Annotated in this window: 55 protein-coding genes (2 of these 55 running past the window's edge); 9 read left to right on the top strand and 46 right to left on the bottom strand. The window is 65.8% G+C overall.

From position 1 onward, the window contains the following. Nucleotides 1–114: the beginning of a methyl-accepting chemotaxis protein gene (locus tag AC1RQC_RS06350; protein ID WP_492882704.1), read on the bottom strand. The gene continues 1,692 nt to the left of window position 1, outside the view; the window shows 114 of its 1,806 coding nt (coding positions 1–114); it begins with the start codon at nucleotides 112–114; the stop codon falls past the left edge of the window. A gap of 416 nt (nucleotides 115–530) precedes the next feature. Between AC1RQC_RS06350 and AC1RQC_RS06345 the strand changes: the two genes are divergently transcribed. Continuing rightward, entirely contained in the window at nucleotides 531–731 is a 201-nt protein-coding gene (locus tag AC1RQC_RS06345) for a hypothetical protein (protein ID WP_492830371.1), read from the top strand. Nucleotides 732–887: 156 nt separating this feature from the next. Here AC1RQC_RS06345 and flgL read toward each other — a convergent pair whose 3' ends face one another. From flgL to flgB, 11 genes are all read right to left on the bottom strand, one after another. Next, on the bottom strand, nucleotides 888–2,120 hold the full coding sequence (gene flgL / locus AC1RQC_RS06340) for a flagellar hook-associated protein FlgL (protein ID WP_492371356.1): 1,233 nt from the start codon (nucleotides 2,118–2,120) through the stop codon (nucleotides 888–890). A gap of 37 nt (nucleotides 2,121–2,157) precedes the next feature. Continuing rightward, complete coding sequence (flgK, locus tag AC1RQC_RS06335) at nucleotides 2,158–4,071, bottom strand: flagellar hook-associated protein FlgK (RefSeq protein ID WP_492830369.1); 1,914 nt, start codon at nucleotides 4,069–4,071, stop codon at nucleotides 2,158–2,160. 215 nt (nucleotides 4,072–4,286) lie between these two features. Further along, a complete protein-coding gene (gene flgJ / locus AC1RQC_RS06330) occupies nucleotides 4,287–5,309 on the bottom strand; it encodes a flagellar assembly peptidoglycan hydrolase FlgJ (RefSeq protein WP_043356992.1) in 1,023 nt (340 codons plus the stop codon). Nucleotides 5,310–5,311: 2 nt separating this feature from the next. Continuing rightward, nucleotides 5,312–6,445, bottom strand: a complete 1,134-nt coding sequence (locus tag AC1RQC_RS06325) for a flagellar basal body P-ring protein FlgI (RefSeq protein ID WP_492371353.1) — start codon at nucleotides 6,443–6,445, stop codon at nucleotides 5,312–5,314. 14 nt (nucleotides 6,446–6,459) lie between these two features. Further along, nucleotides 6,460–7,137, bottom strand: a complete 678-nt coding sequence (gene flgH / locus AC1RQC_RS06320; protein WP_370564869.1) for a flagellar basal body L-ring protein FlgH — start codon at nucleotides 7,135–7,137, stop codon at nucleotides 6,460–6,462. Nucleotides 7,138–7,139: 2 nt separating this feature from the next. Beyond that, nucleotides 7,140–7,925: a flagellar basal-body rod protein FlgG gene (flgG, locus tag AC1RQC_RS06315; protein ID WP_043356996.1), complete on the bottom strand. Its 786-nt coding sequence runs from the start codon at nucleotides 7,923–7,925 to the stop codon at nucleotides 7,140–7,142. Nucleotides 7,926–7,976: 51 nt separating this feature from the next. Then, nucleotides 7,977–8,720 (bottom strand): flagellar basal-body rod protein FlgF, encoded by a 744-nt coding sequence (gene flgF, locus AC1RQC_RS06310; RefSeq protein WP_416051539.1) that lies wholly within the window; start codon nucleotides 8,718–8,720, stop codon nucleotides 7,977–7,979. A gap of 50 nt (nucleotides 8,721–8,770) precedes the next feature. Continuing rightward, entirely contained in the window at nucleotides 8,771–10,012 is a 1,242-nt protein-coding gene (gene flgE, locus AC1RQC_RS06305; RefSeq protein ID WP_492371351.1) for a flagellar hook protein FlgE, read from the bottom strand. A 56-nt stretch (nucleotides 10,013–10,068) separates the two neighbouring features. Beyond that, nucleotides 10,069–10,740: a flagellar hook assembly protein FlgD gene (locus AC1RQC_RS06300; protein ID WP_183033949.1), complete on the bottom strand. Its 672-nt coding sequence runs from the start codon at nucleotides 10,738–10,740 to the stop codon at nucleotides 10,069–10,071. Nucleotides 10,741–10,754: 14 nt separating this feature from the next. Beyond that, on the bottom strand, nucleotides 10,755–11,162 hold the full coding sequence (gene flgC, locus AC1RQC_RS06295) for a flagellar basal body rod protein FlgC (RefSeq protein ID WP_006162655.1): 408 nt from the start codon (nucleotides 11,160–11,162) through the stop codon (nucleotides 10,755–10,757). 7 nt (nucleotides 11,163–11,169) lie between these two features. Then, nucleotides 11,170–11,580: a flagellar basal body rod protein FlgB gene (gene flgB / locus AC1RQC_RS06290; protein WP_416051536.1), complete on the bottom strand. Its 411-nt coding sequence runs from the start codon at nucleotides 11,578–11,580 to the stop codon at nucleotides 11,170–11,172. A gap of 222 nt (nucleotides 11,581–11,802) precedes the next feature. On the opposite strand from flgB, the gene flgA reads away from it, so the two are divergent. The 3 genes from flgA to AC1RQC_RS06275 all read left to right on the top strand — a co-directional run bounded on the left by flgA (nucleotide 11,803) and on the right by AC1RQC_RS06275 (nucleotide 13,508). Next, nucleotides 11,803–12,522 carry a flagellar basal body P-ring formation chaperone FlgA gene (gene flgA / locus AC1RQC_RS06285; protein WP_492371350.1) on the top strand — a complete coding sequence of 240 codons (720 nt, stop codon included), beginning with the start codon at nucleotides 11,803–11,805 and terminating at the stop codon, nucleotides 12,520–12,522. 167 nt (nucleotides 12,523–12,689) lie between these two features. Further along, the gene (flgM, locus tag AC1RQC_RS06280) at nucleotides 12,690–12,995 is read left to right on the top strand and encodes a flagellar biosynthesis anti-sigma factor FlgM (protein ID WP_183033945.1); all 306 of its coding nucleotides are present in this window, start codon (nucleotides 12,690–12,692) and stop codon (nucleotides 12,993–12,995) included. A gap of 54 nt (nucleotides 12,996–13,049) precedes the next feature. Then, nucleotides 13,050–13,508 (top strand): flagella synthesis protein FlgN, encoded by a 459-nt coding sequence (locus AC1RQC_RS06275; RefSeq protein WP_492371349.1) that lies wholly within the window; start codon nucleotides 13,050–13,052, stop codon nucleotides 13,506–13,508. A 219-nt stretch (nucleotides 13,509–13,727) separates the two neighbouring features. On the opposite strand, the gene AC1RQC_RS06270 is transcribed toward AC1RQC_RS06275, so the two are convergent. From AC1RQC_RS06270 to AC1RQC_RS06165, 22 genes are all read right to left on the bottom strand, one after another. After that, nucleotides 13,728–14,129, bottom strand: coding sequence for a flagellar protein FlhE (locus AC1RQC_RS06270; protein WP_492882701.1), 402 nt, complete (start codon nucleotides 14,127–14,129; stop codon nucleotides 13,728–13,730). Between the two features lie 26 nt (nucleotides 14,130–14,155). Beyond that, nucleotides 14,156–14,872 (bottom strand): RNA polymerase sigma factor FliA, encoded by a 717-nt coding sequence (locus AC1RQC_RS06265; RefSeq protein WP_006162649.1) that lies wholly within the window; start codon nucleotides 14,870–14,872, stop codon nucleotides 14,156–14,158. A 40-nt stretch (nucleotides 14,873–14,912) separates the two neighbouring features. Beyond that, nucleotides 14,913–15,731 carry a MinD/ParA family ATP-binding protein gene (locus tag AC1RQC_RS06260; RefSeq protein WP_492371347.1) on the bottom strand — a complete coding sequence of 273 codons (819 nt, stop codon included), beginning with the start codon at nucleotides 15,729–15,731 and terminating at the stop codon, nucleotides 14,913–14,915. Nucleotides 15,732–15,734: 3 nt separating this feature from the next. After that, entirely contained in the window at nucleotides 15,735–18,176 is a 2,442-nt protein-coding gene (gene flhF / locus AC1RQC_RS06255) for a flagellar biosynthesis GTPase FlhF (RefSeq protein ID WP_492882699.1), read from the bottom strand. A 13-nt stretch (nucleotides 18,177–18,189) separates the two neighbouring features. Continuing rightward, nucleotides 18,190–20,277: a flagellar biosynthesis protein FlhA gene (flhA, locus tag AC1RQC_RS06250; RefSeq protein ID WP_492371345.1), complete on the bottom strand. Its 2,088-nt coding sequence runs from the start codon at nucleotides 20,275–20,277 to the stop codon at nucleotides 18,190–18,192. After that, on the bottom strand, nucleotides 20,274–21,416 hold the full coding sequence (gene flhB, locus AC1RQC_RS06245; protein WP_492371344.1) for a flagellar biosynthesis protein FlhB: 1,143 nt from the start codon (nucleotides 21,414–21,416) through the stop codon (nucleotides 20,274–20,276). Before flhB ends, flhA begins: the two co-directional genes overlap by 4 nt. A 274-nt stretch (nucleotides 21,417–21,690) precedes the next feature. Then, the gene (gene cheZ / locus AC1RQC_RS06240; protein ID WP_492371343.1) at nucleotides 21,691–22,326 is read right to left on the bottom strand and encodes a protein phosphatase CheZ; all 636 of its coding nucleotides are present in this window, start codon (nucleotides 22,324–22,326) and stop codon (nucleotides 21,691–21,693) included. Nucleotides 22,327–22,336: 10 nt separating this feature from the next. Then, nucleotides 22,337–22,732, bottom strand: a complete 396-nt coding sequence (gene cheY, locus AC1RQC_RS06235) for a chemotaxis response regulator CheY (RefSeq protein ID WP_006162642.1) — start codon at nucleotides 22,730–22,732, stop codon at nucleotides 22,337–22,339. Nucleotides 22,733–22,820: 88 nt separating this feature from the next. After that, nucleotides 22,821–23,897 carry a protein-glutamate methylesterase/protein-glutamine glutaminase gene (locus tag AC1RQC_RS06230; RefSeq protein WP_492371342.1) on the bottom strand — a complete coding sequence of 359 codons (1,077 nt, stop codon included), beginning with the start codon at nucleotides 23,895–23,897 and terminating at the stop codon, nucleotides 22,821–22,823. 23 nt (nucleotides 23,898–23,920) lie between these two features. Then, a complete protein-coding gene (gene cheD, locus AC1RQC_RS06225; protein WP_492371341.1) occupies nucleotides 23,921–24,577 on the bottom strand; it encodes a chemoreceptor glutamine deamidase CheD in 657 nt (218 codons plus the stop codon). After that, complete coding sequence (locus tag AC1RQC_RS06220) at nucleotides 24,577–25,479, bottom strand: CheR family methyltransferase (protein ID WP_492371340.1); 903 nt, start codon at nucleotides 25,477–25,479, stop codon at nucleotides 24,577–24,579. The genes cheD and AC1RQC_RS06220 overlap by 1 nt, the downstream gene beginning before the upstream one ends. Before the next feature lie 70 nt (nucleotides 25,480–25,549). Next, nucleotides 25,550–26,044 carry a chemotaxis protein CheW gene (gene cheW, locus AC1RQC_RS06215; RefSeq protein ID WP_006162638.1) on the bottom strand — a complete coding sequence of 165 codons (495 nt, stop codon included), beginning with the start codon at nucleotides 26,042–26,044 and terminating at the stop codon, nucleotides 25,550–25,552. Nucleotides 26,045–26,065: 21 nt separating this feature from the next. Further along, nucleotides 26,066–28,084: a chemotaxis protein CheA gene (gene cheA, locus AC1RQC_RS06210; RefSeq protein ID WP_492882697.1), complete on the bottom strand. Its 2,019-nt coding sequence runs from the start codon at nucleotides 28,082–28,084 to the stop codon at nucleotides 26,066–26,068. Between the two features lie 59 nt (nucleotides 28,085–28,143). Continuing rightward, nucleotides 28,144–29,166 carry a flagellar motor protein MotB gene (gene motB, locus AC1RQC_RS06205; RefSeq protein ID WP_492371338.1) on the bottom strand — a complete coding sequence of 341 codons (1,023 nt, stop codon included), beginning with the start codon at nucleotides 29,164–29,166 and terminating at the stop codon, nucleotides 28,144–28,146. An 18-nt stretch (nucleotides 29,167–29,184) separates the two neighbouring features. Continuing rightward, on the bottom strand, nucleotides 29,185–30,048 hold the full coding sequence (motA, locus tag AC1RQC_RS06200; RefSeq protein ID WP_253930423.1) for a flagellar motor stator protein MotA: 864 nt from the start codon (nucleotides 30,046–30,048) through the stop codon (nucleotides 29,185–29,187). A 239-nt stretch (nucleotides 30,049–30,287) separates the two neighbouring features. After that, on the bottom strand, nucleotides 30,288–30,893 hold the full coding sequence (gene flhC / locus AC1RQC_RS06195) for a flagellar transcriptional regulator FlhC (protein WP_043357029.1): 606 nt from the start codon (nucleotides 30,891–30,893) through the stop codon (nucleotides 30,288–30,290). Beyond that, complete coding sequence (flhD, locus tag AC1RQC_RS06190; RefSeq protein WP_006162633.1) at nucleotides 30,890–31,207, bottom strand: flagellar transcriptional regulator FlhD; 318 nt, start codon at nucleotides 31,205–31,207, stop codon at nucleotides 30,890–30,892. The genes flhC and flhD overlap by 4 nt, the downstream gene beginning before the upstream one ends. Before the next feature lie 409 nt (nucleotides 31,208–31,616). Continuing rightward, nucleotides 31,617–32,351, bottom strand: coding sequence for a DUF4088 family protein (locus AC1RQC_RS06185; protein ID WP_492371337.1), 735 nt, complete (start codon nucleotides 32,349–32,351; stop codon nucleotides 31,617–31,619). 50 nt (nucleotides 32,352–32,401) lie between these two features. Further along, nucleotides 32,402–34,225, bottom strand: coding sequence for a methyl-accepting chemotaxis protein (locus tag AC1RQC_RS06180; protein ID WP_492882695.1), 1,824 nt, complete (start codon nucleotides 34,223–34,225; stop codon nucleotides 32,402–32,404). 152 nt (nucleotides 34,226–34,377) lie between these two features. Next, entirely contained in the window at nucleotides 34,378–36,018 is a 1,641-nt protein-coding gene (locus AC1RQC_RS06175) for a methyl-accepting chemotaxis protein (RefSeq protein ID WP_492830738.1), read from the bottom strand. Nucleotides 36,019–36,063: 45 nt separating this feature from the next. Next, nucleotides 36,064–36,540, bottom strand: a complete 477-nt coding sequence (locus tag AC1RQC_RS06170; RefSeq protein ID WP_492371334.1) for a chemotaxis protein CheW — start codon at nucleotides 36,538–36,540, stop codon at nucleotides 36,064–36,066. 168 nt (nucleotides 36,541–36,708) lie between these two features. Next, nucleotides 36,709–37,092, bottom strand: a complete 384-nt coding sequence (locus tag AC1RQC_RS06165; protein ID WP_492371333.1) for a response regulator — start codon at nucleotides 37,090–37,092, stop codon at nucleotides 36,709–36,711. Between the two features lie 344 nt (nucleotides 37,093–37,436). On the opposite strand from AC1RQC_RS06165, the gene AC1RQC_RS06160 reads away from it, so the two are divergent. Then, nucleotides 37,437–38,189 (top strand): hypothetical protein, encoded by a 753-nt coding sequence (locus tag AC1RQC_RS06160; RefSeq protein WP_492371332.1) that lies wholly within the window; start codon nucleotides 37,437–37,439, stop codon nucleotides 38,187–38,189. A gap of 62 nt (nucleotides 38,190–38,251) precedes the next feature. Here the strand turns inward: AC1RQC_RS06160 and AC1RQC_RS06155 are convergent, their stop codons facing one another. The 3 genes from AC1RQC_RS06155 to AC1RQC_RS06145 all read right to left on the bottom strand — a co-directional run bounded on the left by AC1RQC_RS06155 (nucleotide 38,252) and on the right by AC1RQC_RS06145 (nucleotide 42,887). Further along, nucleotides 38,252–40,213, bottom strand: a complete 1,962-nt coding sequence (locus AC1RQC_RS06155; RefSeq protein ID WP_492830739.1) for a putative bifunctional diguanylate cyclase/phosphodiesterase — start codon at nucleotides 40,211–40,213, stop codon at nucleotides 38,252–38,254. A gap of 132 nt (nucleotides 40,214–40,345) precedes the next feature. Further along, nucleotides 40,346–42,097 (bottom strand): methyl-accepting chemotaxis protein, encoded by a 1,752-nt coding sequence (locus tag AC1RQC_RS06150; protein ID WP_492809610.1) that lies wholly within the window; start codon nucleotides 42,095–42,097, stop codon nucleotides 40,346–40,348. 184 nt (nucleotides 42,098–42,281) lie between these two features. After that, on the bottom strand, nucleotides 42,282–42,887 hold the full coding sequence (locus AC1RQC_RS06145) for a flavin reductase family protein (protein WP_492830761.1): 606 nt from the start codon (nucleotides 42,885–42,887) through the stop codon (nucleotides 42,282–42,284). 346 nt (nucleotides 42,888–43,233) lie between these two features. Between AC1RQC_RS06145 and AC1RQC_RS06140 the strand changes: the two genes are divergently transcribed. Continuing rightward, nucleotides 43,234–43,539 (top strand): H-NS histone family protein, encoded by a 306-nt coding sequence (locus AC1RQC_RS06140; RefSeq protein WP_043357044.1) that lies wholly within the window; start codon nucleotides 43,234–43,236, stop codon nucleotides 43,537–43,539. Between the two features lie 196 nt (nucleotides 43,540–43,735). Here the strand turns inward: AC1RQC_RS06140 and galE are convergent, their stop codons facing one another. After that, entirely contained in the window at nucleotides 43,736–44,755 is a 1,020-nt protein-coding gene (gene galE / locus AC1RQC_RS06135) for a UDP-glucose 4-epimerase GalE (protein WP_492371329.1), read from the bottom strand. Between the two features lie 184 nt (nucleotides 44,756–44,939). Next, entirely contained in the window at nucleotides 44,940–45,965 is a 1,026-nt protein-coding gene (locus AC1RQC_RS06130; protein ID WP_492882830.1) for a tyrosine-type recombinase/integrase, read from the bottom strand. A 385-nt stretch (nucleotides 45,966–46,350) separates the two neighbouring features. On the opposite strand from AC1RQC_RS06130, the gene AC1RQC_RS06125 reads away from it, so the two are divergent. Together AC1RQC_RS06125 and AC1RQC_RS06120 are read left to right on the top strand one after the other, a co-directional pair. Further along, nucleotides 46,351–46,731: a nuclear transport factor 2 family protein gene (locus AC1RQC_RS06125; RefSeq protein ID WP_492882828.1), complete on the top strand. Its 381-nt coding sequence runs from the start codon at nucleotides 46,351–46,353 to the stop codon at nucleotides 46,729–46,731. A 60-nt stretch (nucleotides 46,732–46,791) separates the two neighbouring features. Then, the gene (locus tag AC1RQC_RS06120; RefSeq protein WP_492882693.1) at nucleotides 46,792–47,793 is read left to right on the top strand and encodes an NAD(P)H-dependent flavin oxidoreductase; all 1,002 of its coding nucleotides are present in this window, start codon (nucleotides 46,792–46,794) and stop codon (nucleotides 47,791–47,793) included. A gap of 115 nt (nucleotides 47,794–47,908) precedes the next feature. Here AC1RQC_RS06120 and AC1RQC_RS06115 read toward each other — a convergent pair whose 3' ends face one another. Next, complete coding sequence (locus tag AC1RQC_RS06115; protein WP_150993161.1) at nucleotides 47,909–48,454, bottom strand: PadR family transcriptional regulator; 546 nt, start codon at nucleotides 48,452–48,454, stop codon at nucleotides 47,909–47,911. A 311-nt stretch (nucleotides 48,455–48,765) separates the two neighbouring features. Between AC1RQC_RS06115 and AC1RQC_RS06110 the strand changes: the two genes are divergently transcribed. Beyond that, entirely contained in the window at nucleotides 48,766–48,987 is a 222-nt protein-coding gene (locus AC1RQC_RS06110; RefSeq protein ID WP_416051513.1) for a hypothetical protein, read from the top strand. Nucleotides 48,988–49,220: 233 nt separating this feature from the next. Here the strand turns inward: AC1RQC_RS06110 and AC1RQC_RS06105 are convergent, their stop codons facing one another. The 6 genes from AC1RQC_RS06105 to AC1RQC_RS06080 form a co-directional block, all read right to left on the bottom strand. After that, nucleotides 49,221–50,240, bottom strand: coding sequence for a Bug family tripartite tricarboxylate transporter substrate binding protein (locus tag AC1RQC_RS06105; RefSeq protein ID WP_150993157.1), 1,020 nt, complete (start codon nucleotides 50,238–50,240; stop codon nucleotides 49,221–49,223). A gap of 125 nt (nucleotides 50,241–50,365) precedes the next feature. Continuing rightward, a complete protein-coding gene (locus tag AC1RQC_RS06100) occupies nucleotides 50,366–51,097 on the bottom strand; it encodes an SDR family NAD(P)-dependent oxidoreductase (protein WP_043357057.1) in 732 nt (243 codons plus the stop codon). A gap of 223 nt (nucleotides 51,098–51,320) precedes the next feature. Next, on the bottom strand, nucleotides 51,321–52,523 hold the full coding sequence (pcaF, locus tag AC1RQC_RS06095) for a 3-oxoadipyl-CoA thiolase (RefSeq protein WP_174424128.1): 1,203 nt from the start codon (nucleotides 52,521–52,523) through the stop codon (nucleotides 51,321–51,323). Between the two features lie 98 nt (nucleotides 52,524–52,621). Beyond that, the gene (locus AC1RQC_RS06090) at nucleotides 52,622–53,269 is read right to left on the bottom strand and encodes a 3-oxoacid CoA-transferase subunit B (RefSeq protein WP_492882691.1); all 648 of its coding nucleotides are present in this window, start codon (nucleotides 53,267–53,269) and stop codon (nucleotides 52,622–52,624) included. A 20-nt stretch (nucleotides 53,270–53,289) separates the two neighbouring features. Further along, nucleotides 53,290–53,973: a 3-oxoacid CoA-transferase subunit A gene (locus AC1RQC_RS06085; RefSeq protein ID WP_043357062.1), complete on the bottom strand. Its 684-nt coding sequence runs from the start codon at nucleotides 53,971–53,973 to the stop codon at nucleotides 53,290–53,292. A gap of 396 nt (nucleotides 53,974–54,369) precedes the next feature. Further along, nucleotides 54,370–55,701, bottom strand: partial view of an AAA family ATPase gene (locus AC1RQC_RS06080; protein ID WP_492882690.1) — the final stretch only. Its footprint extends 1,746 nt past the window's final position; 1,332 of the gene's 3,078 nt are visible here — the last part of the coding sequence; its start codon lies beyond the right edge, outside the window; the stop codon is at nucleotides 54,370–54,372.

Raw genomic sequence — 55,701 nt, 5'->3', positions numbered from 1 at the left:
CGTCATATTTGCGCGGACGATGCCATAGGTGGCGGCACCCGAGAGTGCGAGAGCGCCGACAACCGTGGCGGACATGATCAGAGCGATGCGGGTGCGGAGCGAGGATGCGGTCATACCGAAGAGAGTGATGTTACCTGGGTGAGTCGGTCTGAGTACGGCATTATCGCGGTGCCTGAGACCACGGCATCGGCCGGTCTTAGGCGCCACAGAGCTAACTACGGCAACCGAGCGGGCAACTTTAGGCCGGCGGCAAGAACCGGCGCAAGTGGCGTACGCCGAGCCCGAGGGTGGGCTGGAACATGTTCTTCGCTCGGGTAGAGCGATCTATGTAGGCGGCGGAAAGGATTGGTGGGGAACTACCGTCTCTTCGTCAGTCTCCCAGGGGAATTCCACATCCCAGGTTGGCGTGTTGCCAGCCGCGTTTCGGGACGTCTATCGCGTGGCTCAAATGGGTGGCCTTGCCAGCGGTTTCCAGCGCTTCACAGACGGGGAGGTCGGGGCAACTCTGACGTTGCCATGGGTGCCGGAGCTTGTGCGCCAATGCGGATCACGCGCAACACAAGGGTATCCGTTTTGTCGCGGCATGGAAGCAGGTGCCCGTCGCCGCAATCGAAATATTGCTCGATGCCATCAAAACTACGGTGCTTGATCTCGCCATCAACATCGATCGCGAGAAGCTAGTCGCGAGCGTCCGCCAGCGAACTCCCGACGACTATTCAAACCTGAACTGAATTAGGCCGGCCGGCAGAATATCCAAGTGCGTTCAGGACACCAGCGCCCTGCCAGATTATCCGGCAGGGCCTATAGCGTGCAACTCACACAAGATGACCTATATCCATTCTCTCGGGACAAGCGAGCTATTTCTTGCCGGACGCAAAACCTCGCGCTTACCCCAGGTACTTGAACAGATTCATCCCCTGGATCTGCATGAATGACTGTTGTGCCGCCTGCAGCGAAGTCTGGCGCTGGTAGTACTCGGTCATGGCCGAGTAGTAATCCAGGTCCTGCAGGCCCGAGAGCGTCTCGGTGTAGTTCAACCCACGGTTGGTGCCGATGGTGTTGAGCGCATCGAGCTCATTCATGCGCGAGCCGACCGAGGTCTGCACCGTGCTGACGTTGTCCAGCGAGTTGGCCATCTGGCGGTTTGCCGTGGACAGCGCGTTGGCCAGCGTGGCGCGGTCGGTGCTGGTGACGATCGGCTGCTTCAGGGCATTGATGACGCTCTGCAGGTTAGCAAAGATGTCGGTGCCGGCTTGCTTCGCGGGTTGCAGGTTGACGACATCGCCATCCTTGGGCGTGCCCTTGATCGACAGCGAGAGCCCGCCGGCCGAGATGCCGGCGCCGTCCACATAGTCCACCGGGGCGCCAACGGCGGCCGGCGGCGCGGCGCTCTGGTCCATTACCTGGTACTGCATCTTGCCCGTGACGGCATTGGTGGCGAAATTGAGCGAGAGGCTGTGGCCGTACAGCGCATTGGTTGGATCCGTCACCGAGATCGCGCTGAACTCGCCGGTGCCCGTATTGGTGGTTGGCGAGGAGGCAACGTAGGTGGCGGTGGACTGCACGCTCATGAAGATCGCGTTGCCGTTGTCGTTGGTGGGCATCTGACGGGCAACGTCGACCTGCAGCAGTTGCTGGCCGGTATCGCCGCCATAGACCACCGCGCCGCTGCCGTTCTTCGCGAACGGCGGCGTGGACGACTGGTAACCCGCGAACAGGAACTGGCCGTTGCCATCGTCGGCGTTGGACAGGCCGAGCAGCTGGTTGTATGAGTCCTGCAGCGAGGAGGCGACCGAGGCGCGGTCGGCATCGCTCATGGTGCCGTTGCCGGCTTGCACCACCAGCGTCTGGATATTCTGGACGGTGGTGACGACGCTGTTGAGCGAGCTCAGTTCCATCGACAGGTTGGTGTTAGCCTGTTTGCGGGACGTGGCGTACTGGCCGTTGACCGCGCTGGACTGCGAGACCACCAGCGCCCGGGTGGCACCCACCGGGTCGTCGGACGGCGTCAGGATACGGCGGCCGGTGCCGAGCTGTTGCTGCACATGCAGCAATGAGCCTTGCTGGCTGTTCATCGAGGCCAGGCCGAGTTGGTAGAGCGTGGAGCTTGCAACGCGCATGTCTGTTCCTTTAGGAGATCCGGGTCTTCAGAAGCGATCAGCGGCCGATACCGATGATGGTGTCGAACAGCGTGGTGGCAGTCTGGATGACCTTGGCGTTGGCCTGGTAGAGCTGCTGGAAACGCAGCATGGAGACCGTTTCCTCATCCATGTTCACGCCCGAGATGCCTTGCTGCGCCGTCTGCACCTGGGTCGTGACGCTGTCCTGCGAAGTCGACGCGATCTGCACTGATTTGGCGCGGCTGCCGACGTCGTTGACCAGCTGCGCGAAGGCGTCGTTGTAGCTCGACACGCCGCCGATGGTCTTGGTGGTTTGCAGCTTGGCCAGCGCGAGCGCGTTGCCGTTATCGGATACGCCGCTCAGGTTGGGGGCCAGCGTGAAGCTGTCACCGGTCTTGGGCGTGCCGTCGAAGCTGACCGTGACACCGTTGAACGAGTATTGCGTCGCGGTGCCGCTGGGGGTCGGGCCGCTGGTGGGCACGACAGGCGCGCCCGTCGCATCGGTGAAGACGTAATTGGCGCCGTTGTACTTGGCCGTGATCGTGGTAGCGGGCAGGCTGAAGCCTTGCGCGACATTGCTGACCTTGACCGTGCCGGTACCGGTGTTGGTGGTACCTGCGCTGGCGCGCAGCGGGCCTGCGGCAGCAATCTTGGCGGGATCGGTAATGGCCATGTCCATGCTCGCGGCCACATTGCGGGTCGGCTGGATCTGGTAGGAATCATTGGCCGACATCGCCGTCGGGATCTTGACGTCCACGCCGTCCGCCGACAGCGTCAGCGGATAGGTGGCGGTAGCGCCCGCCTGGGTGGCCACGACCGTGTTGTCCGACATGCGCGTGAGCGAATAGTTGGTGCCGTCGTAGGTCAGCGTGTAGTCGCTGGTGGTCAGCTGCGACGTATTGCTGATGCTGGCCGATACCAGCGAGGTGCCGGTATTCGAGCTCTTGGGCAGCGTGACGGGCGTGCCGAGCTTGAACAGGTTGCCGCCGATCTGGCCGGTCAGGTCCACGCCGAGCTTATGCTGGTCGTTGAAGGTCTGGGCCAGCGTCACCGACAGCCGCCCGATGGCGTTCTGCGCGGGATCCAGCGACTCGGTGCGGAACTTGAGCAAGCCGCCGACGGAGCCGCCGGTAAGGGTGCTTTCGTCCATCTCGGTCACGTTGCCGTTGGCCTGCGTGTAGGCGATCGTGGTACGCGACGGATCGGCCGACGATTGCACCGCCTTCAGATCATAGGAGTTCGATCCCATCACCAGGGGCTGGCCGTTGCCGACGAACACGTTGTATGTATTGTCCTGCGGCACCACCTTGACGCCTACCAGCTGGGTCAGCTGCGAGACCATCTGGTCGCGCTGGTCGAGCAGGTCGTTGGGCGGCTGGCCGCCGCCGGCAGCGGTAGCCCGCGTGATCTGGTCGTTGAGCTTGGCAAGCTGCTGGGAGTAGGCGTTGATCTGCGTCACCGAGCTCTGCAGCTGGGTATTGACACCGTCACGCAACTGCTGGAAGTAGGAGTTGGCGGCGCGCACCTGCCCAGTGAGCGATTGCCCGGCATTGATCATGTTCTGGCGCGCGGCCGGATCCGCCGGCGTGTCGGATACCCCTTGCACGGCGGCGAAGAACTTCTGCATCAGCGGTGCGATACCGCCCGTCTGGTCGGCCAACAGGTTGTCGATCTGGCCGATCTGGCTGGAGTACGTCGAGAGCTGGGCACTGGCGGACTGGGCGTTGCGCAGCTGGCCGGTCAGGAACTCGTCATAGACGCGGACCACCGAGGTCGTGTTGGACCCTTGGCCGTAGAAGCCGCTGCTGGTGTACTGGCCACCTGCGGACGCAATAATGGTGTTCTGCCGCGTATAGCCTGCCGTGGCGGCATTGCTGATATTGTGGCCAACCGTCGTCAACGCGTTCTGCGCCGTGTTCAGGCCGGAAAGTCCGATATTGAAGAGAGACATGCTCTAACCCCGCATCTGGTGGCTGCCGTGTGCCTGACCTGGCGATCCGTGCACCGAGGCCGCTTGTCGAGGAGCCTTCGATGCCGGTTCGCCGCTGCCGGACATGAACGGCGGTGAATGATGTAAGTAACGGCAGAAGTACAAGGAGACTTTAGTGCGCGGCGCCCACAATTTGCGTCCGCTCGGCCTGTGCCCTGCCAGGGCTCGGCATGCGCTCAGACGGGCACTTTCCGCATGATCCGGACCAGCTTTTCGCCGTAAGCCGGATCCGTGGCATAACCGGCACGCTGCAGGCCCCGCGCCGCGTCGTCCGGTGTGGCCGCCGCCAGTACCTCGGCGTAGCGCGGGTTGTTGCTCAGCAAGCGCCCGTAGTCGGCAAAGGCTTCGTCGTACGAACCGTAGGCACGGAAGCGCGCGCGCACCTTTTGCGGCTGGCCGTCGACATATTCGGTGGTGGTGATTTCCGCGACCTGGCCCTTCCAGTTGGCGCCCGCCTTGATGCCGAAGACATTGAAGGTGGTGCTGCCGTCCGGGTAGGCAATCTCGCGCCGGCCCCAGCCGGATTCGAGCGCGGCCTGGCCCAGGATCAGCTTGGCCGGCACGCCGGTAGCGCGCGCCGCGGATTGCGCCGGCCCCGCCATGCGGGAGACGAAGGCGCTGATGTGGGCCGGCGTGTCTTCCGGCAACACGGCATTGCCGCCCTGCCAGGCACCGGTGTCCTGCGACTGATACTGGCGCAGGCCCGCAGTGGGGTTCCAGCTGGTGCCGGCCACCACGCTGCCTGCACGCGGCGCGTCCGCGTCGCCGTTGCGCATGTCCAGCGTGCGCGCAAGGCCGGGGGCCGCGTCGTCCATGCCCGCCTGCACGGCGGCCTGCTTGGCGGCCGCGCCAGCGAGCTCGGGCGGCAGGCCCGCGCCGCTGGCGCGCGCGAGCTGGCGCACCATGACGTCGGCCAGGCCGATGCCGCGCGTGGACATCTGCTGGGACAGCTGCTGGTCCATCATCGACATGTACAGCTTGGTCTGCTCGTTGTCGAACAGGCCATCCTGCGGCGTGGCGTCGCGCATGCTCTTGAGCACCATCTGCGTGAACACCGCCTCGAACTGGCGCGCGGCGGTGCGCAGCGTCTCCGGGGTGGCCCCGGTACGGGCACTTTGCTTGAGGCCTTCGAAGCCTTGCGTATCCAGGGCGAAGCGTTGCGAGAGTTCGGCCTGTGCGGCCACGCGGCTGGCTGACATGATCAGATGATCTCGAGGTCGGCGCGCAGCGCACCTGCGGCACGCATGGCCTCAAGGATGGTCTGCAGGTCGGCCGGTGTCGCGCCCAGCGCGTTCAGGCCCTTGACCACCGCGGCCAGCGATGCGCCTGCCTTGACCATCTGCAGCGCGCCGCCTTCTTGCTTCATGTTGATCTGCGAAACCGGCGCCACCACCGTCTGGCCGCCACTGAACGGCGCCGGCTGGCTGATCACCGGCTGGGTATTGATCACCACCGACAGATTGCCATGCGCCACCGCGCAGTCGTCCACCGTCACGGCCTGGTTCATCACGATCGAGCCGGTGCGCGCATTGAGGATGACCTTGGCGGCGGCCTTGGCGCGCGTGACCTCGATGTTCTCGATGCGGGCCATGAAGCCCACCCGCGCGCTCGGGGCCGCGGGCGTGCGCACCTGCACCACCCTGCCGTCCAGCGCGCTGGCTACGCCGCCGCCCATCGCGCGATTGATCGCCTCGACAACGCGTTCGGCCGTGCCGTAGTCGGTTTCGCGCAGCTCCAGGTTCAGGATGCCGCCTTCGGGCTGGAACGCGGGGACGGCGCGCTCCACGATGCCGCCATTGGCAATGCGGCCCACCGCCAGCTGATTGACCTGCACCTTGCTGCCGTTGGCCGACGCGCCCGCGCCGCCCACCAGCATATTGCCCTGCGCGATCGCGTAGACCTGGCCGTCGGCGCCCTTGAGGGGCGTCATCAGCAAGGTGCCGCCACGCAGGCTCTTGGCATTGCCCATCGACGACACCACCACGTCGAGCTGGCTGCCGGGCCGTGCGAACGGCGGCAGCGTGGCGGTGACCATCACCGCCGCCACGTTCTTGAGCTGCATGTTCTTGCCGGCCGGCAGGGTGATGCCGAGCTGCGAGAGCATGTTGGTCAGGCTCTGCGTGGTGAACGGCGTCTGCATGGTCTGGTCGCCGGTGTTATCCAGCCCCACCACGAGCCCATAGCCCACCAGCGGGTTGTCGCGCACGCCCTGGAAGTTGGCCAGGTTCTTCAGCCGTTCCGCGTGCGCCGCGCCTGCTAGCAGGCCCAGCGTCAGCGCCAGGAAGAGAGCGCGGACGAAGCGGCTGCGCGAGGCGGGGAGCGAAGACAGGGACATGACGCGGTCAGTGATCAATACGGTGAAACATTGAGGAAGAAACGCTGCAGCCAGCCCATGTTCTGCGTCTCGTCGATATAGCCCTTGGCGGTGTACTCGATGCGCGCGTCGGCCACCTGCGTGGACGGCACCGCGTTGTCGCCGGTGATCGTGCGCGGATTGACCACCCCGGAGAAGCGGATGTACTCCGCGCCCTGGTTGATGGCCATCTGCTTTTCACCGGAGACGATGAGGTTGCCGTTGGCCAGCACTTCCAGCACGGTCACGGTGATGGTGCCGTTGAACGTGTTGGTGGCGCTGGCGCCGCCGCTAGCCTTAAGCGCATTGGCGCCGCTCATGGTTGCGTTCTGGGCGCTGCTGAACAGCCCGCCAAGCGCCCTGGGCACGGCATCGAAGGCCAGCGCGCTGTTGGACGTGCGGCTGGCGTTGGTGCCGGAGTTCTTGCTGGCGTTGACGTTCTCGCTGATCACGATGGTGAGGATGTCGCCCACGTTGCGCGGCCGGCGATCCTCGAACAACGGATTGCCCGCGTACGACGACTGGTAGATCGATCCGCTCGCCGGCGCCAGCGCGCGCGGCTCTGCCCGCGCGGAGGTGGGCAGCTGGACCAGCGGCTCGCGCGGCATCATCGCGCAACCTGTCGCGAAGCAGCAAAGGGCAAGCGCGCCCAGGCGAGTCAGCGAGGCAATCATGATCATCCCAGCTGCGTGAGGCGCTGCAGCATCTGGTCGGAGGTCTGCACGGCCTTGCTGTTGATTTCGTAGGCGCGCTGGGTCTGGATCATGCTCACCAGTTCTTCGACCACGTTCACGTTGGACGCTTCGACGTAGTTCTGCTGCAGCGTGCCGGAGCCGTTCAGGCCAGGCACCGTGGTGTTCGGCGCGCCCGACGCATCGGTCTGCACATACAGGTTCTCGCCAAGGCTCTCCAGGCCTGCCGGGTTCGCGAAGGTAGCCAGTTGCAGCTGGCCGACCTGCACGTTGGCGCTCGAGCCGGGCTGGGTCACCGAGACCACGCCGTCGCGCGCAACGGTCAGCGCCGTGTAGTTGGCCGGCAAGGTGATGGCGGGCTGGATCACGAAACCGCTGGACGTCACCAGTTGGCCGTTCTGGTCGGTCTGGAACGAGCCATCGCGCGTGTAGGCGGTGGTGCCGTCGGGCATCGTGACCTGGAAGAAGCCCTGGCCGATCACTGCCACGTCCTTGCTGTTGCCGGTCTGCTGCGGATTGCCCTGGGTATGGATCCGCTCGGTAGCCACGGGACGCACGCCGGTGCCCAGTTGCAGGCCGGACGGCAGCGTGGTCTGGTCAGAAGACAATGCGCCGGGCTGGCGCACGGTCTGGTACATCAATTCCTCGAACACGGCACGCCCACGCTTGAAGCCGTTGGTGGAGACGTTGGCCAGGTTGTTCGAGATCACGTCCATCTGCGTCTGCTGCGCATCGAGGCCGGTCTTGGCAATCCAGAGAGAGCGGATCATGTTTGTCCTCACAAGGCTGCCGCGAGCCGCGGCAGCACATCAATTCAAAGTTCAGTTATTCGAGAGCAGTTGATTAGCGCGCTGATCGTTGGTGTCAGCGCCCTGGATCATCTTCATCTGCATCTCGAAGCGGCGGGCGTTGGCGATCATGTCGACCATCGCTTCGACCGGGTTGACGTTGCTGCCTTCGATCGCACCGGAAATCACGCGGATGTTGGCGTCAACCTGCAGCGGCTGCGCGCCGGGGCGCAGCCGGAACAGGCCATCATCGCCTCGGGCGATCGAATCGGGTGGTGGATTCACCAGCCGCAGCTTGCCCACCTGGGCCAGGCCCGCGGAGGTCTCCCCGGGGCCGCGCGCGGTGATGGTGCCATCGCTGCCGATGGTGACCTGCGCGCCAGGCGGCACCGCGATCGGGCCGCCATCGCCCATCACCTGCAGGCCGGTGCTGGTAACCAGCTGCCCGTCCGCCGAGACCTGCAGCGAACCGGCGCGGGTGTAGGCTTCCGTGCCGTCCGGTGCCTGCACCGTCAGCCAGCCGTTGCCCTGCAGCGCCACGTCCAGGGGACGCTCGGTGTAGGTCAGCGGGCCGGCCTTGAAGTCGGCGCCAGGCGTGGACGCCAGCGTGAATGCGCGCGTTGGCGAGGCTTGCCCCACCACCGGCACCGCGCGGAACATGTTGACCTGCGCGCGAAAGCCCGGCGTGGAAGTATTGGCCAGGTTGTTGGACACCGCGGCCTGCTGGTCGAGCGTCTGCTTGGCCCCCGACAGGGCGGTATAGATCATGCGGTCCATGGCGTCCCTTTAGTTCCTGTCCGTGCGGCTCGTCTTGCCAACGCTGCGCATTACAGGTTGACCAGTGTCTGCATGACGGTGTCCTGCGCCTTGATGGTTTGCGCGTTGGCCTGGTAGTTGCGCTGCGCCACGATCAGGCTGACCAGCTGGCCGGACAGGTCCACGTTGGATGCCTCCACCGCATTGGACTTGAGCGTGCCAAGGCTGCCGCCGGCCGCGCCGACCACGGCCTGGCCCGATGCGCCGGTCGCGGACCACACGTTGTTGCCCTCCGGCTTCAGGCCCTGCACGTTGCCAAAGCCGGCCATCACGACCTGGCCGAGCGACTGCGTCTGCTGGTTCGAGTAGCTGCCAAGGATGGTGCCATCCGGCTGGATCGCAAAGCCGAGCAGGCTGCCCGCGGTATAGCCGTTCTGCACAGGCGGCTTGGTGTCGTTGGCGCCGGCGAACTGCGTCGTGCCGGTCAGGTCCATCGCGATGGCCAGGGGTGCCGCACCGTTGGCAGCGGCGATGTTGATGGCGGTGGTAGCACCTGCGGCCGGCGACTGCAGCGTGCCCTTCGAGTCGAACTTGAGCGTGATCGGCGCGCCAACCACGTTGCCCGCAGCATCGGTCAGGTTCATCGTCCAGTCGGTGCCGCCGCCGCCCGCCGCCGGGAACGTGCCCGCGCCGGGCGTGCCCGTGGAGAAGTACGCGGTGAGCTGCTTGGCGTTGCCCAGCGAGTCATAGACGGTGACGCCGGAGCTGTAGTTGAACATGCTCGACGTCGGCAGTGCGGCCGGGGTGCTGGCGAACGGCGTGGTCGGTACGGTGCTGCCGGAGTTCAGGTTGAAGGAGATGCCGAGGGTGGTGGTCGCCTTGGCGGCCATCGTGGTGTTCGGCACCACCAGCGGCTGCGGCTGCACAGCGCCGCCGCCCACCGTGCCAGCCGGGTAGCCAGTCAGTTTCAGGCCTTGCGCGTTGGTGATGCTACCGTCCTGCTGGCGCTGGAACTGGCCGTTGCGCGAGTAGAAGACCGAGCCCGAGGAATCGGTCAGGCGGAAGAAACCATTGCCATTGGTGATGGCCACATCGAGCGCATTGCCGCTCGACTCGATATTGCCCTGGTTGAACGACTGCACCACCGAATTCACGGTCGTGCCCAAGCCAATCTTGGTGCCGGCGTACACGTCGGCGAACTGCGCGGTCGATTGCTTGTAGCCGACCGTGTTGGCGTTGGCGATGTTGTTGCCGATGACGTCCAGATTCGATGCGGCGGCATTGATGCCGCTTACCCCTTGACCGAAACCCATGATTTTCTCCTAGTTACCTGACATCCTGCCGGCGCGTCTCGCGCGTGGCCACGTGATTAAAGAATGCGGCGAACACCGTCGACCGGCGCGGTGCGGCCGCCGCCGATGTCGACCAGCACGCCCGTGGAGTCGCCACTGATGCTGTTGACCTTGCCGTAGACCAGCGCGACCGGCGCGACATCCTTGCCGTTGGCGGTAGCGGTGACCTTGAAGCTGTAGTCGCCATCGGCAACGGCGACGCCTGCATCGTTCTTGCCGTCCCAGGCGATGTCGTGCACGCCGGCGGTCTGGCCGTTCATGTTGATGTTGCGCACCACGTTGCCGTTCGCGTCGACCACCTGGACCGTGACCGCATCGGCGGTGGACGGCAGGTCCACACCGATCTGGCCCGGCACGCCGCTGGCCACCGTGGTGGCATTGCCCGGCACCATCACGGTGTGGCCAATCAGCGCTGCCGAATCCATCGCGCGGCTCGCGCTGACTTGCGACAGCAGCGAGTTCAGCGTGGTGTTCAAGGTCTGCATGCCGCTCACCTGGCTGATCTGCGCGAGCTGCGAGGTCAGCTGCGAGTTGTCCATCGGGTTGAGCGGATCCTGGTTGTTCATCTGCGTGACCAGCATCGTCAGGAAGTTGTTCTGCAGGTCGGCGGCGGATGCGCTGCCGCTTTGCAGGGTATTGGCGATGCCGGCGGCGCTAGTGCTGCTGCCTGTGGAGGAGGTCGTGGTCATTGCGTATCCCGGTTTTACTGACCGATGGTCAGTGTCTTGAGCATCATGTTCTTGGCGGTGTTGAGGACTTCCACGTTGGCCTGGTAGGAACGCGAGGCCGAGATCATGTTGACCATCTCCTCCACCGGGTTAACGTTTGGCATCGTGACGTAGCCGTCGGCATTGGCCAGCGGATGCGTGGGGTTGTGCACCATGCGCGGGGGCGACGGATCTTCCATCACACCCTCCACCTGCACGCCGCCCACGTCGTTCTGGCCTGGTGTGGCGGCAAGGCCGAACACCACTTGCTTGGCGCGGTAGGGCTGGCCGTTGGGGCCGACCGCACTGTCGGCATTGGCCAGGTTGGACGCGGTCACGTTCATGCGCTGCGACTGCGCAGCCATGGCCGAGCCGGCGACTTCGAAGATGTTCATTGCGGGCATGGCGTGCTCACTGCTGGATGGCCGACAGCATGGTCTTGATCTTGGCGCTCATCACGGTCAGCCCGGACTCGAAGTGCACCGCGTTGTCGGCAAAGGCGACGCGCTCGGTGTCCATCTCGACGGTATTGCCATCGATGCTCGACTGCATCGGGATGCGGTAGTCGAGTTGCATCTTGTCGGCGAACGCAGACGTCACGCCCGGCAAGTGGCGCACCGAGGTGGTGGACAGCGACACGCCTTCGGCTTGCTTTCCGCGCTCGACGCTTTGCGCCAGCGTGCTGGAGAAATCGAAGTCGCGCGCCTTGTAGCCAGGTGTGTCGGCATGGGCGATATTGGAGGCAATCACCGATTGCCGCTGGGTCCGCAAGCTCAGCGCTTCTTGTTGGAAGCGCAACGCCGCATCGAGTCTGTCAATCATGTCTGTGTCTCGCTGGAGGGGGAGAGCAACGAAGGTCGACCTTCTTCAGGTGTGCCATCTTAGGGGCGGCCCCGTCATGCCAATCGCACGAATAGGGCAAAGAAAACCGCGCATTTCGACTCGAGCAAGAACGCGGGGCTGCCTACAATAGGACCCGTTGACACGCACGCAGCACCCGCTTTCGCGGTGCGGCCCGCGTCGTTTCCTTGCCTGGATGTACACATGACCCCTCGTTTCCGGGCCGCCGCGGCGCGCGCCCTGCTCTGCGTGCTGGCCGCCGGCGGCACGCTGCCCGGCAGCGCCGGCGCGGCGCCGCCCTCGCCGTTTCCCGAAGACCCGGTGCGCGCCGCGGTCGAACAATTCCTTGAGCGCCAGACTGCCGGCCTGCCCGGCAAGGCCACCATCCAGGTGGTACCGCCCTCGGGCGGGCGCGCGCCGGATTGCCCGCTGCCCGAGCCGTTCCTGCCGCCGGGCGCGTCCCCCTGGGGCCGGGTCTCGGTCGGCGTGCGCTGCGCCGGCGAACGTCCCTGGACCCGCTACGTGCAAGCGCGCGTGTCGGTGGTGGCCGACTACTATGTGGCCGGGCGCAACCTGATGCCCGGCGAGGCCATCGATGCAGCCGATATGGAAGTCCGCCAAGGCGACCTGGCGTCGCTGCCGCGCGCGGTGGTGACGGATCCCGCACAGGTGACCGGCGCGGTGGCGGCCAACCGCATCGCCGCGGGTTCGCCGATGCGGATGGATCTACTGAAGAAGGCCATTGCCGTACGCCAGGGCCAGAACGTGACGGTGCTGGTGGAAGGCGAGTCGTTCCAGCTCAGCAGCGAGGGCAAGGTCATGGCCGAGGCCGCGGTGGGCAACAACGTCCAGGTGCGGCTCAAGAGCGGTCAGGTGGTCAATGCGCTGGTGCGCAACGGCGACACGGTGGTGCTACAGCAATAGGGAATCGGGACGGCGACACCTGGAGTTGCGCATGCGTCTCATGGGCCGGCTCATGAGACAATAACGCGCGCTCCGCGGCCGGAAAAACGGCGCCGCGGCGTCGCAATTCGACCTAAAGTTTCGCCCTAAGCATCCGATAAGCCAAAGGTACCCAGCAAGGAATCATCGTGAAGATCAATCAGACCACCTCGTCGAGGCCGAGCGACGCCATCGACGGCGCCGTGCGCAGCGTGGCCGGCGCCCCCGGATCGACGGCTGCCCCGGAGACGTCCAGCGTGCGCGTCAGCAGCCCCCTGTCGGCCCAGGTGCGCGAGATCGGCGCGCGCATGGTGGAAGACCATGACGACGATATCGACACCGCCAAGGTCGAAGAGATCCGCCAGGCGATCTCCGAAGGCCGCATCAAGATCGACCCAAGCAAGATCGCCGACGGGCTGCTCGCGTCCCTGCGCGAACTCAGCGGCGGCGCCTGACACCGCGGCTTGCTACGGGCCGCATCGCCAACCCCACCCTAAGATAGGCAAGCCATGAGCCAGTCCCTGATCCAGAACCTGCACCGCGAAACCGAGCTCGCGCAGGAGTTCGCCACCGTACTAGGCGAAGAAAGAAGCCTGATCAAGGCCGGCGATTACCAGGCCCTTGCCGGGCTGCTGGAACGCAAGGTCGAACTGGCCGGATTGCTGGGCGCCCTGACGCGCACGCGCGAGGCGCAGATGGGTGCCATGGGAATTCGCACCGGCGCGGGCGGCCAGCTGTTCGGGCGCCAGATCGATTCGTCGGTGGAGGCCGCATGGCGGAGGCTGGTGTTTGCGGCACGCACGGCAAGCCACGCCAATGCGCTGAATGCCGCGGTTGTGGATGCGCATCTCGAGTTCACCGAGGAAGCGATCCTGGCGTTGCGGCAACGGGGTGACAACACGACGCTCTATGGGCGCGACGGGCGCACGCAGAACGGGCCGCAAGGGGTCAGTCTGGCGACTGGTTGAATTGGGTATTGGTTGAGCTGGGTGGTTTGTGGCATCTCGTTCTTGCGAGTGCCCGCCCTCTCCCCCGGCCCCTCTCCCACAAGTGGGAGAGGGGAGCAAGCCAGCAGGAACAGAAGACGATTCGATGTAGCCGTGATTGCCGCCCCGCAGCGGTAGTGGGACTGCAGTTGCGGTTAAGCAGTTGCGGTTAAGCAGTTGCGGTTAGGCTACCCTGCCCCCTCACCGAAACCCAACCGTCACCTCGTTAGCCTGCCCGATCAAAACCGGCGTCAACGCGCCCTTCCCCGGCACCTGAAAGGCAAACACAAAGCCCTTGGCAGCGTCATCCCCGCTAAACGCCTCGGTCAGCCCCTCAGCCCCCGAAAGCAATACACACCGTTGCGCATTGCATAGGTAAGCCTGCAGTGCATTCGGCGGCGTACGCGAGAAGCTATAGCGCCACCGCACCGTCGTGATTGCGCCCTGCGCCTGCGGCAAATAGCCGGTCGGTGAAATCGGGACGGAAACGGTGCGCAAGCCTTTGCTGTACAGCGCAGGCCCGTTCACCGAAGCCGACCAGCTATGCAGCGCCTGCCCGCCAGGCGCGGCCAGTGCCGGGCAGCACGCCACGGCTAGCGCCAACGCAGCGAAGTGCTTGGGCCAGTTGCTCACAGCAGCCCGCGCAACTGCGAACGCAGCCGTGTAATCGCCTGGCTGCGGATCTGGCACACGCGCGACTCGGTGACTTCCAGCACCGCGCCGATTTCCCGCAGGTTCAGCTCCTGGTCATAGCACAGCGACAGCACCAGCTTCTCCCGCTCGGGCAGGCGCTCGATGGCGCGGATCAGCGCTTCGCGCATGCCACTCTCCATCAGCACCGTGAGGGGGTTGCCGTCATCGCTCACGCTCAGGTGCCGGTCCAGGAAGTCCTCTTCGCCGGAGCGCTCGAAGTCTTCATAGTGCAGCAACTGGCAGCCATAGACCTCGTTGAGCAGCGTCTGGTATTCGTCGAGCGGCAGTTCCAGTTCCTGCGCCACTTCGGAATCGAGCGGCGCACGGCCCAGCGTTTGCTCCAGGCCACGCACGGTGCGCTCGATCCGCCGCGTGAACTGGCGCAGGCTGCGCGACTGCCAGTCGTTGGCGCGCACCTCGTCGAGCATGGCGCCGCGAATGCGCTGGCTGGCGTAGGTCTCGAAACGCGCACCGTGGGTGTCTTCATAGCGCTTGGCGGCGTCGAGCAGGCCGATCATGCCGGCCTGGATCAAGTCATCGAGCTGCACGCTGGCAGGCAGCTTGGCCGCCAGTTGCAAGGCGATGCGACGCACCAGCGACGCATGCGCCGTCACGGTATCAGTCTGTTCGAGCTTTCCCTGAATCGTATACATGGTGGAATTCTCGTGAGTCCTAGCTTGCAGGTCCCGGCCCTTAAGCCAGGGCCGTGGCCGTCGGCGCCATCGGTGCCGACAGGGTTGAACGGGGATCGGCGGACATTGGCCAGCTGGCAATGCCCGTGGCAATTCGGCGTAATGCGGCGGTGGCGGGCGCGGCCGGGAAGGCCTCGACCACGCAACGGCCCAATGCGGTACTGCGCTCAACCAGCGGATCGTGCGGCAGGCTGCCTGCGGGGCTGGCCTCGACGCCAAGGTACTGGCTGGCGGTACGGGCCAGGTTGCCCAGCACCGCACTGGCGGCGGCGTCCCCGGCGGCGGCATTGATCACCAGGTGGAAACGCCGGCAGGCGTACAGGTGATTGAGCTGCTTGATGCAGGCGTATGCGGCTTTGATCGAGGCCGGCTCCGCGCGCAGCACCACGATGAGGTTGTGCGCCGCGCCTGCCATTTGCGACAAGCCGCCATCCGCATCGCTGCGGGCGTCGCTGAGCACGGTGCGAAACGACTTGAGCAGCTGCAGGTCGCCATTGGCCTGGGGGCTGCCCGGCAGCACGGCGATGGTGCCGGCGGGACGCTTGCCGAGCGCAGCGTCGAGCGTCACCGCGCCACCCAGCACCGCGGCCAGGGTGCCTTCCGGCATGGCGCCGGCAAGCCGGGTGGCGCGGGCGCCGAAGCGGTCCTCATCGACGAGCAGTACACGTTCGCCTTGCAGGGCAAGAGCGTTGGCCAACCCCAGTGCCACCGTGGTGGCGCCGGCACCGGCATCGCTTGCGACCACGGCAATGCGGCGCGTGGCGCGTGGCGCCAGCATGCGCCGCAGGCTTTCCGCCTGGTCGGATGCGAGTGAATTCACGGCTTATTCTCCCTGCGCCAGTGTCTCGAACACGCGGCTTCCGCTCATGCGCGCCTCGAGCTGGCCCCCGGCGCCGCCCAGTTGGAACGTCTCCGGCGGCGCTTCCTGAACGGCGGACTGCGTGGCGCGGCCGCTGCGGGTGGGATAGTTTTCCAGCACGTCGAGCAAGGCCAGCAAACGGCCGATGCCTTCGACCAGTACCGCTGCGCCGCAAGCCTGGCGAGCCGGCGCGCGGCCGGTCAGCCGCGCCAGGAATGCAGTGACCGAATCATCGCAGGCCTGCTCGAGGCGCAGCGCGGCCACGCCCATCTGCAGCGCGAGCAAGCGGGCGCAGGCCTGCGCTTCGGCCTGTGCGGGTTCATTGCCGCCGTCGCCTTGGCCCAGGTGGTCCAGCGCATGGCGCAGCGTGCGCAGTTGCGCTTCGCCGGCTTCGGCCCAGCGGGCCCAGCGGGCCAGTTGTGCGCCCTCGGCCGACAGCGCCGGGTCGCACAGCAAGTAATGCACGGCGAGCGTCTGGCCGTTCTCGCGGTCGACCACGCGCGACACCAGCAAGCCTGCCTCGGTACCGCCTTCGGCGGCAGAGCGGGCGCCGCGTGCCTGGCCTTCGAGCACGCGCACCGGGCTTTGCGCGATCCACTGCACAGCATCGCGGCCGCGATAATCCATGTCTTGCACGGCGTGGAAGGTCAGCGTCTCGGCCAACGCATCGAGCTTGACGGCACCGCCGCCGCTGGCCACGCGAGTGGTCTTGCGTGCGGTGGCCAGCCAGCGCTCGCCAGCTTGCTGCCAGCGTGCCAGCACGGGGGCGGCAGGCATGGCGTCGAGTACGTTGACCACGGTACGGGCGGCGGCGATGGCGGCGCACAGCGTGGCGGCATCGGCTTCCCATCCGCCCTGGCCGCCTTGCAGCGCCGGGCCGGTGCGGCCGGCGGGCGCGGCGGCGGCCGCCAGCGGCAGGCCGTCGCGGTCCGCCAGGAACAGCGTGTGTTGCCATGGGCGCGGCGCGCGCCGTCCCGCCACCGGCGCGGCCACCGTGGCACTCAGCGACAGCACGAAGCGGTCGCAATGGCGGGCGAGGTCGCGGCAGGCGGCCTCACGCACTTGCTGCGCCATCAGGCGCGGCGAGGGTGCGCTCTCATTGCGTTGCTGCCACAGCGAGCGGACCAGCTCAAAGCTATAGCTGCCAGCGTTCAGTTGCTCCACGCAATCGCCCACCGCGTTGGCGCTGTCGGTCAGCGAGCGCAGCATGCCGTCGGCGCCGCCGGGGCTGGCTGCGCGCGCGGCTTCGCTGTCGTCCTGCGCGGGCATGGCGCGGCGCGCGGCTTCCGCGTCGGCAAACACCGAGCCGCGGCGCGGCGTCTGGAAGGCACGCTCGACAAGGGCCGCGCCGTTGGCGAGTTCAAGGTGCTCGGGCACGCGCTGGCCGGTGGAGGCGTAGTACACCGGCAAGCGGTGGCGGATCACCACGTCGAGCACGGAGCCCAGGTGCGTGGCCTCATCCAGCTTGCTGACGATGCAGCCGTCGATGCCGCCGTCGGGCGTGGCATCGTGACGGTAAGCGTGGACGACTTCGTTGAGCGTGTCGCCGTGGCTGGCGCCGTTGAGCAGCAGGATGCGCTGCACCGGCGCCTGCACGCCGGCCAGCATGGCGATCTGCTCGGACAGGTTGCGGTCTCGCTGGCTCATGCCCACGGTGTCGATGATCACCAGGTGCTTCTCGGTCAGTGCCGCCAGCGCAAAGCGCAGGTCGGCCGCGTCCTTGACCGCGTGCACGGGCACACCAAGGATGTCGCCGTAGATGCGCAATTGCTCGTGCGCGCCAATCCGGAACGTGTCGGTGGTCAGGAGCGCCAGGCGTTCCGGGCCGTGCTTGAGCACGAAGCGCGCGGCCAGCTTGGCGGTGGTGGTGGTCTTGCCCACGCCGGTGGGGCCCACCAGCGCCAGCACGCCGCCCTGGGCAAAGAGCGCATCTTCGTCGTTCAGCACCGGCACCTTGCGCGCGAGCTCCTGGCGGATCCAGGTCATGGCGGCAGGCCGGTCATGGCCCAGCGGCAAGTGACCCAGCAGCGAACGGGCAAGCTGCCCGGAGAAGCCAGCGGTCACTAACCAGGTAAACAGCGAATCGCGCAACGGGTCGCCGCCGATCGACGGCAGGCTGTGCGTGCCCACGCCGGAGAACTGGCGCTCCATCATGGCGCGCATGGTCTGCAGCTCGCCGCGCAGGTCGCCAAGGGCACCGTCGACGGCGACCGCGGCAGCCGGCGGCGGCGTGAATACCGGCGCGTTGCTGGAGATGGCGCCGAGATCGGTGTCGCGCATCGCGACGATCTCCACACCCCCTTCGACGGTGCGGTTGGACAGCACCACGGCATCCGGCCCCATCGCCTCGCGCACCTGGCGCAAGGCCTCGCGGCCATTGGCCGCCACGAATTTAGCTACGCTCATTTTGCGAAACCCCTCACGCTGTGCCACCGATCATGGCGGTGATCCTGATATTTCGGTTGTCCGGCACCTCGGCATGCGAGAGCACCTTGAGTTGCGGCATGGTCCGGCGCAGGAAGCGCGCCAGCAACGGGCGCAGCGGATGCGGCACCAGAAGCACCGGATCCAGTCCCAGCTGTTCTTGCCTGGTCACCGCGCCGTGCGTCTGCTGCAACAGCGCATCTGCCAGGCCCGGCTCGATGCCGCCGCCGTTAGTGAGCGCTTGCGAAAGCACGCGTTCCAAGCCAGCGTCAAGGCCGATGACCTGGAGGTCGGCGCCGTTGGGGAACCACTGCTGGGTGATGGCGCGGCCCAGCGCCATGCGCACCAGCGAGGTGAGTTCGTTGGGATCGCTGACCTTCGGCGCGTGCTCGGCCACCACGTCCAGCACGGTGCGCATGTCGCGGATCGGCACGCTTTCGTCCAGCAGGTTCTGCAGGATCTTTTGCAGCGCGGTGAGCGTGATGACCTTGGGAACCAGGTCTTCGGTGAGCTTGGGAGATTCCTTGGCGATGCGGTCGAGCAGCGCCTGCACTTCCTGGCGGCCAAGCAGCTCGGCCGCGTGCATGTGGATCAGGTGGTTGAGGTGAGTCGCCACTACCGTGCTTGCGTCCACCACGGTGTAGCCGTAGGTCTGCGCCTGCTCCTTGAGGCCGCTCTCGATCCACACCGCGGGCAGGCCGAAGGCCGGGTCCTGGCTGGGCGTGCCCGGCAGCGCGCCGGACACCTGGCCGGGGTTGATCGCCATCCACTGCCCGGGCGCGGCTTCGCCGCGGCCGATCTCCACGCCCTTGAGGGTGATGCGGTAGGCGTTGGGCTTGAGTTCCAGGTTGTCGCGGATATGCACCACCGGCACCAGGAAGCCGATCTCCTGCGCCACCTTCTTGCGGATGCTCTTGATGCGCCCGAGGAGCTCGCCGTTCTGCGCGCGGTCCACCAGCGGGATCAGGCGATAGCCCACTTCCATGCCGAGCGGATCAACCAGGGTGACATCGTCCCAGCTGGCTTCGGTCGATTCCGGCGCCACCGCGGGGGCGCGTTCCTCGCGCTTCTTTTCCTGCGCCTGCGCCATGTCGCGGCGTGCCACATAGCGGCCGAACCACACCAGCGCCCCGGCAAAGGCCAGGAAGGCGAAGTGCGGCATGCCCGGGATGATGCCCATCATGCCAATGATGGCGCCGGTCAGGTAGAGCACGCGCGGATTGGAGAACAGCTGTCCGGTCAGTTGCTGGCCCACGTCCTGCTCGTTGGAGACGCGCGAGACGATCACACCCGCGGCGGTGGAAATCACCAGCGCCGGGATCTGCGCGACCAGGCCATCGCCAATGGTCAGCAGCGTGTAGTTGCGCACCGCGGTGGCAAAGTCCAGGTCATGCTGCACCATGCCCACCACCATGCCGGCGCCGACGTTGATGAACATGATCATCAGGCCCGCCACGGCATCGCCGCGCACGAACTTGCTGGCACCATCCATCGCGCCGTAGAAGTCCGATTCCTGCGAGACCTCGGCGCGGCGCTTCTTGGCGCCGTCTTCATTGATCAGGCCAGCGTTGAGGTCGGCGTCGATCGCCATCTGCTTGCCGGGCATGGCGTCGAGCATGAAGCGCGCGCCAACTTCGGCGATACGCCCCGCGCCCTTGGTGATGACCATGAAGTTGATCACCACCAGGATCGCGAACACCACGATGCCCACTGCAAAGTTGCCGCCCACCAGGAAGTGGCCGAAGGCCTCGATCACCTTGCCCGCGGCATCCGGCCCGGTGTGCCCTTCCATCAGCACGACCCGGGTCGAGGCCACGTTGAGCGACAGGCGCAGCAGCGTGGTGAACAGCAGCACCGCCGGGAAGGCTGCGAAGTCCAGCGCCTTCTGGGTGTACATGCCCACCAGCAGCACCATGATCGACAGGGCGATGTTGAACGTGAACAGCAGATCCAGGACAAAGGGCGGCAGCGGCAGGATCATCATGCCGAGGATCATGATGATCAGCAGCGGGCCGGCCAGGGCCTTCATCTGCCCGCCTGTCTGGCCCCCCGGCAGTTTGAACAGCGAGGTCAATGCGTTCATGCTTGGCTTTCCGGTACGGCTAACTCGTCAGGCACCAGCAGATCGGAGGGTGCCGCCGGATGCGGGCCGCTGCTGTGGTGCCAGTGCTTCAGTTGATAGACCCAGGCCAGGACTTCGGCCACGGAGGTGTACAGGCCGGCAGGGATTTCCCTGCCCAGCTCTACGTGACGATGCAGCGCGCGCGCCAGCGGCGGCGCGCACAGCAACGGCACGCCGTTCTCGACGGCAATCTCGCGAATGCGCGCGGCAATCGCGTCACTGCCCTTGGCGACCACACGCGGCGCGCTCATGCGGCCTTCTTCGTAGCGCAGCGCCACGGCGAAGTGGGTGGGGTTGGTGACCACCACATCCGCCTTCGGCACTTCGGACATCATGCGGCGCTTGGCCATGGCACGCTGCTGCTGGCGGATGCGCGCCTTGATGTGCGGGTCGCCATCGCTGTCCTTGTGCTCCTGCTTGACCTCTTCCTTGGTCATGCGCAGCTTCTTGTAGAAGGTCCAGTACTGCCAGGGCACGTCGAGCGCGGCCACCAGCACCAGCGAACCCGCCACCATCGCGGTGCAACTCAGCACCATCTCCAGCATGTGCAGCAGCGCTTCGTGGATCGGCGCGCTCATCAGCGCGATGGCCTCGGGCAGCCGCCGCCACAGCACCCAGCCGGCCACGCTGCCAACCAGCAGCGCCTTGGCAATGGCCTTGGTCAGCTCCACCAGCGACTGCGAGGAGAACAACCGGCCCAGCCCCTTGAGTGGCGAGAGGCGGGAGAAATCCGGGGCGAAAGACTTGGCGGAGAACATCCAGCCGCCCAGCAGCATGGGGCCGGCCAGCGCTGCCGCGCCAAAGAACAGCAGCAGCGGCAGGAAGGCCAGCAGGCCCTCCCAGACCGCGATACCAAAGCGCGACATCATGCGCGTCGTGTCGAAGGCAATCGCCGGCTCGAAGGCCAGGCTGGCATGCAGCACGGCATCGAGCTTGTTGGCAAGCGTGCCGCCCAGCGTCGACAGGCCCACTACGCCGCTCATCAGCATGATCAGCGTGGCGAGCTCGCGCGAACGCACGACCTGCCCCTCTTCGCGCGCCTTTTCCAGGCGCCGCGCTGAGGCAGGTTCGGTTTTCTCGAGATCGCTTTCTTCGGACATGGCCGCTCCGTTACGAAGCGGCATGCGGCCGTTCGTCAGGATCGATTATCGGAGCGGAAACCGGTGGGCATTAGCTGGAATAGGACCGGGATTCTGGCGCTGTTTGCGCGATGGCGCCGCTTGGGCGGGGCGCGCGGCGCGCGAGGGAGGGCCGGCATGCGCGATGCGCAGCCCTCGCCTTGGCGGCGGGGGCGCTCCGGCAGCGCACCCCGGGGAAGGGGCGCACGCGGGACGGCGCGGCGCCGCTAGCAGCGCCGCGGTCCGTGCCTGGCGATCAGAAGCCCAGGCTGGCGAGCAGGTCGTCGACCTGTGACTGGTCGGAGACCACGTCGGCCTTGCCTTCGGGGTTCACCTGCGGCCCGTTCATCAACGTCGGCGGCGCTTCCACGCGGCGATCGGCCGGGACATTGTCGATCAGCACCTGCAGCAGTTCCTGCTCCAGGGAGTGGATCATGTCCATCATCTTCTTGATGACCTGGCCGGTCAGGTCCTGGAAATCCTGCGCCATCATGATGTCGAGCAGGTGACTGCCAGTGGCGCGGGCCTGCTGCGGCACATCCGTCAGGAAGGCGCGGGTATCGAGCACGAGCTCGCGCGCGTCGCCCAGCTCCACCGGCTTTTCGAACCAGGCTTCCCAGCGCTTGTCGAGCGCCTCGGCCTGTTTCTCCATGCCGGACTGGATCGGCTGCGCCAGCTCCACCGCGGTCAGCGTGCGCTCGGCAGCCTGCTCGGTCATGGAGGCGATATAGCTCAGGCGGTCACGCGCGTCGGGGATGGCCTGCGCGGCGCGCTCGATTTCCTTGTCGAGCCCCAATTCGCGCATGTTGTCGCGCAGCATCCGTGTCAGGGCGCCAATGCGCTGGAACAGCTGCTCGGCAGATTCGTTGCTTAGAGTCGGAGTCGTCGACATGTCGCCCACCTTATGCCCCTTCCTTCGCCAGCTTCTCGAAGATCTTGGTGATCTTCTCATCGAGCGTCGCAGCCGTGAACGGCTTGACCACATAGCCGTTCGCGCCGGCCTGTGCCGCAGCGATGATGTTTTCCTTCTTGGCCTCGGCCGTCACCATCAGTACCGGCAACTTGGCAAGCGCCCCTTCGGCGCGAATCGCCTGCAGCATGCTCAGGCCGTCCATGTTCGGCATGTTCCAGTCGGAAATGACGAACTGGAAGCTGCCGTCCTTGACTTTCTCCAGGCCCGCGGCGCCGTCTTCGGCTTCCTCGACGTTGGCAAAGCCCAGTTCCTTAAGCAGGTTGCGGATGATGCGACGCATGGTGGGGAAGTCATCGACCACCAGGATCTTCATGTTCTTGTCCACTCTAACGGCTCCAATACAGTTGTGGAAAGTTGCTGCAATACTTGCGCTGGCCCCGCCGGTATGCGGCCGGGCCGGCGCTTGTGCCCTGTCAAACTCGCTGCGCGCGTGTCCCGAAGGTGGCCAGGCGTGCCATCACGCGCTGGCTCATCGCGTGCAGCGGTACTACCTCATGCACCCCACCGGCGGCAATCGCCTCCTTGGGCATGCCGAATACAATGCAACTGCTCTCGTCCTGCGCCAGGTTATAAGCACCGGCCTCGCGCATGCGCAGCATGCCTTGCGCCCCGTCCTTGCCCATGCCCGTCAGCATCACGCCGATGGCGTTCTTGCCGGCATGCTTGGCCGCGGAGTCGAACAGCACTTCCACCGACGGCCGGTGGCGGTTGACCGCCGGCTCCTGCGACAGGTGGGCCACATAGTTGGCCCCGCTGCGCGCAAGCAGCAGGTGCGAGTCGCCTGGGGCGATATAGGCGTAGCCGGGCAGCACGCGCTCGCCGTGCTCCGCTTCCTTGACCGTGATCCGGCACAGGCCGTCCAGGCGCTGCGCGAACGAACGCGTGAAGCCCGCCGGCATATGCTGGACGATCAGCACGGCGGGGCAATCGGGCGGCATCGGCATCAGGAAGTCCTTGATTGCTTCGGTGCCGCCGGTGGACGCCCCGACGATAATCAGCTTTTCCGTGGACAGCAACGGGCTGCGCAGCATCGGGGTAGCCGGCGCTGCCCCTTCCCCGCTGGCGGGTGCGTTGCTGCGGATGCGTGCGCGCGACGCGGCACGGATCTTGTCGGCGATGGTGTCGGTGTAATCCATCAGGCCGTCGCGGATGCCGAGCTTGGGCTTGGTGACGAAATCCACCGCGCCGAGTTCCAGCGCGCGCATCGTGATTTCCGAGCCGCGCTCGGTCAGCGATGACACCATCAGCACCGGCATCGGGCGCAGGCGCATCAGCCGCTCAAGGAAATCCAGCCCGTCCATGCGCGGCATTTCCACGTCCAGCGTCAGTACATCCGGATTCAGGCGCTTGATCAGGTCGCGCGCCACCAGCGGATCGGGGGCGGTACCCACCACCTCCATATCGCTCTGGCTGTTGATGATCTCCGTCATCAGGCTGCGTATCAGCGCGGAGTCGTCCACGCACAATACCTTGATCTTGGCCGCAGTCATGTCTGGAAAAAGTCCTTGTCGTATCAGGAAACGGCAGCCGATGGCGCACGCCGTGAAAACAATTCCGCGCCGCCCTTTCCAGGCGTCGTCGCGGAGCTGGCGATGGCGCGTGCCAGCGCGCGTTCGTTACGCTCGACCACCACCTGGTCGTCCTGGCGCGTGAGCCGGCGCACCAGCGCCAGCCCGGTAAGCGGGAAATAGCTGACCCGGCGCGCGTGCGGGCCGCGCAGGTCCTGCGCGGCCAGCCGGATCCCTTCGGTCTTCAGGTAACGGATCACGAACTCTGCATTGCGGTCGCCGATGTTGAGCGTGGTCATGTTGGCCAGCACCGCGCCGCCGCCAAACACCTTGGCTTCGAGCCGCTCGCGGCGCGCACCCATCTTCAGCAGTTCGTTGACCAGCACCTCCAACGCGTAGCAGCCGTAGCGCATCGACGCGGACAGCAGCCGGTCGGCACCCACGCCATCGTCATCCGGCAGCATGAAGTGGTTCATGCCCCCTACCCCGGCCGTCTCATCGCGGATGCATGCCGCTACGCACGAGCCGAGCACCGTGGTCAGCACCACGTCTTCGCGGGTCACGTAGTACTCGTTAGGCAGCAGCTTGATGGCTTGCTTGCCGAATTCACGGTCAAAGTAGCTGCGGGTGGCGATTGCCTCCGGCAATTGGGGCGTGCGCATCACGATCCTCCCGGCCGGGCCGACTGCGGCGCCAGTTCATAGACAGTCTGCCCGCGCAGCTGGAAGGCGCGCGTCACGTAGGAGAAATTCTCGGAGTGGCCCGCGAACAGCAGCCCGTGCGGCTTGAGCAGCGGCACGAAGCGCTCCAGGATCTTGCCCTGCGTAGGCTTGTCGAAATAGATCATCACGTTGCGGCAGAAGATCGCGTCGAACTTCTCGCGAATCCCCCAGTCCGGCGCCAGCAGGTTGAGCGGCTCGAAACTGATGGTGCCCGCCAGTTCCGGCTTGACCTTGACCGCGCCGGCGCGCTGGCCGGTGCCCTTGAGGAAGAAGCGCTTGAGCCGCTCCGGCGAGAGCTTGTTCACCTGCTCAGCCGTATAGACACCGGAGCGGGCCTTGGCCAGCACCTGGGTATCGATATCGGTGGCCAGCACGGTGGCGGCGCGATCGCCGAGCGCTTCGGCCAGCGTGATGGCGATCGAGTAAGGTTCCTCGCCGGTGGACGCGGCCGAGCACCATACCGAGTAGGGCCGGCCGGTCTTCTTGGCATGCTCCGCCAGCAAGGGGAAGTGATGGGCTTCGCGGAAGAACGACGTCAGGTTGGTGGTGAGCGCGTTGGTAAAGAACTCCCACTCGTCCGAGCCGGCATCGGCGTCCAGCATCGCCAGGTAAGTGCCGAAATCGACCAGCTGCAGCGTGCGCAGCCGTCGCGCCAGCCGGCTGTACACCATCTCTCGCTTGTGGCTGCCAAGCGAGATGCCCGCGCGGCGATGAATCATCGCGCGGATCTTCTCGAAGTCCCGCTCGGTCAGCAGGAAGTCACGCGGCTCGTCGCGCCGCAGGGAAGCGGGCTGCGCTGATTGCGGGCCGGCGGCAAAGGCGGTTGGGCGAGGCTGCGTCATGTGTTGCGGGGCTTTTGGCCGTGGTCTTGCTGGGGCTTGCTTTGGTGAACTCAGGCGGATCCGCTCGGGATCAGGCGAGCTCGGCTTCGACCAGTTCCATTTCGGCACTGGTCATCAGCTTCTCGATGTCGATCAGGATCAGCATGCGGCCGTCGACAGTGCCAAGGCCGGTCAGGTGATCGTTGGAGACCGAGACGCCGAACTCCGGCGCCGGCTTGATGGCTTCGCCGGTCAGGGTCAGCACGTCCGATACGCCATCCACCACGATGCCAACCACGCGGCCAGCGATATTGAGGATGATGACCACGGTCTGGTGGTCGTAGCGCACGTTGCCCAAGCGGAACTTCAGGCGCAGGTCCACGATCGGCACGATCACGCCGCGCAGATTGGTCACGCCCTTGATGAAGTCAGGCGCATTCGCCAGGCGGGTCACCGCGTCGTAGCCGCGGATCTCCTGCACCTTGAGAATGTCGATGCCATACTCTTCGCTTCCCAGCGTGAAAACCAGGAACTCCTGCCCGGAAGCTTCGCTCCCGGGGGTATCGATGTGTCCGATGCCGGCCATGATGTCTTGTTCTCCTGAGCGTTAAGCAAGCGCCGGGTCTTGGCGGCGCACTCCGGTGCGCTGCAGCGCGCCGACGTCCACGATCAGTGCCACGCTGCCGTCGCCAAGGATGGTGGCAGCGGAAATGCAAGGCACCTTGCGGTAGTTGGTTTCGAGATTCTTCAGCACGACCTGGTGCTGGCCGATCAGTTGGTCCACCAGCAGCGCGAAGCGCTTGCCTTCGGCCTGCAGGATCACGGCGATGCCCTGGGTCGGCTCGTGCACGGCTTCGGCCACGTTGAACACGCGGTGCAGTTCCAGCAGCGGGAGGTATTCGCCGCGCACATGCATCACGCGGTCGTTGTTGGCGGCCGTGTGCACGTCTTCCGGCTTGGGCTGCAGCGACTCCATCACGCAGTTCAGCGGCAGGATGAAGGTCTCGGCGCCCACCTTGACGGACATGCCGTCCAGGATCGCCAGCGTCAGCGGCAGCACGATGCGGGTGGTCGTGCCCTGGCCGGGACGCGAGGTAACCTCGACGTGGCCGCCCATTTCCTGGATGTTCCGCTTGACCACGTCCATGCCCACGCCGCGGCCGGACAGGTCGGTCACCGCTTCGGCGGTGGAGAAGCCCGGCGCGAAGATCAGTTGCCAGACTTCATCGTCGCTGATGTTCTCCGACACCGGCAGGCCATTCTGCAGTGCCTTGGCGAGGATCTTGTCGCGGCGCAGGCCACCGCCGTCGTCGCTCACTTCAATGACGATGTTGCCGCCGTGGTGCTGGGCCGACAGGATCAGCTGTCCGGTGGGTTCCTTGCCTGCGGCAACGCGCAAGTCCGGTGTCTCGATGCCGTGGTCCAGGCTGTTGCGCACCAGGTGGGTCAGCGGGTCGATGATGCGTTCGATCAGGCTCTTGTCGAGCTCGGTGGCCTTGCCGAAAGTGACCAGGTCGATCTGCTTGCCCAGCTTGCCGGCCAGGTCGCGCACCAGGCGCGGGAAGCGCGAGAAGACGTAGTCCATCGGCATCATGCGGATCGACATCACCGCTTCCTGCAGGTCGCGCGCATTGCGCTCGAGCTGGCCCATGCCGGAGAACAAGCGGTCGAACAGCACCGGATCGAGCGCGGATGCGGTCTGCGCCAGCATCGACTGCGTGATGACCAGTTCGCCCACCAGGTTGATGATCTGGTCCACCTTTTCGGTGGGCACGCGGATGGAGCCGTTCTCCTGCGCGTGCGCGGCCGCGGCGGGCTGTGCCTTGGCTTTTTCCTTGGCGGGAGCGGGCGCGGCCGGGGCTTGCGCCGGTGCGGCGGCGGCCGGCGCAGCTACCGGCTCGGCCGCTGCCGGCGCTGCGGCCGGAGCCGGCGCATCCGCCGCTTCCACGATGATCTGGTCGCCGTCGACGACGAAGCAGCACACCGCGATGATGTCATCGGCGCTGCACTGGCTCGACAGCCACACGGTGAGATCGCCGCCCTCTTCCTTCTGGCCAGTGATCTCGCCCAGGTTGGCGAGTTCCTCGCGCAACAGCGCCTGATCCGAGGGCGACACCTTGACCAGGGTCACCTTCAGGCCGCCGCCGGCGCTCGCAGGTGCCGCAGCTGCCACGGTTGCCGCCGCGGCGACAGGCGCCGGGGCGGGCGCCGCTGCCGGCGTGCCGCCCGCAGCCTCGAGCGCCAGTTGCTGAAGAACGGCGCAGATACGCGCCAGCGTTTCCGGATCGGGTTCCGTACCGTTACGGTAGGCGTTGAGCTGATCTTGCAACACGTCCTTGGTTTCCAGAAAAGTGTCGATGATGGTCCGGGACAACGCCAGTTCCCGCCGCCGCGTACGGTCAAGCAGGTTTTCCAGCAGGTGCGTGGTTTCGGTCAGGGCAGCGAAGCCGAACGTGGCCGCGCCACCCTTGATAGAGTGCGCCGCGCGAAAAATCGCGTTGAGCTCTTCCGCATCGGGGGATTCGAGATCCAGCCCGAGCAGCAGTTGCTCCATTTCCACGAGGAGCTCTTCCGCCTCCTCGAAAAAGGTCTGGTAGAACTGCGTGATATCGATATCGACAGACATAACCGTCCTGGCTCACTGAATTTTGCTGCGAAGCCCGCTGCCGGCATGGCAGGCGGTCTTCATTGAACACTGCCCGGCTTGGCCGGGGCCGCGGCGGCGTTGCCCGGCGCAGCCGCAGCCGGGGCGGCCGAAGCGGCCGGCGCGACTGCGGTTGCGGGGGCGGAGGCGGCCGCCAGGCCTGCCTGCACTTCCTGGCCGGCTTCACCGGCCTTTGCTGCGATCGAAACCTCGGCGGCGCTGGCATTCTCAGCCTCGATCCGAGACTGCGCGCGCTGGTTCAGCACCACGATGCTGATGCGGCGATTCACCGGCGCGAGATCGTCCTTCTTGTCGAGCGGCATGGTCGCGGCCAGGCCGATCACGCGCAGCACCTTGCCCTCGTTCATGCCGCCGGCAATCAGCTCGCGCCGGGAGGCATTGGAGCGGTCGGAGGACAGCTCCCAGTTGCTATATGTGCGCTCGCCATTGGAATAGTTGGCGGAGTCGGTATGGCCGGACAGGCTGACCTTGTTGGGCATCTCGTTGAGCACCGGGCCGATCTCGCGCAGGATGCTGCGCATATACGGCTCGACCGCGGCGCTGCCGGTACGGAACATCGGCCGGTTCTGCGTATCCAGGATCTGGATGCGCAAACCTTCGCTGGTGATATCGAGCAACAACTGGGGGCGGAACTGGCGCAGCACCGGGTTGTTCTCGATGATCTGCTCAAGACGTTTCTTGAGCGAGCGCAGGCGCTCGGCTTCCTGGCGTTCCTTGGCCTTTTCCGTGGCGTCTTCGGGCGTCTTCCTGACTTCCGCGTCCTGGCGGGTCACGTCCGTGCCGCCGCCCGGGATCACGCTGGAAGACAAGCTGCTCTTGTTGCCGCCCGCAATGGCCACTTTCAGCGGCGTGCGGAAATACTCTGCCAATTGCACCAGGTCCTTGGGCTGGGCAGCCTTCAGCAGCCAAAGCACAAGGAACAGCGCCATCATTGCCGTCATGAAGTCGGCGTAGGCGATCTTCCACGATCCGCCATGATGCCCGGCGCTGCTCTTCTTGATGCGTTTGACGACAATGGGGTGCGCACCGTGCTCACTGCTCATCGCTGTCGCTCCTCTTCGTCAGGTGATGCTCTTGACTTCGCGGACGTGGTCGTCCAGTTCGAGGAAGGATGGCCGCTCGGTCGAGTACAGCACCTTGCGGCCGAACTCGACCGCCACCAGAGGTGCATACCCATTGAGCGAAGCCAGCAGCGTGACCTTGATGCACTCGTACATCTTCACGGTTTCGTCCACCTGGTGCTCGACCCGCGCCGCCAGCGGCGAGACAAAGCCGTAGGCGAGCAAGATGCCGAGGAAGGTGCCGACCATGGCGTGGGCAATCAGCGCGCCCAGCTCGGCCGGCGGCAGGTCTGCCGAGGCCAGCGCGTGCACCACGCCCATCACCGCGGCGACAATGCCGAAGGCGGGCAATCCGTCGCCGACGCGGGTCAGCGCATGCGCTGGCACCTCGGCCTCGTGGCGGAAGGTCTCGATCTCGTGATCCATCAGGGTCTCGATCTCGAAGGCGTTCATATTGCCGTTGACCATCATGCGCAGGTAGTCCGTCAGGAACTCCATCATTCCCGGGTCGGCAAGGATGCGCGGATACTGGCTGAACACGCTGCTGGCCGCCGGATCCGCGATTTCCTTCTCGAGGAACAGGATGCCTTCGCGGCGGGCCTTGGACAGCAGGACATAGAGCAGCGCCATGACTTCCATGTACAGCGCCTTGCTGTACTTGCTGCTGCGAAACAGTGTCGGCAGCACGCGAATGGTGGCCTTGATAGCCTTGCCATTATTGGAGCTGATGAACGCGCCGACCGCGGCGCCCCCAATGATGACAAGCTCTGCCGGTTGATAAAGCGCGCCCATATGGCCGCCGGTCATGGCGTATCCGCCAAGCACCGCCGCTATCACGACAACAAAGCCAATTACAACTAGCACGATTGATTCCCCGTCAGAAAAACACGCGTCAGGCACGCACAAGGGTCACCCCTCCAGCCAGGCGGATATACCGCCTGCCTTGGCAGGGCTCACCTGTCACGCAGGCTGCCATCGGATCTGAGACCTTGGGACTATCGGGCCTTGAAGCCTTGGGTCCTGAAGTCTGTCCGTCTTAAGACTTAACGACTGAAGACGGCAAGACTTGAAGACTTAGTGCCCTATCGACCCAAGGATTTCAGTCAGGCGACAGCTTGCGCTGGTGCGATGTCCTTCGAGAGCTTCTTGGCTTTGCCAGCACGCGAGGGCGGACGGCACAGGCTGCATACGAAATTCGCATGCGGCTCGTACGCGTGCGCAACGAAACGCCCGCCGCAGCAGGTGCAGCTGGAAAGCTGCAGCATGTTGCTCTCGAAAAACCGTACTAACGTCCAGGCACGGGTGAAACTTAAGACAATTTCGCTTTCGAGCAGCGATACGTGCTCAAGATAGAGCCGATAGGCTGCCACCACGCCGCGGATGCCAACCGTCTCGCCCTGCTGGACCATGAACTGATAGGCCGAGAAGAACAGCGAGGAATGGATGTTTGGCAACCAGGTGGTGAACCAGTCGGTCGAGAAGGGCAGCATGCCCTTGGGCGGCGAGGCGCCGCGCAGCTCCTTGTAGAGGCGGATCAGGCGATCGCGCGAGAGCGTGGTCTCGGCTTCGAGGACTTGCAGGCGCGCACCCAGGCCGATCAGCTCAATGGCGAGCTGGGTCTGGTTGGCATCCTGCAGGACGCTCTTGCGATTGGGGACGGGAGTGGCCGTGGTACTCCGGGCTGACGGGGCCTGCAGGAGCGCGGTCAATTGAGCGACTCCACGGGCTGCCGTGCGAGCAGGATCGCAGCATGGATCTGCTGCATATCATGGCTCTTGGCCGTATGGGTGAGTGTCGACAGCAAGGCATGGTCGTCGAACCGAAAACGGCATAGGACCATGTTTGATGCTGCCAGTTTGACAAGCTGGGCCGGTGTCAACTTGGCGAGAATGTCGGCAATTTCCTTGCTGACGCCAAGCCTGAACATGGCTTCCAGATGATTTTCGCGCACCAGGCGTTGCGCGAGCAGCAGATAGGCGAGATTGACCTCCCTGATCTCCTGGAGAACTTCACTGCTTTCCAATTTTTCCCCGCTACCAAAAGCCCTTCGACCGCTTGTCCGGCGCTTACCCGCAGCCGAAGGCTGAAGGCGACCAGATCGTTTGAGTGCGTGTTCGACGGGTACTGCGTACGACTACGGAACTGCGCTTGGTCAGACCTATCTGAAACGTTACAAATGTTACAGAGTGTAAGTGCGACTGACAGTGTTATATCGGCAATTTGAGCAGACTGCCAATCCCCTCTTACGTTGGGGTACAGCAATGTCGCATGAAACATACATGGGATTCAAAGTTTGTAACAGACATCTCCTTGTCATGTGATTTGCATAAAAACTGTTACGCGTATGTAACAGAGGAAAAGCTCTAAAATGGCGCGTTAGGTCATCCCGCCCGAGGGTGTACTAGTCGCATTCCTCTATTGACGGGTCGGTCTCACTGCACTAGGACCCTGCGCAGCCATGCCGCCACCCGTGCGAACAGGTCGTCGGGCTCTTCGCGGAACAGATGCGGGCAGGTTTGCTCCACCTGCTCCATCACGCGTGCAGCCTCTTCGGCACTCACAGTGCCATAGTCCATCGATAGCCCCAGCAACGCACGCAACTCGCCCAGCCGCGAGCGTGCCGTGCCTGCGGTGCGCTCAGTCTGCACCATGTACATGAGGTCGTAGACCCGGCGGCGCAGGCTTTCCGCGACGCGCCATGCCGGTGTCTGCATCTGCTCCTCAAGCGTGCGGATATCCACCGCCGAGGTGGCCAGCTGGGATGCCAGGGGATCGGTAAAGGCCAGGTCGGCCCCGGCGTCCTCCAGAATCTGCCGGGACCAGTCACGGGCGTGCGCAAGGCGTTCCTGGGGCGTCCACTCGTAGCGCACCGCCAGGCCATAGCCATAGCGCTGCGCGTCGCGCATCAGGGTCGCCATGGCATTGGGCAACTGCTTGTTGAACACGCGCTTGGCCCAGGCGTATTCCCCACCCGAGAGCAGCCGCGTGACGGCACGCTCGGTCAGCGGGCCGTCATGGTGAAGCAGGCGCGCCCGCAGGAAATCATCGAAGCCGGGCGGCGTGAACTCGTTGTCCAGCCCGGTCGAGAGCTTGACGAAGTGCTCGAACTCGGCACGCAGCTTGGCCGCGGCTTCTTCGGGCAGCGCCAGGGTGATTTCAGTAGTCATGATATGCAGATCCGGCTATGCCGCTGACGGTGGGAGCACCTTGTTCGCCGTCAGAAAGCGCTCCAATCGCCGCTTTCCGAGGCAACCAGGGCTGCGGGACGCGCGGCGCGCGCCGTAACCGGCGCAGGCATATCACGTCCGCCCTCGCGCTCATCCTTGTCCACCGGCGCGGGCTCGGCATGACCGGACTCTTCGTGGCGGGAGGCCGGTGCCGACGGCTCCATGCGCTTGGGCTTGGCCTTGGGCGCAGCGATCACCTTGGGCTGCGGCGCTTGCACGCGCGAGCCGGCAAAGGCATCCGTTTCGGCCAGGCGGAAACTGGCTACCGAGGATTGCAGGCGCGTGGCCTGGTCTTCCAGGGAACCGGCGACAGCCGCGGCCTGCTCGACCAGCGCCGCGTTTTGCTGCGTCACCTCGTCCATTTGCGCCACGGCCTTGTTGACCTGCTCGATGCCCGAGCTCTGCTCGGCGGACGCCGCGCTGATCTCGCCCATGATGTCCGTCACGCGCTTGACCGCCTGCACGATCTCACCCATGGTGTGCCCGGCCTGGCCCACCAGCGTCGAGCCGTTGTCCACCCGCGCCACCGTGTCGCCGATCAGGCCCTTGATTTCCTTGGCCGCGTTCGCGCTGCGCTGCGCCAGGCTGCGCACCTCGCCTGCCACCACCGCAAAGCCCCGGCCTTGCTCGCCGGCACGCGCGGCTTCCACTGCCGCGTTCAGCGCCAGGATGTTGGTCTGGAAGGCAATGCCTTCGATCACACCGATAATGTCGACGATCTTCTTGGAGGCATCGTTGATCTCATCCATGGTCTTCACCACGCGGCCCACCACTTCGCCACCCTTGACCGCGGTCTCGGAGGCGTTGGCTGCCAGGCCGCTGGCCTGCCGCGCGTTGTCCGCGTTCTGGCGCACCGTGCTGGTCAGCTCTTCCATGCTCGATGCGGTTTCTTCCAGCGAGGCCGCCTGCTGTTCGGTGCGCTGCGACAGGTCGCTATTGCCCGCGGCGATCTCACGCGAGGCGGATGCGATCGATTCCGCGGAATCCTTGAAGTCACGCACCATGGCCGAGAGTTGCTGCTGCATCTGCCGCATGGCGTGCAGCAGGCTGTCCTTGTCGCCCGCACGCAGCTTCACGTCGGCCGAAAAGTCACCCTCGGCGATACGCGAGGCAATATCCACCGCGTAGGCCGGCTCGCCGCCCAGCTGGCGCGACAGCGTACGGGCCAGGAAGGCGCCCAGCAGCACGGAGACGGCCAGGCCGCCCAGCACCAGGCCCAGCATCCACAGGCGGGAGCTTTCGTAGACGCCACGTGCTTCGTCCATATTGGCCAGCGCGCGATCGTCGCGTCGCTTGACCATCTTTGCCATCACGTCTTCGAGCGCGCGGCTATCCTTGATCAGGTCGGCGCTTTCGCTAAAGACCTGGCTTTCAAACTGCGAGGTATCGAGCGGCTGCTTGCTGACGAGCGCCACATACTTGCCCAGGCGCTCACGGTAGGCCGGCAGCAGGGTGTCGAATTGCTTGACGAGGGCGATCCCCTCGGGCTGGCCGAACGCCGGGCGCGCGCGCTTCATGCTCTCGTCCAGCAGGACCAGCGACTTTTCGATCTGCTCCTTCTCTGCGGCGCGCTCGCCCATGGTCGAAGCCGACAGCAGCGCAATCTGCGCGCGGCTGGAATAGAGCAGGTCGATGTTGCCGCTCTGCACCGCCTTGAGCGCCTGCAGGTCGCCGTGATAAATCCGGCTGGTCCAGTCCGTCATGCGTCCCATATTGATGACGCCCAGCAGACCCATCACCGCGCCGATAAGCGACACGACCAGAAAGCCAACGACCAGCTTGGTCGTGACGCGGAGCTGATTGAACCATTGCATGCAGACTACCTCTTTTTTCTGAATGACTTGACCGGGGCCTCATCTGTCCGCTGCCGGCGGGTTGCCGGCAGTGCGCACGACAGGCGCTACTTCTTTTTCTAGAACACGCTTTCAGGCCGATTGCCTCGACACTGCTTGATCTCTTTCTCTTTTCAGGCTTGCGCCAGATGCAGCGCATCGCCCTGACGGGCGCGCACCGGCCGTGCTTCAGGGCGCAAGCTGACGCGGAAGGTGGCTACCGCATCGCGCAAGCGCCCGGCCTGGTCTTCCAGTGCGCCGGCCGCGGCCGCGGCCTGCTCCACCAGTGCCGCGTTCTGCTGTGTCACCTCGTCCATCTGGGCCACGGCCTTGTTCACCTGCTCGATGCCCGAGCTCTGCTCGGCGGACGCCGCGCTGATCTCGCCCATGATGTCCGTCACGCGCTTGACCGCCTGCACGATCTCGCCCATGGTCAGCCCGGCCTGGCCCACCAGTGCCGAGCCGTTGTCCACCCGTGCCACCGTGTCGCCGATCAGGCCCTTGATTTCCTTGGCCGCGTTCGCGCTGCGCTGTGCCAGCCCGCGCACCTCTCCCGCCACCACCGCGAAGCCCCGGCCCTGTTCGCCGGCCCGCGCGGCTTCCACCGCCGCGTTCAGCGCCAGGATATTGGTCTGGAAGGCAATGCCTTCGATCACGCCGATAATGTCGACGATCTTCTTCGATGCACCGTTGATGTCGTCCATGGTCTGCACCACGCGGCCCACCACTTCGCCGCCCTTGACGGCAATCTCGGAGGCGTTGGCTGCCAGGCCGCTGGCCTGCCGCGCGTTGTCCGCGTTCTGGCGCACCGTGCTGGTCAGCTCTTCCATGCTCGATGCGGTTTCTTCCAGCGAGGCTGCCTGCTGTTCGGTGCGCTGCGACAGGTCGCTGTTGCCCGCGGCCACCTGGCGCGTGGCCGTGGAAATGCTCGCCATGCCCTCCTGGATCTCGCCCACCACCGACAGCAAGCTGCGCTGCATCGTGCGCATGGCACGCGCCAGCGCCCCCACCTCGTCGCTCGCGCGGTAGTCCAGGCGCGTGGTGAGATCGCCCGCGCCCATGCGCAAGGCAAAGTCGAGCATGTCCTGCACCGGCCGGTTCACGCGTGCCAGCAGCAGCGTGCCGCCGATAAAGGATGACGCGACCGCCAGCCCGAAACCGCCCCACAACCAGGGCCGAAACTGGCTCGTAGCTTCTGCCCCGGCCAGCGCCTCGAAGGCCAGCAGCGCCGCGAGGAACCACACCAGGCCCGCCGCCTGCGACAGCAGGATGCGCCGCTTGAGCGTGATCTTGCCCAGGCGTGCCGGCAGCCCCGCCAGGCCCCTGCGTACCACGGCACCATCGCGCACGGCCAGGCCCGAGCCGCCGCCCTCGCGCAGGCGTGCGTAAGCGGCGCCTGCTGCCTCGACCTGCTCGCGCTGCGGCATCGAACGCACCGAGGTATAGCCCACCAGCTGGCCGTCGACGACCGTGGGTGTCACCGTGGCACTGACCCAGTAGAAATCACCGTCCTTGCGGCGGTTCTTGACGATGCCGACCCACGAGCGTCCGGCCTGAATGGTCTTCCACAGGTCGGCGAATGCCTCCGGCGGCATGTCCGGATGGCGGACCAGGTTGTGCGCGGCGCCGAGCAATTCCTCGGCCGCGAATCCGCTGGCCTCGATAAAGGCGCGGTTGGCGAACGTGATGCGACCCTTCAGGTCGGTCCTGGAGATCAGGTAATCGTCTGCGGAGAGCTTGTACTCTCGGGAGGTAACGGGTTGATTATTTCGCATGAATGGAAGACTGCATGGATCGGGCTCTCGCTACGTGCGGCCGCCTCAGCTGGCCGCGGCTGCCTCGATGGCCGCGAGTTCTTCGGTGTCTAGCAATTTCTCGATGTCGACGAGGATCAGCATGCGGCTTTCGACCGAGCCGATGCCGCGGATGTAATCCGTCTCGCCGGAGAGCTGGGGTGCCTGCCGGATCTGGCCCGGCGCCAGCGTCAGCACGTCGGACACACCGTCGACCACGATGCCGGTGGTGCGATCGTGCAGGTCGGCGATGATCACGACCGTGTACTGGTCGTAGTTGACCTTGTCCTGGCGAAACTTGATGCGCAGGTCGATGATCGGGACGATGATCCCGCGCAGGTTGACCACGCCCTTGAGATAGGCGGGCGCATTGGCAATCTGCGTGACGTTCTCATAGCCACGGATCTCCTGCACCTTGAGGATGTCGACGCCGTACTCCTCGCCGCCCAACCTGAACGCGAGGAACTCTTCCCCCGCGCCCTCTGTCTTGTTCCCGGCTTTCATTTGCTGGCTCCCGCTGCAATGACCGGCCATGCGGCGCTGCCAAAGCCGCAGCCGGCCGGCCCGCGAGCGGGCAGCCAGGCCGAGACTCAGCCTGCGACGAGGCACGAATATCGTTTACCTCTTAACGGCAGTCCTGGACGTGACTGAAGGGCAACAATGCCAAGGCATTTACCCTACCTTGGAGGGGTCTAGCAGCGCATTCACGGCTTCCATCAACTGATCCGGATCGAACGGCTTGGCCAGGAATCCGGACGCGCCGGCCACGCGAGCCTGCTCGCGCACCTGGCTGTCGGCCTCGGTGCTCAGCATCAGCATCGGGATGGCGGCATAGGCAGGTTTCGCACGCAGCGTGCGGATCAGGGTCAGGCCGTCCGTTCCCGGCATCACCTGGTCGGTCACCAGCATGCCGAAGTCAGCGTCGAGGGCCAGCGCCAGCGCCTCGTCGCCGTCGGCGGCTTCGGACACGGCGTAGCCCCCCGCGCGCAGGCAGGCGCCGATCATGCGGCGCAAGGAGGGAGAATCATCGACGACTAGAATATGAGGCAAAGACATAGCGGCTCCGTTGACAGCACGATGGTGAGTCCACAAGCCGGGGTTCTGGCACGGTGGACCGATGTTCCTGCGGACGGGGCTGCGGTGTGCGGCGATGCGCGACTGGCGTGGCCGGTGCAAACAACGCCCCTTTGGGGCATATCGGCAGCGGCGGCCGAATCCGTAGCACGGTTGCGTCGATCGGCGGGATTTGTGGCATTTGTTACCCCACGAGCATGGGGTGCATCTGGCGGCGGCGGGTGGGCATACTACGGCCTCGCCGTAAAATGGCCCGCGCACCGGCGGGCCATGGCACGCCTGCGCTACCCGCGACTGAGGCACTGCAATACCATCGGAACGTGATCATGTCGAACTTGCCAGGCCCGCAGTGGAGCAAACGGGATACCCCTGACCCGCGCCAACCCGACAAGCTCACCGTCTTCGTCCAGGGCGCCCCGGACGCATTGCTGGCGTCGCTGCCGGATTTTGGTGGATGCCTGCACTGGGTATCGCGGCGCCCGCGCCAGCCGGCCGATGCGCAGCTTGTGATCGTGGAGCGGCAGATCAACGCTACCACCGCCCAACGCCTGCGCTCCCTGCGCCATCCCGATCGCCTTGTGCTCACATTGCTGGTCGACGGCCTGCCACATGCCGCCAGCGGCTGCGGGCCCATCGTGCCGACCACCGCCGAGGCGCTGCCGCATACCCTGCAGCTGCTGGCTTCAGTGCTGTTCGCGCCGGTACTCAGCGACGGGCCCATGCCTCTGAACTGGCGGGACGTGCAGACCGTGGCCAATCGCGACGCCATTGGCCTGCCCTTGCACCTGGACACCAGCAGCGAGGCCGGCATGTCGGATGAGCTGCTGATGCAGCTGGCGCGCTTTCATGGCCGCACGCGGATCGAGCCGGAGGCGCTGCTGGCGAGCATCTACCTGCCGCGCGGGCTGCCGTCGCTGGTTAGTTGCAGCCAGCAGTTGCGCCGGCTTGGGGCCGTTACAGGGCATCATTGCGAGACCCGGTTTGCCTTGCTGGTGCCTGAGAGCGGGCGGTTTACCCGGCTTTTGGCGTTGTTTCCGCCTGGAGGCGCGTTACCGGAGCCGTTCACGCCCAGAAAGTGAGGTTTGACGGCGAGGCGTCATTCGCCCGAATCGCCCGAATCGCCCAAATCGGCCGATTCTCCTCACGCTCCCGATAACAAATTGGCAAACGTGACCGGGTCCAAGGGATGCGACAGCAAGTACCCCTGCGCCTCGTCACACCCCATCCCCGCCAGGATATCCAGTTGCGAATGCGACTCCACGCCTTCGGCCACCACCCGCATCTTCAGCTCGTGCGCCAGCGCCACCATCGACCCGACAATGGCCCTGCCCTGCGCATCGACATCCAGCCCGCCAATCAAGGTCCGATCGATCTTCAGCGTCCCGACCCGCAAGCGCTTGAGATAACCGAGGCTTGAATAGCCACTGCCAAAGTCGTCCAGCGCCACGTGGATGCCCAGCGCCTGCAGCTCCAGCAGCGTCTCCAGCGATTGGGCGATGTCCTTCATCGCCGCGGTCTCGGTGATCTCGAGCGTGACAGCCGATGGCGGGATGTCATGCTGGTGGATCTGCTCGAGCAGGTACTGCGGGAAGTCGCGGCTGGCAAAGCGCAAGCCGGAGACGTTGATGGCCACCGGCACCACAGGGATGCCGTCGTCCTGCCACTGTCGGATCTGCCGGCAGACCGTGGCGATCACCCAGTCGTCGAGCTTGTCGATCTGGCCGGACTGCTCCGCCACCGTGATGAACTCGGCGGGATTGACCTGCCCCAGGGTCGGATGGCGCCAGCGGCATAGGGCCTCGGCGCCGATCACGGTACGCTGGCGCACGTCGAACTTCGGTTGGTACTGCAAGGCCAGGCCATCGTCCTGGATGGCCAGCCACAGGTCGCGGCGGATCACCCGCATGCGCCGGGCGCGTTCACCGGCTGCCGAGTTGAATACGCGCACCTGGTTCGAGCCGCTCTCGCGCGCCTCGCTCAGGCTCACGCGTGCAGCCTGCATCAGGGCCTCGGAGGTTTGCGCATCGCGCGGGTAGATGGCAATGCCGATGTTTACGCCGATCTGCATCTGCAGGCCACGCGCGGCCACGAACTCCGCGAGCGAGCCCAGCAGGCGCGCGCCCAGCTCATTGGCGCGGCTCTGGTGCACCATCTCCGGCACGCCGACCGCGAATTCGTCCCGCGCCAGGCGCGCCAGGAAGTCGTGCGGCTCCAGCGCTGCCTGGGCCAGCGCCCCGGCATCCTGTGCCAGGATATCGTCGGCGCGCACCTCGAAAACCTCATCGACCTCGCGAAAATCGGCGATATGCACCAGCAGCACGGCGCAGCTGGTCTCGGCCAGGCGCGCCTGGGCGATCGACTGGTCGAGCCAGCGCGCAAAGCCGGTGCGGTCCGGAAGGTCCGTGCTGACGCTGTACTCCCCGACCGTGCCATGCCCGCGCGCGGTCGCTCGCACGGTCAGGCGGCCCGGGATACGGCCACGGCGCCGCATCGGCACCGTCGGCCCACCGCTGCCGGCGATGCCACCGGTACCGGCCGGATGGTCCTCGAACATCTCGTCCAGCGCATGGCTCTGCGGGCTTGCGAAACTGCCGCTGCTGGCCAGCCGCCATCCGGGCAAGTTGGCGCGGCGCAGGGCGAAGAATCCCAGCGGCAGCAAAAGCAGCGCGCCCGCCGCCATCCAGGCCGGCGGCATGAACCTGCCGGGATCCAGGCACAGGGCGGACGGGTGCGGGGCCTCGCCGCACAGGGTGCTCAGGCGCATGCCGGCAGCCACCACCACGCCGGCGCCGGCCAGTGTCATCGCCAGCGCAGCACCACGCAGTGGCACGTTGCGGCGCAGCCAGGGAAAGGCAAGCGTGAGTGCGGCCGTCGCGGCGAGTGCCACCGCGGCCTGCGACACGTCGTGCGTGACGCGCAGGCTGCCGGAACCCAGCGCAACCCATAACGGCAGGCCTACGGAAGCAGGGGAGAGCAGCAAGACCGCCCATTGCAGCGACCGGGCCGGCCCGCTAGGCAGCTCCCGGTCCGGCTTGGCTGCACGTATCCCCAACCCGACCGCGAGGCCGGATAGGGCAGCGAGCAGCAGAAGGCTAGCACTCATGTCAATAAGGAAGCTGCGCAAAAATTGGGGGCGATGGCGCGACGATCCAGGCGATGCGGGCGCAAAACCCGCATCATCGCATCACACGCGCTTCCCCGGTGATGAAAACGGCGGCAAACGTTCAACCATGGCTCAGAACGCGCTCCAGTCGTCGCCGCCAGCGTTGGCCGTAGCCATCGCCGGGGCGGCCGGACGTGCCGCGCGTGCCTGACGCTGGACCGGCGTGCGCGGACGCGCCGGCATGGCCGGCTGGCGCCCGGGTGAACTGCTCGCCGCGGCCTTGGCGGCCACGGGCGCGCGCGTTGCCGGCGGCTGCGCTGCCATCACGTGGCTGCCGGAAAGACGGAACACCGACACCACGCCATTGAGCTTCTGCGCCTGCTCTTCCAGGGCGCCGGCTGCCGCCGCGGCCTCTTCCACCAGCGCGGCATTCTGCTGGGTGACCTGATCCATCTGCGTGACCGCCTGGTTGACCTGCTCGATGCCGCTGGTCTGTTCCTGCGTGGCCGCGCTGATCTCGTTCATGATGTCGGTGACGCGCTTGACCGCGTTGACAATCTCGCCCATGGTCTGGCCGGCTTCGGCGACCAGCTTGGTGCCACTTTCCACGCGCTGGCCGGATTCGCTGATCAGCGCCTCGATCTCCTTGGCGGCGGCGGCCGAGCGCTGCGCCAGGGTGCGCACCTCGCCTGCCACCACCGCGAAGCCGCGGCCTTGCTCGCCGGCACGCGCGGCTTCCACCGCGGCATTCAGCGCCAGGATGTTGGTCTGGAAGGCAATGCCTTCGATCACGGCAATGATCTCGACCACCTTGCGTGACGAGCCATTGATCTCGTTCATCGTATCAACCACGCGGCCCACCACGTCGCCACCCTTGAGCGCGATCTGCGAGGCATCGGTGGCCAGCACGCCGGCCTGGCGCGCGTTGTCCGAATTCTGGCGCACGGCCGAAGTCAGCTCTTCCATGCTGGCGGCGGTCTCCTCCAGCGACGAGGCCTGCTCTTCGGTACGCTGCGACAAATCGAGATTGCCGGTGGCGATCTGCTGCGTGGCCGAGGCGATCGAGTCGGTGCCGCCGCGCACCTGCGAGACGATGTTCGACAGGCTTTCCTGCATGGCGACCAGTGCCTGCATCATGCGGCCCACCTCATTGCGCGACACATTGGTGATACGCGAGGTCAGGTCACCCGCTGCGATACGCTCGAAGACCGCCAAGGCCTCCTCCACCGGCCGGACGATGGCCCGCTGCAGGGTGGTCGTGCACAGCGCGGCCACCACCAGGCCAAAGGCGATCAGCAGGAAGCAGAGCACGCGCACATGCCGGAAGCCAGCTTGCGCGTCATTGAAATTGGACTCGCCGGTACGGTACTGGAATGCCTGCAGTGCCTCGTAGGCCGTTGCCATGCTGCGCTGCAGATCGGGCAAGTCTTTCTTGGCAACCTTGAGTGCCGCGTCCGCGTTGTTCTCCTTCAAGGCTTTTTGCAGGGGCAGGATGCCCTTTTCCATGAATTCCTGGCGCTTGCGGCCAAACTCGGTGGCCAGTGCCTTTTCTTCAGCGTCCTGCGGTAGCGCAGAGTATCGCTTCCAGGCCGCCTCGGCACTGTCGACGAATACCATCGAACGGTCCACCACCGCCTTGGCATCATCTCCCTCTCCCGGCATGACGCCGCGATCGAGGGCCAGGCGCATGCGCGTCATGCCAAGCATGGCCTCGCCCAGCGCTTGCGAGGAGGCTAGCTGGTTGCCATAGGTTTCCTGAAGCGCCTCGTTGCTGTGCGACATGCCATACAGGCCAACGCCGCCAACCAGCATCAGAAGAAGCGACAACATTGCCATTGCGCCGCGCAGCAGAGTTTTGATCTGGATATTGTTATGGAAAGACATGAAGCACCCGATACGGTAAGGAATGCGCAAGGCCTCCACCGGCCCCGGCCCGGCGGATCGACACCCCAGCGACCCGCTCAGGGCAGATAACGGCGGTGCCCCGCGATTCCTTGAGCCGGGTGCCGTGCCCGCCACGCCAGACCGCTCATGGCGGGACGGCCGCGGCGCAGCGCCCTCGCCCTGCTCATTCGCGCTCTCCTGGCACTACCTGAAAACCCTCTCCCGTGGCAAAAAAAGCGCCACCAGCCAGATAGTGCATTGAGCGGCACTCAGCGTCCGGAAAATGCCATCTACCCTCTGAAAATGCAGCGGAGTCTGCCCACGCGGCCACCACTTCCGCGATGAACAAGTCGTAGCGGCCAGCCACGGCTGGCTCGGGAATGACGCGGCACTCCAGCCAGGCGAGGCAGCCGGCCACCAACGGCGCGGCAATTTCCGCCGCCGCGAACGTGGACAGTCCCGCAGCGGCGAATTTGTCCTGCTCGCGGCCGGAACGCGAGCCCACTGCCAGCGTGGCGGCAGCCTGCCCACGCGCGGGTATGTTCAGTGCGAACTCACCGCAGGCATCCACCAGCTCGCGCGTGAGCGTGCTGGCGTCGATCACCACCGCCACTTTCGGTGGCTGGAAATCCAGCGGCATGGCCCAGGATGCCGCCATCACGTTGCGCCGGCCAGCATGGGCGCTGGTGACCAGCGTCACCGGGCCGTGATTCAGCAGGCGATAGGCTTTTGCCAGCTCTACGGGGACGCGCCGGGAAGCGGCGCCGACGTTAATCGAGTCGTCAAGCATGTCGGATACGGATGAAGGTTCGCTCAAACTGAAATCGGATCGGCATTGTTGCAGCAAAAGCACTTTATGACCCTCGCCATTACGAGGGGAAGGGTTATTGCGCAGCGCGAGTGTAAAAAACCGAATCTGCGCCACGCATGGATTTCGGCGAGCCGCCAAAGTGGGCACCACGCCGGAAAATCCGGCCCCATCGATGACCGGCGACCTGCGCGGAAGTTCATTAATTAGATGGAGCAGATGATTTATCAGAATTCTCCCCATCGGGGTTAAAAGCGTTTGCAGGATCGCTTGCGGCCGTTATAATTCATCCGGTTCATCATGCTCACCCAGTAAATCGAGGCTCGTAATGGCGACTTATCAGGAAATTGTTCAGAAAATCAGCGAACTTCAAAAGCAGGCCGAGGAAATCAAGGCCCGCGAGCAGGCTTCCGTCATCGCCGATATTCGCCAGAAAATCGACCAATATGGACTGACCGCGGACGACCTTGGCTTCGGCACCAAGCCCGCCGCCGGCAAGAAGGCAACCCGCAAGGTACCGGTTCGCTATCGCGACAGCGCAGGCAATACCTGGACTGGCCGCGGCAAGCGTCCGGGCTGGCTGACCCAGGCCCTGGCCGCGGGCAAGACCATCGAGGACTTCCTGATTCGCTAAAGTCGGGCGCAACGCCGGGCATGGCGGCCGACTGCGCCGCGAGCCCGCAGGACTCCTGAAGACGGCCGGGCATTTGCCCGGCCGTCTTTATTACCTGCTGCCCTGTCCTCGCCTCGACACGCCGGAGAAACCGGGCACGCAGATAACGGCTGCGCGCCCCGCTTGCCTACGTGCCCGCGCGTCCGCGCCAGGCAGCTTAGCCGGCAAACCCCAGCGGGTTCATCGACTGCCAGCGCCAGGAATCCTCGCACATGCGATCGATGTCGTGCTGCGCGCGCCAGCCGATCAGCTGTTGCGCCAACGCGGGGTCGGCGTAGCACGAAGCGATATCGCCAGGGCGGCGGTCCCCGATCACGTAGGGCACCGGGCGCCCGCTGGCGCGCTGGTAGGCCGCGACCACTTCCAGCACGCTGTAGCCCCGGCCCGTGCCGAGATTGACCGTCAGGCACTGCTGCTGGTCACGCAGGTAGACCAGGGCCGCAAGGTGGCCGGCTGCCAGATCGCAGACGTGGATGTAATCGCGTACACCGGTGCCGTCGACCGTGGGATAGTCGCCACCGTGCACCTGCAGCTTCTCGCGGCGCCCGCCGGCGACTTGCGCCACATAAGGCATCAGGTTGTTCGGCACACCACCCGGGTCCTCCCCGATCAGCCCGCTTTCGTGCGCGCCCACCGGATTGAAATAGCGCAGGTAGGCGATACGCCAGGCGGGATCCGACAGTTCCAGGTCACGCAGGATCTGCTCGCTCATCAGCTTGGTCTGGCCATACGGATTGGTCGCCGACAGCGGAAAGTCCTCCAGGATCGGCACCGCATGCGGATTGCCATAAACGGTGGCGGAAGAGCTGAACACCAGTTGCTTCACGCCAGCCGTGTTCATGGCCGAGCAGAGGGTGAGCAGGCCATTGAGATTATTGTCGTAATAATCCAGCGGTTTGCTGACCGATTCCCCCACCGCCTTGAGTGCCGCGAAATGAATCGCGCCCGAGATCCGGTGTTCGGCGAACAAACGGTCCAGCAAAGCGCGGTCCCGCACGTCGCCTTCGACAAAATGCGGGCGCTGGCCGGTAATCTGCGCAAGACGCTCGACCACGACGCGATTGCTGTTGCAGAGATTATCCAGGCCGATCACGTGATAGCCGGCCTCGAGCAAGGCGACCCAGGTGTGCGAGGCGATATAACCGGTGGCTCCCGTGAGCAGCAAGGTTTCAGACATAGCGATTCATCAAATAGTTGTGAAAAGAGACGTAACAGGCGCCAGGACAGGGCGCACGATGCAACAAGCGAAATCCATGCTTCAGGCTGCAATATCGCGCGCTGTCCTGGCGGGCGGCAGGCACGCCCCGCCAGGGTTGCCCGCATCGGATCGAAACAGATTGAAAGAGGTTGAAAGAGGGCGGCTAAGCATAGCAGGCCACATCTGTCGTGCCTGTGTCACCGGCACGGCGCACCGGTTTCAGCCCTGCACGTGCCTGCCAGGCCTCAAAAGCGGCACGCAAGCGCCAGCCGGACTCCAGGTCGCGCATGCCGAGACACTGCGCCACCTCGGCCGGGCCGGCTCCGGCCTCGAAATGCAGTGCGCCGCAGGTATTGCGCAGCGTCTGCGGCGACGCGCGCTCGCTGCGCCCCGCCAGCACGCCAGCCTCGTCGAGCAGGATCTCCACACGGCGGTATAGCGAGGCCGCGTGCAAGTGCCGCCCGCTTGGCATGGCCGGAAACACCAGGTTGCCCAGCGTGCCGGTACGGGAGCGGATTTCCATCCAGGCCAGCAGCGCCGCCCGCGCGAAGGCAAAGACCGGCGCCTCGTACGCGCGGCCGTTGTCGGCGCGCACCAGGCGCAGCCTGGCGGCGTCCTCGGCGATGCTGTCGATGCCCAGGCCGCGCGCTTCGCCCACTTTCAGGCCGGCGCCCAGCAACACGGCCACCAGTGCGGTGTCGCGGGCGCGCTTCCATTGGGTGGCCGACAGCGCGGCGCCGTCCTGCCCGGCCGCCAGGGCCGCCGGTGCCAGCACGCGGGCAATCAGGGCATCGCGCTCGGCGGGCAGCAAGAAGGCGGTCGGATCGTTCTCGCCTTCGGCGAGGTGAGCGCGCACCGCCTGGCTGGCCGGGTTGTGCAAGCCGTCCTGCAATAGCGATAGATGGTGGAAGACACGCTCGATCAGCCGCGTGTAGCGGTAACGGTGATGCTTGTGCAGATCCTGCTCATCGAGGAAGGCCCCGATCTGCTCTGCCGACCAGGACAGCGGCGCCAAGCCGCGCTCGCCCGACCAGCGCAAGAGCTTGCCCCACATCGCGCGGTACACCACAGCCGTGCCATGGCGAAAACCGTGGCTGGCCAGCCAGCCATCGAAGGCTCGCTCGGGCTGCTTCCGCCAGGCCTCCAGGTCCGCATCGAACAGGTCGGGGGATGGCCCGTTGGCGCTCATGTCAGTACTCACTCGCGCTCCTGCATTGGTTTTCGGCAATGCCGCTATTGTAGACAAGTCGCCACAAAAGACAGAGTTCGTTTGACCGCTGCCCAAGCACGGGCGGGCCTCATCCGGCAATCCGGAACGCACCGGTTCCTGCCCTCGCAACGTCAGGCCATTGCATTTGGCGTCGTCTGCTGCTACCTTTCACACATCGCTATGCAACCAGTTGCATAGCGATGTGCAAGCCGCCGCTGCCGTAGCCCCTGAGGGGCCACGGGCAAGCGTTGCGCAGCGTGCCGCAACGGGCGACTCCCACGCCCTCGGCCCAACCGGAGGAGACACCGTGACCCAAGCAACCTTGTCAGCGGCGGCGCAGGCCTCGCTAGCCATCTGGCACCGCATGATCGCCACCCATTCCATGTCCGACCTGGACAGCATCGTGGCGGACGAAGTGGTTTTTCACTCGCCCGTCGCCCACACGCCGTACCCGGGCCGCGTTGCCCTGCGCATGGTGCTGGAATCCGTCAACCAGGTGTTCCAGGACTTCCGCTACCACCGCACGTTTGTCAGCGACGACGGGCGCGGCGTGGTGCTGGAGTTCAGCGCGACGGTCGATGGCAAATCCGTCAAGGCCATCGACATGATCCGTTTTAACGACGCCGGCAAGATCGACGACTTCGAAGTCATGGTCCGCCCGAAGAGCGGCCTGGACGCGCTCGCCGCCGCCATGGGCGCCCGCCTCGCCAGCCAGAAATCCGTGTTGCAGGGCGCCAGCGCCTGAGCGCATCGCCGTTTCCCGTATCCCTATCCGTTCCACTGTATTCACTCTCGCAGAAACGCCATGTCACTTCCCGCCATTCTCCAGAACCGTCTTTCGCTGCCGGTGGTTTGCTCGCCGCTGTTCATCATCTCCAACCCCGACCTGGTGATCGCCCAGTGCAAGGCCGGCGTGGTCGGCTCATTCCCGGCGCTCAATGCACGCCCTGGCCCGGTGCTCAACGACTGGCTGGACCGCATCACCACCGAGCTGGCCGAGCACGACGCCAAGCATCCGGACCGCCCGTCGGCACCGTTCGCGGTCAACCAGATCGTGCACAAGTCCAATGACCGGCTCGATCACGACCTGGAACTGTGCGTGCGCTACAAGGTGCCGATCGTCATCACCTCGCTGGGCGCGCGCAAGGAAGTCAACGATGCCGTGCACTCCTATGGCGGCATCGTGCTGCACGACATCATCAACAACACCTTCGCACGCAAGGCCATCGAGAAGGGCGCCGACGGCCTGATCGCGGTCGCCTCGGGCGCAGGCGGCCACGCCGGCGTGCTGTCGCCGTTTGCGCTGCTGCATGAAATCCGGGAGTGGTTCGACGGCCCGCTGCTGCTGTCGGGCGCCATCGCCAGCGGCGACGGCATCCTCGCGGCGCTGGCCGCAGGCGCCGACCTGGCCTATGTGGGCTCGGCCTTTATCGCCACCGAAGAGGCCAACGCGCAGGCCGGCTACAAGCAGATGATCGTCGACAGCACGGCGTCGGACATCGTCTACTCGAACCTCTTTACCGGCGTGCACGGCAACTACCTGCGCCAGAGCATCGTCAATTCCGGGCTCGATCCGGAAGCGCTGCCGCAATCGGATCCGTCCAAGATGAACTTCGGTTCGGGCAGCGCCAAGGCCTGGAAAGACATCTGGGGCGCTGGCCAGGGCGTGGGCGCCATCAAGCGCGTGGTGCCGGCCGCCGAACTGGTGCGCCGCTTTGCGGAGGAATACGCGCTGGCGCGCCGCCGCCTTGGGCTGGCCCCGGCAGCGGCTTACGCCAACGGCGCGACGGCGGCCGACCTGGCCTGAGCGCGTTGTTGACGGTGGCCAGCGCGCCGCAGCGCCTGGCCACCTGTCCGATCCCCCTATTGGCGCCCGTTTCCACGCATTTCCCATCCGCCGGGCGCGATCGCCCGGCGCGACTTCAGGCCGCGTCGTCCTGCTTATCCAGCAGCGGCAACAATTCCTCGGCCCACGACACCCAATCCTCTTCATACCGGATGCCGCGCTTGAGCAGGGCGTGCTGCACCTGTTGCGCGCGCGTGGGCTGCGCGGCGGAGAAATCGCGCCGCTCGATCTGGCGATAGGTCTCGAGCCGCTCGCGGTGCAGGCCGATCAGCCGCGCCATCTCCGGCCTCAGCCCGAGCGGGCCCACGACAGCATCGGCGCGCAGCTTCACCAGGATTTCATCTCGCACGTCCAGGCCGGCGGTAGGCGCCAGCACCCAGCGCGCCAGTTCGTCGCGCCCTGGCGGCAGCACGAAGTAGACCTTCTTGCGATTCCTGGCGTCACCCTCCCCCTCATCCGCGGCAATCCAGCCGTGCTCGGCCATGCGGCCCAGCTCCCGATAGATCTGCTGATGCGTCGCATGCCAGAAATAGCCGATGGAGCGGTCGAAGCGGCGAGCCAGCTCGTAGCCGGAAGACGGTTTTTCCAGAAGGGAGGTCAGGAGTGCGTGCTGAACGGACATGCGGGAAGCGTGACGTGGAGGCCGGTCGCCCGGTGGCGGCATATGGCTGCCGCCATGGCTTTGGGTGGCGAGCGCCTATGGTAGCGCAAAGCCCGGCCCCGCCAGGGCTGCTGCCCACGGATACCGCCAATTTCCGGCTGTTGGACACACGAAAAATGACAAGGCAACGACAACGCTGATGCAGATCTAAAAAATGCTAAATAGCATTTTTCGGCAGGGTGCAATACATTTGCAGACATAGTCATTCCGCATGCCTGTTGCCGGTTCTCGGCCACGGCACAGCCATGCCAGTCATTCACCAGGAGTGGTCCATGCCAGGACGAACAGATTTCGCCGAAGACCGGGATGTCCCGTGGGAGGCCGATGGGCCCCAAGCCGCCAGCCAGCCCGCGTCGGCTACAACGATGCCCGTGTACTACCGCCTGCCGGATACGCCGGACGGGCACCATATCAAGGAGTACGCCAGCGGCTTGCGTCAGCTGGTGCGTTTTGTGGGCGTGGAAGAACAGGTTGTCAAGTACAGCCTGGCCTGACGGCTGATGCGCCGCGTGCGCCGTGCACCGTCTCCTGCCAATGTTTCCCCCCTGTCTCCTCCTGCCCTGTGTGTGGGCCAGGATTGGGCCCGCAACCTACCGCGGGCTTTTTTCTGCCCTGAGCGCTTCCACACATCAAGCGCACGTAAAAAGGCCGACCCCGAAGGGCCGGCCTTTTTACTGTCATCGGCCCGGGCCAGAAGTCCGGGCCGGGGCAACCGTGCGGGGATCGATCAGTCCACCGTGGCGCCCGAAGCCTTCACCACCTTGGCCCACTTGGCGGTCTCGGTCTTCATGAAAGCGGCCAGTTCGGCCGGCTTCTCGGGATGCGGCTCCGCGCCCTGGTCGGCCATCTGCTTCTTCACTTCCGGCATGGCCAGGATCTTCACCACTTCCGCATTCAAGCGATCGACGATCGGCTGCGGCGTGCCGCCGGTGGCGTACAACGCGAACCAGGAAGTCGCTTCATAGCCCGGCACGCCGGATTCGGCCACGGTCGGCACGTTCGGCAGTGCCGGCGAGCGCTTGGCCGAAGTCACGGCGATGGCGCGCAGCTTGCCGGCCTTCACGTGCGGGTACGACGACGGCATGTTGTCGAACATCAGGCCGATCTGGTTACCCAGCAGGTCGTTGACCGCCGGGGCGCTGCCCTTGTACGGGATGTGCTGGATATGCAGGCCGGTCATCGAGTTGAACAACTCGCCCGACAGGTGCATCGACGAGCCGCTGCCCGACGAACCGTACGACAGCTTGTCCGGGTTGGCCTTGACGTAGGCGATCAGTTCCTTGACGTTGTTGACCGGCACCTTGGGGTTCACCACCACGATGTTCGGCACCATCGCCACGCGCGAGATCGGCGCGAAATCCTTGACCGGATCGAACGGCAGCTTGGAGTAAAGCGACTGGTTGATGGCATGGGTACCGATGGTGCCCATGAACAGGGTGTAGCCATCGCCCGGAGCCTTGGCCGCGATCGATGCGCCGATGTTGCCGCCCGCGCCCGGACGGTTGTCGATCACCACCGGCTGGCCGAGCGCCTTGCCCAGTTGCAGGCCGACGATGCGCGCCAGGATGTCGGTGGTGCCGCCGGCCGAGAACGGCACGATCATGGTGATCGGCTTGGTCGGATAGTTGCCTTGCGCGTAGGCTGCGCTGGTCATGCCGCCGAAGGTGGCGGCCAATGCCACACCGGCAGCCAGCAGGCGACGGCGCGCGCTGTTGTGCGGGGTGCGAGCTTGGGAATGGGATTTCATGTTTGCTCCAGGATAAATCGCTGTAAGCCCGCGCTTGTGGCGCGGGTCATCTTTTTTAGTTTTCTACGGACTAAATGCTGCGGCGTGATGACGGGTGCGCGCTTTGCACCGGTCACGCCGCGGGACTACACGGGTGCGACGCCGAGGGTGGTGCCACCGCACACATAAAGCACCTGGCCGGTCACGAAGCCGTTCTCCGGCGACAGGAAGAACATCGAGGCGCGAGCCACGTCTTCCGGGGTGCCCATGCGCTTGACCGCGATGCTGGCGAGGATCCGCTTGGTCTGCTCGCTGCCTTCGGGGTTGCTCTTGCGGAACAGGTCGGTCGCAATCGGGCCAGGCGCCACGGCATTGACCGTGATGCCGTCGCCGCCGAGTTCCATCGCGAGCGTGCGGGTCATGCCGATCAGGCCGGCCTTGGTGGCGGAATACACCACGCGTTCCGGCTTGCCCAGCGCCGCGCGCGAAGCCATGTTCACGATGCGGCCAAAGCGTGCCGCGCGCATGGCGGGCAGGCAGGCCTGGGTCAGCAGCAGGGTGGCTTGCAGATGCAGGCCAACCACATAGTCCAGGTCTTCGACGCGCGCCGTGTCGGCCGTGCCGGGGCGGGTGGCGCCGGCATTATTGACCAGCCGGGTCACGGCAAAGCGCGAGGTCACCTGCTCGGCCGCGGCGCGGGTCGCGTCGGCATTGGTCAGGTCGGCCTGGACAAACGTCATGTTGGGATGGGACCAGGCGGGGGCGACATAGTCGACATTGACCACCTGGGTCACGCCATCGGCCAGCAGCATTTCGCTGATGGCGCGGCCGATACCGGAACTGGCGCCGGTAACGAGCGTGGCAACGGGAAGGGACATCACATACTCCGACCGGCAAGGGGCACCGGGTCATGCTGAAGAGGATGCGACGAGAGCCGGCGAGCCAGTCGGCCCTGTCGCGCTGCTTCTTTGCGTTGGGAAACTTCATCAGCCTGCACATCCACCGGGTACTAACGGCAGCCGCGCGGCAATCTTTAGCGCACGGCGCCCGCGAGCCGAAACCCGCGGGCGCCCAGGCGTCAAACGGTCAGGCAGCTGACGATCAGACCCGCTCGATCACCATAGCGATGCCCTGGCCCACGCCGATGCACATCGTGCACAGCGCGTAGCGGCCGCCGGTGCGGTGCAGCTGGTACATGGCGGTGGTAACCAGGCGGGCGCCGCTCATGCCGAGCGGGTGGCCCAGCGCGATCGCGCCGCCATTCGGGTTGACGCGTGCGTCGTCGTCGGCCACGCCGAGTTCGCGCAGCACGGCCAGGCCTTGCGCGGCGAACGCTTCGTTCAGCTCGATCACGTCCATCTGGTCGATGGTCATGCCGAGTTGCTTGAGCAGCTTTTGCGAAGCCGGTGCCGGGCCAATGCCCATCACGCGCGGCGCCACACCGGCGGTTGCCATGCCGACGATGCGAGCCTTGGGCGTCAGGCCGTGCTGGCGGGCCGCGGCTTCGCTGGCGAGCAGGATGGCGCAGGCGCCGTCATTCACGCCCGAAGCGTTGCCGGCGGTCACGGTGCCATCGGCGCGAACCACGCCGCGCAGCTTGCCCAGCGCTTCCATGCTGGTGGCACGCGGGTGTTCGTCGCGGTCCACAACCAGCGGATCGCCCTTCTTCTGGGCGATCGTCACCGCGGTGATTTCCTGCGCCAGCGTGCCATCGGCTTGCGCGCGCGATGCCTTTTCCTGGCTGCGCAGGGCCATCAAGTCCTGGTCTTCGCGGCTGATCTTGTAGTCGGTGGCAACGTTCTCGGCGGTCTCGGGCATCGAGTCCACGCCGTAAGCCGCGCGCATCGCCGGGTTGATGAAGCGCCAGCCGATGGTGGTGTCGAAAATCTGCGCATCGCGCGAGAAGGCGCTGGTGGCCTTGCCCATCACGAACGGGGCGCGGCTCATGCTTTCCACGCCACCAGCGAGCATCAGGCCGGCTTCGCCGGACTTGATCGCGCGCGCGGCGGTGCCGGTAGCGTCCATGCCAGAGCCGCACAGGCGGTTGATGGTGGCGCCCGGTACGCTTTGCGGCAGGCCGGCCAGCAGCAGCGACATGCGCGCTACGTTGCGGTTGTCTTCGCCGGCCTGGTTGGCATTGCCGTAGATCACGTCGTCAATGGCGGACCAGTCCAGGTTCGGGTTGCGTGCCATCAGGGCCTTGAGCGGCACCGCGCCCAGGTCGTCCGGGCGAACGCCGGACAGGCTGCCGCCGTAGCGGCCGATGGGGGTACGGATGGCGTCGCAGATGAAGGCTTCGGTCATGGTTGTCTCTCTCTTGCTTGTTCGTGATCGTGAAAACGGGAGGCTTGCAAGCGTGCTCGCCGGGGCTCGCCCCGCCGGTCAGGCCAACACTCAGGCACTCAGGCAGAAGCGCCCTGCTTGAGCGGCACGCCGGTCAGGCGTTGCAGTTCGTCGAAGGACAGGCCTTCAACCAGGTCGCGCGCCACCAGCCCGTCGGACGTGACGTCGATGGTCGCCAGATCGGTATAGATGCGCGTGACGCAGGTCATGCCGGTCAGCGGATACGTGCATTTCGCCACGATCTTGCTCTCGCCCTGCTTGGTCTGGTGTTCCATCATCACGAACACCTCCTTGGCGCCGATCGCCAGGTCCATCGCGCCGCCCACGGCGGGGATCGCGCCCGGCGCGCCGGTATGCCAGTTGGCCAGGTCGCCCTTCACCGAGACCTGGAAAGCCCCCAGCACGCAAAAGTCGAGGTGGCCGCCGCGCATCATGGCGAAGGAATCGGCATGGTGGAAATACGAGCCGCCCGGCTTGATCGTGACCGGCTGCTTGCCGGCGTTGATCAGGTCGCCGTCTTCTTCGCCGGCGGGGGGTGCCTTGCCCATGCCGAGCAGGCCGTTCTCGCTGTGCAGCAGGATTTCACGGTCGGCTGGCAGGTGATTGCCAACCAGGGTGGGCAGGCCGATGCCGAGATTGACCACGGCACCGTCGGGAATGTCTTTGGCCACGCGGGCGGCCATCTGATCGCGGGTCAGGCGTTGCATATTCTGAATCTCCTTGGCGCTCAGGCAGCGGCCTGGCTGGCGCCGTCGACCTTGACGACGCGCTTGACGAACAACCCCGGGGTCACGATGTGTTCCGGGTCCAGCTCGCCGAGTTCGACGATCTCGCTGACCTGCACAATGGGGCATTTGGCGGCCATCGCCATGATGGGGCCAAAGTTGCGCGCGGTCTTGCGGTAGGTCAGGTTGCCCCAGCGGTCGGCGCGCAGCGCCTTGATCAGGGCGAAGTCGGCATGGATGGGCGTCTCGTAGACGTAGCCCTGGCCGTCGATAATGCGGGTTTCCTTGCCCTCGGCCAGCGGCGTGCCATAGGCGGTGCGGGTGAAGAAGCCGCCGATGCCGGCGCCGGCGGCGCGGATGCGCTCGGCCAGGTTGCCCTGCGGCACCAGTTCCAGCTCAATCTTGCCAGCGTGGTAGAGCGAATCGAAGACGTAGGAGTCGGCCTGGCGCGGGAAAGAGCAAATGATCTTGCGCACGCGCTCTGTCTTGAGCAGCGCGGCCAGCCCGGTGTCGCCATTGCCGGCGTTGTTGTTGACGATGGTGAGGTCGCGGGCGCCCTGCGCGATGAGGGCATCGATGAGCTCCGCCGGCATGCCTGCCATGCCGAAGCCGCCGATCAGGATGGTGGCGCCGTCCTGGATATCGGCCATGGCCGATTCCACCGAGTCGAATAGCTTGTTGATCACTTGCGTTCCAGTTCCGAGAGTCCGGACGAACTATCCGGAACCGGCCGCCAAGGAGGGAAACCAGGCGGCGCGCAAACGCTGTCTCCGGACAGTCCTGCCGGAAGAGCCATCCGGCTTGGGCGCCCTCCGCTTGCAAAAGGCGCACCGCCGGAAACGAATCCAACAGACTTTGGTTTTTCTTATTATTGTGGTTTGTTCTAATTGCGAACTTCAATTCGCAGAATGAACAGGTTACACCCCCTGTCCGCGGGTGGTCAAGGCGCCGGCAAATCGCTTGTGCGTTAGCCGGCCACGACCGTAGGGCAGTTGAAAGCTAGCTTGCCAACGGGGCCACGGCGGCCCGGAACATCGGACAGCTTACGCTCTTCAGGCCCCGCTGAGGTGGCGCCCGGGCCGCTACGGCAATTGCAGCTCCGCTCGGCTGCCGCCGGCCCCGGCCCGGATCTCCAGCCGCACATCGATGCGCTCGCGCAGCTCGGCCACGTGGGAAATGATGCCCACCAGCCGTCCGGCATGCTGCAGGTCGATCAGGGTGCGGATGGCAAAGTCCAGGCTCTCGGGATCGAGCGTGCCGAAGCCCTCGTCGACAAACAAGGTATCGAGCTGGATCCCGCCCGCGCGCGACTGCACCACATCGGCCAGCCCCAGCGCGAGCGAGAGCGAGGCCAGAAAGCCCTCGCCTCCGGACAAGGTATTGGCCGGGCGCGCCATGCCAGTGTCGTGGTCGAACACCTCCAGGTCGAGGCCGCCGGCGGTGCGCTGGTCGCCCTGCTGGCGCACGCGCTGCAGCTCATACCGGTTGCGGCTCATGCGCATCAGCCGCAGCGAGGCCGCTTCCAGCACCTCGTCGAGCAAGGTGGCCAGCACGAAGCGCTGGAATGTCATGCGGCGCGGATTGTTGCCGTTGGCCACTTCGGCCAGGCGGCCGAGCACCGCGTAGCTGCGCTCGATGTCCGCGCCCTTGCTGGCCAGGGCATCCAGCCGCTGCTGGCATTGCAGCAGGTTCTCGCGGCTGCGGTGCAGGTCGGCCTGCTGCCGGACCAGCGCCTCGAGCGCGCCGGCGGCGTCCGCCTGGGCCTGGCGCAGGGCGGCAAGATCCGGCGGGGCAAGGTCGCGCGCGGCAATGGCGGCGCGCTCGCGGCGATCGCCGGCAGCGGCCAGGTCGAGGTCGAAGCGATTGACCTGGGCTTCGGCCTGCTCCATCTGCGCACCCGGCATCCGCGCCTCGGCATAGGCCTGGCGAGTGACAAAGCCGGCTTGCTCCAGCGCGCTCGCGAATGCGGCGCCCGCCTGCGTCTCCCGCTTTGCGTGGGTAGCGAGGCTCGCTTGCGCGGCGGCTTGCGCGGCCAGCGCTGCCGCCAGCCCCACGCCGGCCTGCTTGTCGGCGGCCTGCGCGGCGGCCAGTGCGGCTTCGCGCGCGGCAAGGTCCCGGCGTGCCTGTGCTAGCGCCGCTGTCAGCCGCTCCGGCTCGCGCCGGTCCGGCGGCACCTGCGTGCTGGCGGCCTGCCACTCGCCCTGGAGCTTGGCGTGACGCTGGCCTGCATCCTGCACAGCGGCGTCGGCGGCGCGAATGGCCGCCTCGGCTGCCGTGAGAGCGGCTTGCTGCCGCTCAACTTCCGCGGCCAGCGGCTGGCAGCTGCCGGCGGCCGCCTCTGCCGCCTGTTGCTGCTGGCGCAGCGCCTGGACGGCGCCGGCAAGCTGCTGCCTGGCCGCCGCCGGGTCTTGCGC

This window comes from Cupriavidus sp. GW822-FHT03E04 (assembly GCF_058801495.1).
Note: the sequence above shows the minus strand (reverse complement) of the source record. Positions and strands in the feature narration are given on the sequence as shown.

Coding starts and splice junctions, on each gene's coding strand:
- flgL (WP_492371356.1), bottom strand. CDS start 2,120: ATGCGCGTTGCAAGCTCCACGCTCTACCAACTCGGCCTGGCCTCGATG.
- flgK (WP_492830369.1), bottom strand. CDS start 4,071: ATGTCTCTCTTCAATATCGGACTTTCCGGCCTGAACACGGCGCAGAAC.
- flgJ (WP_043356992.1), bottom strand. CDS start 5,309: ATGTCAGCCAGCCGCGTGGCCGCACAGGCCGAACTCTCGCAACGCTTC.
- AC1RQC_RS06325 (WP_492371353.1), bottom strand. CDS start 6,445: ATGTCCCTGTCTTCGCTCCCCGCCTCGCGCAGCCGCTTCGTCCGCGCT.
- flgH (WP_370564869.1), bottom strand. CDS start 7,137: ATGATTGCCTCGCTGACTCGCCTGGGCGCGCTTGCCCTTTGCTGCTTC.
- flgG (WP_043356996.1), bottom strand. CDS start 7,925: ATGATCCGCTCTCTCTGGATTGCCAAGACCGGCCTCGATGCGCAGCAG.
- flgF (WP_416051539.1), bottom strand. CDS start 8,720: ATGGACCGCATGATCTATACCGCCCTGTCGGGGGCCAAGCAGACGCTC.
- flgE (WP_492371351.1), bottom strand. CDS start 10,012: ATGGGTTTCGGTCAAGGGGTAAGCGGCATCAATGCCGCCGCATCGAAT.
- AC1RQC_RS06300 (WP_183033949.1), bottom strand. CDS start 10,740: ATGACCACGACCTCCTCCACAGGCAGCAGCACTAGCGCCGCCGGCATC.
- flgC (WP_006162655.1), bottom strand. CDS start 11,162: ATGCCCGCAATGAACATCTTCGAAGTCGCCGGCTCGGCCATGGCTGCG.
- flgB (WP_416051536.1), bottom strand. CDS start 11,580: ATGATTGACAGACTCGATGCGGCGTTGCGCTTCCAACAAGAAGCGCTG.
- flgA (WP_492371350.1), top strand. CDS start 11,803: ATGACCCCTCGTTTCCGGGCCGCCGCGGCGCGCGCCCTGCTCTGCGTG.
- AC1RQC_RS06275 (WP_492371349.1), top strand. CDS start 13,050: ATGAGCCAGTCCCTGATCCAGAACCTGCACCGCGAAACCGAGCTCGCG.
- AC1RQC_RS06265 (WP_006162649.1), bottom strand. CDS start 14,872: ATGTATACGATTCAGGGAAAGCTCGAACAGACTGATACCGTGACGGCG.
- flhF (WP_492882699.1), bottom strand. CDS start 18,176: ATGAGCGTAGCTAAATTCGTGGCGGCCAATGGCCGCGAGGCCTTGCGC.
- flhA (WP_492371345.1), bottom strand. CDS start 20,277: ATGAACGCATTGACCTCGCTGTTCAAACTGCCGGGGGGCCAGACAGGC.
- flhB (WP_492371344.1), bottom strand. CDS start 21,416: ATGTCCGAAGAAAGCGATCTCGAGAAAACCGAACCTGCCTCAGCGCGG.
- cheZ (WP_492371343.1), bottom strand. CDS start 22,326: ATGTCGACGACTCCGACTCTAAGCAACGAATCTGCCGAGCAGCTGTTC.
- AC1RQC_RS06230 (WP_492371342.1), bottom strand. CDS start 23,897: ATGACTGCGGCCAAGATCAAGGTATTGTGCGTGGACGACTCCGCGCTG.
- cheD (WP_492371341.1), bottom strand. CDS start 24,577: ATGCGCACGCCCCAATTGCCGGAGGCAATCGCCACCCGCAGCTACTTT.
- AC1RQC_RS06220 (WP_492371340.1), bottom strand. CDS start 25,479: ATGACGCAGCCTCGCCCAACCGCCTTTGCCGCCGGCCCGCAATCAGCG.
- cheW (WP_006162638.1), bottom strand. CDS start 26,044: ATGGCCGGCATCGGACACATCGATACCCCCGGGAGCGAAGCTTCCGGG.
- cheA (WP_492882697.1), bottom strand. CDS start 28,084: ATGTCTGTCGATATCGATATCACGCAGTTCTACCAGACCTTTTTCGAG.
- motB (WP_492371338.1), bottom strand. CDS start 29,166: ATGAGCAGTGAGCACGGTGCGCACCCCATTGTCGTCAAACGCATCAAG.
- AC1RQC_RS06185 (WP_492371337.1), bottom strand. CDS start 32,351: ATGACTACTGAAATCACCCTGGCGCTGCCCGAAGAAGCCGCGGCCAAG.
- AC1RQC_RS06180 (WP_492882695.1), bottom strand. CDS start 34,225: ATGCAATGGTTCAATCAGCTCCGCGTCACGACCAAGCTGGTCGTTGGC.
- AC1RQC_RS06175 (WP_492830738.1), bottom strand. CDS start 36,018: ATGCGAAATAATCAACCCGTTACCTCCCGAGAGTACAAGCTCTCCGCA.
- AC1RQC_RS06170 (WP_492371334.1), bottom strand. CDS start 36,540: ATGAAAGCCGGGAACAAGACAGAGGGCGCGGGGGAAGAGTTCCTCGCG.
- AC1RQC_RS06165 (WP_492371333.1), bottom strand. CDS start 37,092: ATGTCTTTGCCTCATATTCTAGTCGTCGATGATTCTCCCTCCTTGCGC.
- AC1RQC_RS06160 (WP_492371332.1), top strand. CDS start 37,437: ATGTCGAACTTGCCAGGCCCGCAGTGGAGCAAACGGGATACCCCTGAC.
- AC1RQC_RS06155 (WP_492830739.1), bottom strand. CDS start 40,213: ATGAGTGCTAGCCTTCTGCTGCTCGCTGCCCTATCCGGCCTCGCGGTC.
- AC1RQC_RS06150 (WP_492809610.1), bottom strand. CDS start 42,097: ATGTCTTTCCATAACAATATCCAGATCAAAACTCTGCTGCGCGGCGCA.
- AC1RQC_RS06145 (WP_492830761.1), bottom strand. CDS start 42,887: ATGCTTGACGACTCGATTAACGTCGGCGCCGCTTCCCGGCGCGTCCCC.
- AC1RQC_RS06140 (WP_043357044.1), top strand. CDS start 43,234: ATGGCGACTTATCAGGAAATTGTTCAGAAAATCAGCGAACTTCAAAAG.
- galE (WP_492371329.1), bottom strand. CDS start 44,755: ATGTCTGAAACCTTGCTGCTCACGGGAGCCACCGGTTATATCGCCTCG.
- AC1RQC_RS06130 (WP_492882830.1), bottom strand. CDS start 45,965: ATGAGCGCCAACGGGCCATCCCCCGACCTGTTCGATGCGGACCTGGAG.
- AC1RQC_RS06125 (WP_492882828.1), top strand. CDS start 46,351: ATGATCGCCACCCATTCCATGTCCGACCTGGACAGCATCGTGGCGGAC.
- AC1RQC_RS06120 (WP_492882693.1), top strand. CDS start 46,792: ATGTCACTTCCCGCCATTCTCCAGAACCGTCTTTCGCTGCCGGTGGTT.
- AC1RQC_RS06115 (WP_150993161.1), bottom strand. CDS start 48,454: ATGTCCGTTCAGCACGCACTCCTGACCTCCCTTCTGGAAAAACCGTCT.
- AC1RQC_RS06110 (WP_416051513.1), top strand. CDS start 48,766: ATGCCAGGACGAACAGATTTCGCCGAAGACCGGGATGTCCCGTGGGAG.
- AC1RQC_RS06105 (WP_150993157.1), bottom strand. CDS start 50,240: ATGAAATCCCATTCCCAAGCTCGCACCCCGCACAACAGCGCGCGCCGT.
- AC1RQC_RS06100 (WP_043357057.1), bottom strand. CDS start 51,097: ATGTCCCTTCCCGTTGCCACGCTCGTTACCGGCGCCAGTTCCGGTATC.
- pcaF (WP_174424128.1), bottom strand. CDS start 52,523: ATGACCGAAGCCTTCATCTGCGACGCCATCCGTACCCCCATCGGCCGC.
- AC1RQC_RS06090 (WP_492882691.1), bottom strand. CDS start 53,269: ATGCAACGCCTGACCCGCGATCAGATGGCCGCCCGCGTGGCCAAAGAC.